This window comes from Methylobacterium longum (assembly GCF_022179385.1).
Classification (GTDB): Bacteria; Pseudomonadota; Alphaproteobacteria; order Rhizobiales; family Beijerinckiaceae; genus Methylobacterium; species Methylobacterium longum.
On record NZ_BPQS01000028.1, the window covers coordinates 1 to 56,848 of the forward strand.

Consider the following 56,848-nt stretch of genomic DNA (forward strand, 5'->3'; position numbering starts at 1 on the left):
GAGTTCGATCTCCTTGGCGACCGTCACACCGTCCTTGGTGATGCGCGGGGCGCCGAAGCTCTTCTCGATCACGACGTTGCGGCCCTTCGGACCGAGCGTCACCTTCACCGCGTCGGCGAGGATGTCGACGCCGCGCAGCATCTTATCGCGGGCGTCGGCGGAGAAACGAACGTCTTTCGCTGCCATTGTGTGCCTCTTAACTAGTGTTGAAACCCCAAGGCCGGGACGGCCTCAAAGGGCAGGACGAGCGTTCCGATCAGAGGGCGACGACGCCCATGATGTCGGATTCCTTCATGATCAGGAGGTCCTGACCGTCGATCTTGACCTCGGTGCCGGACCACTTGCCGAACAGGACGCGGTCGCCGGCCTTGACGTCGAGCGGGTTGACGCGACCCTGCTCGTCACGGGCGCCGGGACCGACGGCGACGATCTCGCCCTCTTGCGGCTTCTCCTTGGCGGTATCCGGAATGATGATGCCGCCCTTGGTCTTCTCCTCGCTCTCGATGCGACGGACGACCACGCGGTCGTGCAGCGGACGGAACTTCATGAGCAGCCCTCTTGCTTCAGGTCTGGAGTTGGCGTTGATGCGGCCGGCGGGACCGCTCGCGAACTCGACTGTTAGCACTCTGTCTCGGCGAGTGCCAAAGACGGCGGCGAGATAGGCTCGCTGCGGTTCCGAGTCAAGGCTGTCGCACCCCCGCACGACGGCGCGATGACGCGGCGGCGGCCAAAATTCTCCCTCACGGACATCGTGCTCCCATGCTGAGCCTGCACGGACCCGACGGCGCGGTGGCGCTGGAACCCGGCCGCCCGATCGCGCCCCAGGCGGTGTGGTTGGACCTGAACGACCCGACGCCCGAGGAGGCGGCCATCGTCGAGCAGGCGACCGGTCTGCGGGTCCCGTCGCGGGAGGCCCTGTCGGAGGTCGAGACGTCGAGCCGGCTCCGCCGGGTGAAGGGCGGGCTCTCGTTGTCGACGCCGATGATCACCTTCGAGCAGAGCGCGTCTCAGTTGAAGCCATTGGGTTTCCTGCTGACCAAGGACCATCTCGTCACGATCCGTTTCCACGATCTGCGGGCCTTCGACTCCTCCACGAAGCGGATCTCAGACGGCGACGGGAGCACGACCCCGAGCGAGATTTTCCTCGTGGTCTTGGAGGAGCTGGTCGACAGTCTTGCGGACGCCCTCGAGGACATGGCCTCCGACCTCGATTCGCTTTCGACACGGATCTTCGACTTCGACGTGCGCGGCGCCGACCGGCGCAGGCTGGAGAGTCCGCCGCCGCGGCGCCGCGACCTCGCCCTACGGCGAATCCTGCGCGGCATCAGCAATCGCGGCAAGGGGCTGGGCAAGATCCGCGCGAGCCTGCTGGGGCTGGAGCGGATCGTACCGTTCGTGTCGGCCGCCTGCGAAGGGCTCGGCCTGCCGGAGGACGGGCGGTTCGACACGATCCGCAGGGACATCGAGTCCCTCGACGAGTTCGAAACGCGGCTCGCCGAGAACGTGCAGTTCCTCCTCGACGCGGCGCTGGGCCTGATCAACATCGAGCAGAACAACGTCTTCCGGGTGCTGACGGTGGTCTCGGTGGTGGGCGTCCCGCCCACGCTGATCGCTTCCATGTACGGCATGAACTTCAAGCACATGCCGGAACTGGAGTGGACCTACGGCTACCCCTACGCGCTCGGCCTGATCCTCATCAGCGCCATCGCTCCGGTGATCTACTTCCGTATTCGTGGCTGGTTCTGATATTCATTTGGCAATTACAAATATCTGATCTCTGATTTTAGCATCACGACATCGCATTCCGAGACATCGACCGCCTTCGATCGATCCGCTCGGAAGAACTCGTTCGATTTCTAGTCTCCCTTGAATTCCGATTAGCACGCCATTAACGACGCGGAAGCTATAGGAGATCGAGAAGGAGCGATCGTGATCATGTTCAAGCGGGCAACGTACAGTGAAGCGCAGGCCAAGATCGAGGCGCTCGACCGATCCTTGGCGATCATCGAGTTCGATCTCGACGGCCGCGTCCTGCACGCGAACCAAAACTTTCTCAAGGTGATGAAATACACACTTGATGAGGTGACCGGGAACCATCACCGCATATTTGTCGAGGGCGCCTATGCCAAGACTGTGGAATATACGGCTTTTTGGGACAAGCTGAAGGCCGGTCAATACGTGACGGGCGAGTTCCTCCGCCTCGACAAAGCGGGGGCAGGCGTCTGGCTGGAGGCGACCTACAACCCGATCCTTGACGCGAAGGGCCGACCGGTGAAGGTCGTCAAGTTCGCCACCGACATTTCGGCGAAGAAGAAGGAAATCACCCGCCTCCTGACGATGATCGACAATGTGCCGGTGGCTGTGATGACGGCCGACATGACGGACAATTTCAAGATCGACTACCTCAACGCCACGTCGCGCAGGACTCTGGCCACGATCGAGCAGCACCTGCCGATCAAGGTCGACGACATGCTCGGCAGCTCGTTCGACGTCTTCCATAAAAATCCGCATCACCAGCGGACCATGCTGGCGGATGCCAGCCGGCTACCGCACACCACCAAGATCAAGGTCGGGCCGGAGACGCTGAACCTGCAGGTCACGGCGGTGAACGACGAGCAGGGCCGCTACCTGGGCCCGATGCTGACCTGGGCAGTGGTCACCGCGCAGGTGAACATGGAGATCGACGTGAAGCGCGTCGTGGACGCGGTCGGATCCGCGATCCACGAGATGCAGAGCTCGGCCGAGGGGCTGATGCAGTCGGCCGAGTCCGCCCGCAGCAAGGCGTCGTCGGTGGCGGCGAACTCGGAGCAGATGAACGGCGCGATCCAGGAGATTTCCGGCCAGGTCGGCCGGGTTTCGGAGCGGGCGCAACAGATCGCCGTCCAAGCCGAGACGACGGACGCGACGATGCGGCAGCTCGCCGAGAACGCCCGCAAGGTCGACACCGTCGTCGGCATGATCAAGTCGATCGCCGACCAGACCAACCTGCTGGCGCTCAACGCGACCATCGAGGCGGCGCGCGCCGGCACGGCGGGGCGGGGCTTCGCGGTGGTGGCGAGCGAAGTGAAGGCGCTGGCCGAGCAGACCGCCAAGGCCACGGGCGAGATCACCCAGCAGGTCTCGGCGATTCAGAACGCCACGGGCGAGGCCGTCGGCGCCATCGAGATGATCACGGCCGCGGTGGGCGAGCTGTCGAAGCTCACCCTGGCCATGGCCAGCGCCGTCGAGGAGCAGGCGGTCTCGACCCACGAGATGGCGGGCAACATCGGGGGCGTGTCCGAGGCCGCCAACGCGACGGGTCAGCTCGCCCAGTCGGTCCAGGGCATCGCCGAGAGCCTCGCGGGCCATTCGGCGAGCCTGTCGGACAGCGTGACCCGGTTCATGAAGACGGCCTGATCCGGCTTCGGCCGCCGCAGCGGGACGCGCCGCGTCCCGACGGGGTGCGGGCCGGCGGGAAGGCGTGAAGCCGGAGGCGCTCAGTCCCGGGCGAGCTGCGCCTTCCCGATAGCGAAGACCCGCCCGTCGCCCAGGAGGTGGGCGGTGAAGCCGTTCGGGAACAGGCTCTCGATGGCCTTGTCGCGAACATTGAGCCCACCCGCATAGGCGCCGAAGGCCGGCATCACCAGGCGGCTGCCGTCCGTGACGAAGCAGCGGCGGCGGACCGCCCGGCCGCGCATCGCGACCTTGCCGCAGGGATGGAGATGACCGGCGATCTCGCCGGGTACGGGTTGCGGGCTCGGCTCGTGGCGCAGGATCAAGCCGCCGACCGTCAGCGCCTCCGCGTACCGGCCGCCGACGCCCTCGCGCACGGCGGCGTCGTGGTTTCCGGCGATCCAGACCCAGTCCCGGCCATCCTGCAGCGCCGCCACCATCGCCCGATCGCCCGGCTCCATGCGCTCGGGCCCGCGGGCATCGTGGAAGGAATCGCCCAACGCAACGACGCGGGCGGGATCGTGCCGCACCACCGCCTCGTGCAGGCACGCCAGCGTCTCGCGGGTGTCGTAAGGCGGCAGGAACTGGCCGGAGCGGGCCGCGTAGGACGAGCCCTTCTCAAGGTGAAGATCGGAGACGATCAGCGTCCGATGCTCCGGCAGCCACAGGCCGCCGCAGAGGTCGAGCACCAGGGTCTCGCCCGCCAGCAGCAGGGTGGGGTGCTTGTGGGTCTTCTCGAGTCTCAGGCCGGCCGCCAAGATCGCATCCTCGGTGTCGTCGGGGCAGGGCGGATCGGCGGTCAGGACAGAGCCTCTTGGAGAAGCTCCGCCTCGGCCTCGGCCAGGATCTCGTCGGCGCCCTCGCCGTAGACCCGCTCGCGCCCGATCTCGAGCATCACGGACACGGAGAGCGGCGAGACCCGGTCGAGAGACCTGTGGATGATTCGCCCTTGGATGCGCTCTAGCATCATGCCGAGGCGCCTCACGTCGAGGAGTCCGGTTGCCGCATCCTGCCGCGCCGCCCGGAGCAGGAGGTGGTCCGGCTGGTGCTTGCGCAGGACGTCGTAGATCAGGTCCGTGGAGATCGTGACCTGTCGCCCGGACTTCTTGAGGCCCGGATGATGACGCTCGATCAGCCCGGCGATCACCGCGCATTGGCGGAAGGTGCGCTTCATCATGGCCGATTCGTCGAGCCACGCCTCCAAGTCGTCGCCCAGCATGTCGACCGCGAACAGGTCGCCGATAAAATCCGGATCGCGGGCGGCGCGCTCGGAGACGTCGCGGGTCGTCCAGATCGCGATGCCGTAATCGTTGGCGGCGAAACCGAGCGGCCGCAGGCCGTCGCGCTCCAGCCGGCGCGTGAGCAGCATGCCGAGCGTCTGGTGGGCGAGGCGGCCCTCGAACGGGAAGGCGGTCAGGTAGTGGCGCTTGCCGCGCGGGAACGTCTCGACCAGGAGGTCGCGCTCGCCCGGCAGGACCGAGCGGCGGCGCTGCTGGAGCAGATACTCGCCGATCTGCCGCGGAAGCCGGTCCCAGGCAAAGGGATCGGCTATGAGCGCGCGGACCCGCTCGGCCAGGAAGGTCGAGAGCGGGAATTTGGCGCCGGCATAGGAGGGGATCGCCGGGTCGGTGCCGGGCGGCGCGCGCGTGACGAGGCACTCGTCCTCGGCCAGCCCCTCGAACCGCAGGGTTTCGCCGGCGAACAGGAAGGTGTCGCCCACGGTGAGCGTCTCGGCGAACTCGTCCTCGATCTCGCCGAGCACCCGGCCGGTCTTCGGCAGGACGGTGCCGGGCTTTCCGCGGAGGGAACGGCCCAGGCGGACCCGGACCCGCGCCGCCTCGACGATGGTGCCGACATTCATCCGATAGGCCTGCGCGGTGCGGGCATCGCGCACGCGCCAGAGCCCGTCGGGACCGCGCAGGATCTTGGCGAAGCGTTCATAGGCGCGCAGCGCGTAGCCGCCGGTGGCGACGTAATCGACCACCTGCTCGAACGATTCCCAAGTGAGGCCGGCATAGGGTACCGCCGAGACGATCTCGTCGTAGAGATCGAGCGGGTCGAAGGCGTCGGCGCAGGCCATCCCGAGGACGTGCTGGGCGAGGACGTCGAGGGCACCGAGCCGCGCGTCCGGCGTGTCCTGCGCCGCCGCCTCGACGGCGTCGAGGGCCGCTTGGCATTCCAGCATCTCGAACCGGTTGCCGGGGACAAGGTAGGCTTTGGAGGGCTCGTCCATGCGGTGGTTGGCCCGGCCGATCCGCTGCATGATCCGGCTGGCGCCCTTCGGTGCCCCGACATTGACCACGAGGTCGACGTCGCCCCAGTCGATGCCGAGGTCGAGGGTGGCGGTGCAGACGATCGCCCGCAACTGGCCCGCCGCCATGGCGGCCTCGACCCGACGGCGCTGCTGCACGTCCAGCGACCCGTGGTGGATGGCGATCGGCAGGGCGTCCTCGTTGAGCCGCCACAACTCCTGGAAGGTGTACTCGGCCTGCAGGCGGGTGTTCACGAAGACCAGCGTCGTCCGGTGCGCCCGGATCAGGTCGTAGATGGCCGGCATCGAGTGCCAGGCGGTGTGCCCCGAGATCGGCAGGGCCCGGCCGAGGTCGAGCATGCGCAGATCCGCCTTCGCGCCGCCGGCCACGGTGACGAGGTCGGCCATGGGCGCCGCGATCCCGCCATCCGCTGCGGGGGAGGGTGGTCCGTCCGTCAGGCCGGAGCGGGCGCGAGGTGCGGCGCGACGGGGGGCTTCGCGACCGCGCTCGGACGGCTCATCGTCGCGGGCCCCCTCCGTCTCCCCGCCCTGCAGGGTGCCTTCCGCCGCGGAGGGGGGAGGGGGAAGCGGTCCTTGGGGCACCAGATACTTCCGCAGCTCATCCGGCTGGCGCACCGTCGCGGAGAGCCCGATCGCGGCGAGTCCTGGGCTGAGCCGGTGCAGACGCGCCAGGGCGAGCGCCAGCAGGTCGCCGCGCTTCGAGGTGACCAGCGCATGCAGTTCGTCCAGGACCACGCAGCGCAGACCCGCGAAGAACGCCGCGGCTTCGCGATGGGCGATCAGCAGCGCCAGCTGCTCGGGCGTGGTCAGCAGGATGTCGGGCGGCCGGCTGATCTGGCGGGTGCGCTTGTGCGCGGGCGTGTCGCCGGTGCGGGTCTCGACGCGGACCGGCAGCTCCATCTCGGCGATGGGCGCGTCGAGGTTGCGGGCGATGTCGACCGCCAGCGCCTTCAAGGGCGAGACGTAGAGGGTGTGCAGGCCCTTCGGCCTCAGACCCTGCGGACCGCGCTCGGAGAGCGCGACGAGGCTCGGCAGGAAACCCGCCAGCGTCTTCCCGGCCCCGGTCGGAGCCACCAGAAGGGCCGACCGGCCGGCACCGGCGATCCGCAGCAGGTCGAGCTGGTGCGACCGGGGTGCCCAGCCGCGTGCGGCGAACCAGGCCCGGAAACGCTCCGGCAGGATCTCGGCCGGATCGCTCAGGCGAGCGCCATGAGGAAGCGGTCGATCAACTCCAGCGCGCGCTCGCTCATGGGGCTCGGGTAGCGGGCGAAGACGTGGCAGCCGCCGGGATAGATCGCCGTGTGGCCACCGTTGCCCGCGGCGGCCCACCGTGCCGACATGTACAGCGTGTCGTCGAGGAGGGGATCGGCCGTTCCGATGGTGAACAGGGCCGGCGGCAGGCCCTTCAGGTCCGCGTAGATCGGCGACACGTCCGGCCGGCGCCGGTCGATGCCCTCGCGGACGTAGCCGTCGGCGAACTTGGTCAGGTCGCGGGTGTTCACGACGAGCCGTTCCTCGCCCCAGTTCCGGACGGACGGGGTCAGGCCCAGATCGAAGAAGCCCGCGTTGAGATTGGCCCCCCGGAACGCCCGCGGCAGGTTGTGCTTGTCGCGCAGCCGCAGCAGCACCATCACGGCGAGCTGCGCGCCCACGGACTCGCCGCCGATGGTCAGCGCGTGGATGCCGAGCTCGGCCTTGCCGGGGCCTGCGAGCCACAGGGCAGCCGCCTCGCAATCGTGGAGGGCCGCCGGGTAGGGATTCTCGGGGGCGAGCCGGTAATCGACCGAGAGGGCGACGAAGCCGCACGCATCGGAGATCCGCTCCAGCCAGGGATCCTGCTCGTCGGCCGAGCCCCAGACCCACCCGCCGCGGTGAATATGGAGGTAGGCGCCGCGTACCTTGGTGCCGGGCTTCGGCCGGATCACCCGGAGCCTGAGCGGACCGTCGGGACCGTCGATCGTCAGCCACTCGGCCCGGTTGCTGTGCGGCATCGCGGGCGCGGCCTTGGTGCCGGCGCGGCGGCGCGCGCGCACCTCGGCGATCGGCAGCGACCATGGATCGGGCAGAGCGGCATGCGCCGCGACGATCTCGGCGTTGAGACGCAGCGTCTCGGGATCGATCGTCGCCGGGTCGAACAGGGCGTGGTCGATCATCGTGGGTTTGGTCCCGTCGGCACTCTGAAGCCTCTCACGAAACTCCCGGCTAACCGAGAGGTCTCCCATCGGCGACGATTGCGCAAAGGAAGTTTCGCGCGACGCTTAACCCATCGCCGGTCCCGCGCATCTTGGCGAGACCGCCGCCGCTTGCCATCTCGGGTTCGCGGGAGAAACCCGCCAACGCTTGATCGGCGCTCGGGTTTCGTCGCGGTGTGGTGCGCCGGCCACGGTTCCGCCCGCTTCGTCGCCGATCCGGGGCCGTGAGATTTCCAGAGGACGCGATGCTCGTCGATCACGACAGGCGCCTGCACGGCGCACCGCCGGACGGCACCTACGGCGCAGGGGCTTACCGCCCGCGCGATTCGGCGCTGCGGCGCTTCCTCGGCGGCTCCCCGACGGGCGTGTTCCTGCGCCTGCTGTTCCTGTCGGTTCTGGTCGGCGCCTTCATGGCGATGCTCGGGATGACGCCCGGGCGCCTGTTCTGGCACGTCTACGATTCAGCGCGTGCCCTCATCGACGTCGGACTGGCCTCCCTGCATGATTTCGGCGGCTGGATCGTCGCCGGGGCGATCGTGGTCGTCCCGCTGTGGCTGATCGCGCGGCTCGTGGCCGTGTCCCGGTGACGGGTGGCGCCTCCGCGCTGGGCTAGCGTCCGCTGAGGATGCGGGCCGCGGGTCCGGCGAAACCCACGCATCGCCGCGTGCTGGCCCTGGCGCTGCCGATGACGCTCGCCAACGTCACGACGCCGATGCTCGGCTTCGTCGGCGCGGCGGTGATCGGCCGGCTCGGCGACGCGGCGTTGCTCGGCGCGATCGCGCTGGGTGCCGTGATCTTCGATGCGATCTTCTGGTCCTTCGGCGCCCTGCGCATGGCGACGGCAGGGTTGACCGCCCAAGCGGTCGGCGCCCGGAACGGCGTGGAGATCGACCGCATCCTGGTCCGGGCGCTGGTGGCGGGCATCGGCATCGGGCTCGGCCTGATCGTCCTGCAATGGCCGGTCGCGCGGGCCGCCTTCGCGATCAGCGGGGCGAGCGAAGCCGTGATCACGGGCCTGTCGACCTATTTCCACATCCGCATCCTGTCGGCGCCGTTCGTTCTGGCGGGTTACGGCGTCCTCGGCTCGGTGCTGGGCCGCGGACGAACCGATCTCGGCTTGCTGCTGCAGGTGGCGATCAACCTGACCAACGTCGTCCTGACGCTCGTCCTCGTCCTGGGCCTCGACCTGGGACTGGCCGGCGCGGCGCTCGCCACGCTCTGTGCCGAGGCAATCGGTCTCGTGTTTGGTCTGATCGTGCTGTCACGCCTCGGATGTCGCCCCTTCCGGGTTCCCCTGCGCGACGTGCGCGATGCGGCTGCGATCCGCAGAACCCTGAGCGTCAACGGCGACGTGATCCTGCGCACGCTGGCGCTGATCACCGGCATCGTGCTGTTCTCGGCCCTCGGCGCCCGGCAGGGCGACGTCGTGCTGGCCGCCAATTCCGTCCTCTGGAATCTCTTCCTGATCGGCGGCTTCTTTCTGGACGGCTTCGCCACGGCGGCTGAGACCTTGTGCGGTCAGGCGGTAGGCGCCCGGGACGCCGAGGCCTTTCGGGCGACCTCGGCCTTGAGCCTGCGCTGGTGCCTGGGCTTCGGCCTCGGCGTCGGCCTGCTCTCCCTCGCCGGAGGCCAGGGCTTCATCGACTTCGTCACGACGAATGGGCCCGTCCGGGAGACCGCGCGAACCTACCTGCCGCTCGCTGCCCTGGCGCCGCTCGCCGCCGCGGCCCCGTTCGCGTATGACGGAATCTACATCGGTGCGACTTGGACGCGGCCGATGCGCGACCTGATGCTCTGTGCGCTGGCCGCCTACGGAGCGCTGCTCGCGCTCGTCCATCTCTTGGATCTCGGCAACACCGGCCTGTGGATCGCCTTTGTGGGCTTTCTCGGCGCCCGGGGCCTCGGCCAGGCCATCGCCTTTCCCGCCCTCGTCCGCCGTACCTTCCCGTCGACCGTCGCGGCTTTGCGGACGGGCTAGCGGGGATCCTTCCAGCCCGTCGCGGTGGCCGTCGGCGCCGCCCGTACCACCGTGCCGGTGGAGCGCGGCATGTCAGCGTCCGCGCGCCGCGGGTAGGAGCGCCGGACAGCGACCGGCCTGTACCGGTGACCGCGGCGGACGTGGCGGCGACCTCGCTCGGAGGAATTGCCCACGAAGCCGCCGACCACGGCTCCCGCCACCGCGCCGATCGGTCCCCCCACGAGGGCGCCCGCAACGGCTCCGGATCCGACGCCCAGGGTGGTCCGACTCTGTGCTGCGGCAACTTGCGGCACCGCCAGTACACCAACCAAGAAGAGAGCGGCCAGGACTTTGCGCATGCCAACAATCCAAGATGAGCAAATTGATTTGACCGGCCTTCAAGCCGGAGATCGTGACGAAATCGCGACAAATCCAAGTGCAAGTACGGACCGTGTCAAATGCCCGCCGGACTCTCAGGAACCTTGGCGGGGAGACGTGGCTTGCGCGGCCGGCTGCGGTAGGGTGCACCGCAACGACGATCGGCCGCGCGCGGCCGCATGAGGGAGAAGTCCGTGGCCACGACGATGGACCTGCGCCTGCGCCGGAGCGTGCTCTACATGCCGGGATCCAACCAGCGCGCCCTCGACAAGGCCAAGACTCTGCCGGTCGACAGCATCATCCTCGATCTGGAGGACGCTGTCGGGCCGGAGGAGAAGGAGATCGCGCGCGACCAGGTCTGCGCGGCGGTCACCAGCGGAGCCTACGGCAGCCGCGAGTTGATCATCCGCGTCAACGCTCCGCAGACCCCCTGGGGCGAAGCCGACCTGCACGCGGCGATCCAGGCCAAGCCCGACGCGATCCTGATGCCGAAGGTGTCGTCCCCCGCCGTGCTGGAGAGCATCGCCGACCGGCTCGAATCCCTGGACGCCCCCGAAGGGATCGCGATCTGGGCGATGATCGAGACCCCGGCCTCGATCCTCAACATCCAGGAGATCGCCCGCGCCAAGCGCGACCCGCGCAACCGCCTGACCTGTCTGGTCCTGGGAACCAACGATCTCGCCAAGGATACCTGGGCGAAGATCGTACCCGGCCGCGTGCCGATGCTACCCTGGATCATGATGGCGCTCGCCGCCGCCCGGGCCGAGGGCCTGGCGATCCTCGACGGCGTCTATAACGACATCGCCGACACGGAGGGCTGCCGCGACGAATGCCGGCAGGCCCGCGACCTCGGCTTCGACGGCAAGACGCTGATCCACCCCACGCAGCTGGAGCCGGCCAATTCGTCCTTCGCACCCACCGAGGAAGAGGTCCGACGCGCGAAGCTGGTGCTGGAGGCTTTCGAGCGCCCGGAATACGCCAAGCGCGGCGCCATCAAGCTCGAGGGTCGCCTCTACGAGCGGCAGCACCTCGGCGTGAATCGGCGCGCGGTAACCTGGGCCGAGGCGATCAAGGCGAAGGGCTTCTGACCCGATCTGCACCGCCGGCTCCGCGCGCGGCGCGGCGGGATCCAGCAGCGCCGGGCGCTGCGGCATCGCGCGGCTCGGGATCACTCCGCGACGTTCGACGGCGCGGGCCTCCCTGAGCCGGCGGGCGCGAACCGCGTCCGCTGCGTCCGCGGATCCCGCGCCGTCACCGCCAGGTGCCCCGTCTCCTCAAGCCCCGCCAGCGCGCGCAGCACCAGCGCGTGCTCCACCCCGAAGGTGCTGGCGAAGGCGCGGCTGTCGCCCGGCAGGCCGAGGTCCAGTGCCGCCAGGAGGCCCGCCGCCAACGGATCGAGGCCGGGTCGGGCGGCCGTGACCCGGTCGAGGGCGGCGATGAACGACGCTTCGTCGGGCGTCGCGCTCACGCCGCCGCACGCGCCTGCAGGGTCACCAGCACCGACTTGGAGGTCGGCGTGTCGCTCTTCTCGCCGAAGGTCGAGAGTGGGACGAGCACGTTCAGCTCGGGATAGTATCCCGCCAGGGCGCCGCGCGGCATGTCGAAGGGCACGAGGCGGAAATCTTCCGCCCGCCGGACGATGCCGTCGTCGTGCGTGCCGACGATGTCGACCCGCTCGCCGAGCTTGCCCCGGATCTCCGCGAGGTCGTCCGGATGGGCGAAGAGCACGCGGCGCTCGCCGTACACGCCACGGTAGCGGTCATCCAGGCCGTAGATCGTGGTGTTGTACTGGTCGTGGCTGCGGAAGGTCTGCAGCACGAAGGTGTCCTTGGACCTCGTCGCGATCTGGTGCTCGGTCTGGTGCGGCAGGGCATCGGCGGAGAAGTTGGCCAGCCCCGTGGCGGTCTCGAACACCCGCTCGGCGGCGAGGTTGCGCAGCATGAAGCCGCGCGGCTTGCGCACCCGCGTATTGTAGCCGGTAAAGCCCGGGATCGTAGCGGCGATCGCCTCGCGGATCCGGTCGTAATCGGCCGCGAATCCGGCCCAGTCGATGGCCGAGCCGCCGACGGTCGCCCGCGCCATGCCGGCGATGATGGCGATCTCGGAGCGCAACTCCTTCGAGGCCGGCTTGTTGATGCCGCCCGACCCGTGGACCATGCTCATCGAATCCTCGACGGTGACGATCTGGACCTTGCCGTCGGCGTTGCGGTCGATCTCGGTACGGCCGAGGCAGGGCAGCAGGTAACCGACCGCGCCGGGCACGAGATGGGCGTGGTTGAGCTTGGTGGCGACATGCACGGTGAGCTGGCAGGAGGCCAGGGCTTGGGCGACCACCGCCGTGTCGGGCGTCGCGCGCAGGAAGTTGCCGCCGAGCCCGATGAACGCCTTGGATTGCCCGTCCCGCATGGCCCGGATCGCCGCCAGGACGTTGTGACCGTGCCGGCGCGGCATCGCGAGGCCGAAATGCTGCTCCAGCGCGTCCAGGAAGGACGCGGCGGGGCGCTCGTTGATGCCGACCGTCCGGTCGCCCTGCACGTTGGAATGGCCGCGCACCGGGCAGAGTCCCGCACCTGGTCGGCCGATATGGCCGCGCAGGAACAGGAGGTTGGCAATCTCCCGGATCGTCGCCACGGAGTGGCGGTGCTGGGTCACGCCCATGGCCCAGGTGGCGATGACCCGCTGCGCCCCGAGATAGACGTCCGCCATGGCGGCGATCTCGTCCATCGTCAGGCCGGACTGGTCGAGGATCGCATCCCAGGTCGTCGCCTCGACCGCCGCGCGATAGGCTTCGAGCCCGGCGGTGTGATGCTCTAGGAACGCGCGGTCGAGAACGGAGGGACGGCCAGCGGCGCGCGCCTCCGTGTCGCGGGCGAAGACGATCTTGGCGATGCCGCGGAAGGCCGCCATGTCGCCGCCCGAGCGCGGCTGCAGGTAGTGGCTGGCGATGGGCCGGCTCGAACCACGCAGCATCTCGACGGTGTTCTGCGGATCGGCGAACCGCTCCAGGCCACGCTCGCGCACCGGATTCAACACCACGACCTGAGCGCCGCGCTCGGCCGCCCGGCGTAGGTCTCCGAGCATGCGCGGATGGTTGGTCCCGGGATTTTGACCGACGCAGAAGATCGCGTCCGCCTTCTCGAAATCCTCCAGCAGGACCGTGCCCTTGCCGATGCCGATCGCATCGATCAGCGCGACGCCGCTGGCCTCGTGGCACATGTTCGAGCAGTCGGGGAAGTTGTTGGTCCCGTAGGCGCGGGCGAAGAGCTGGTAGAGGTAGGCCGCCTCGTTGGAGGCGCGTCCCGACGTGTAGAACTCCGCCTGGTCGGGATGGTCGAGCCCGCGCAGGGTCGCGCCGATCTCCGCGAAGGCCTCGTCCCAGCCCACGGGCAGGTAGCGGTCGCTCGCCGCGTCGTAGCGCATCGGATGCGTCAGGCGGCCCTGGCCCTCGAGGGTGTAGTCGCTCCAGGTCCGCAGCTCACTCAGCGTGTGCTTCGCGAAGAAGGCCGGCGGCGTGCGCTTGTCGGTCGCCTCCCAGGAGACCGCCTTCACGCCGTTCTCGCAGAACTCGAAGGATGAGCCGTGCTCCGGGTCGCCCCAGGCGCAACCGGGGCAATCGAACCCGTCGGGCTGGTTGGCCTTGAGCAGCGCGCGGGCGCCGGTGAGCGGCGCGCGGCTGCCGAACAGGTGCTTGCCGCAACTCTTCAGAGCACCCCAACCGCCGGCGGCGGACGAGCGCTTTGAAGCCCCGTCAGACTGGGCCATGAATTGTCCTGGACATGATGACGCGAAGGCTCTCGCAGCCGCGAGATAAGCGTCTCCGCAACCGCCTCACAATGGCGTGCGCGCGCAGGCCCCTCATGCACGACGCACAGGCTAAGCGCCCGCTCCGCAAAGCCTTTCTAAACTGACACCCGGAGGATCGCCGGAGGGGCACACAGCCCCGTCGACGTTGGGCGCGCGGCCGGGCCGATGCGATCGGCTCAGGCCCGATCAGCCGCCGCGGGCGAGGTCCGCCGCCTCTCGGCCGACGGCCTGCCGAAGCGTGGCGATCCCCTCCGCCCTCATGCGCTTCAGGAGCCCGGCCTTGATACGGCCGACGATCCCCGGACCCTCGTAGACCAGCGCCGAGTAGAGCTGCACGAGGCTCGCTCCGGCGAGGATCTTGGTCCAGGCGGCGTCGGCCGAATCGACGCCGCCGACGCCGATCAGGGGGAGGTCGTCACCGACGCGCAGCCGGGTCTGGGCCAGCATCCGGGTCGCCGGCCCGAAGAGTGGCCGCCCCGACAGGCCACCGGTTTCCCGGGCAAGCGTCCCCTCAACCAGACTCGCCGGCCGTGCCACGGTGGTGTTGGACACGACGAGCGCCTGGACTCCGCGGCGGCGTGCCGTGGCGCAGATCGCATCGAGGGCATCCAGCGCCATGTCGGGTGCGATCTTCAGGAGGATCGCCGCCGCCGCGCCCGACGCGTCGCGGGCCTCAACCGTCCTGGCGAGCAACTCGTCCAGGAACGCCTCGCCCTGCAGGTCCCGCAGCCCCGGCGTGTTGGGGGAGGAGACGTTGACGGTCACGAAATCCGCCAGCGGCGCCAGCGCCCGGGTGCAGGCAGCGTAGTCGGCGAGGCGATCGACGGCTTCCTTGTTGGCGCCGATGTTGACGCCGACGATCCCGGCCCGCCCGGCCCGGGCGCGTAGCCGCGCGGCGACGACGTCCAGACCCTCGCTGTTGAGGCCGTAGCGGTTGATCACCGCCCGGTCCGCGGTCAGCCGGAACACCCGCGGCCGCGGGTTGCCGGGCTGCGGGCGCGGCACCACGCCACCCACCTCGACGAAACCGAAGCCGAGGCCGAGCAGCGCGTCCGGCACGCGCGCGCCCTTGTCGAAACCGGCGGCGAGGCCGACCGGGTTGGGGAAGCGGCGGCCGAGCACGTCGACGGCGAGGTGCGGATCATCCACCTGAGGCGCGCGACGGGGCATCGCCGCGAGGGCCCGCAGGGTCAGGTCGTGCGCGCGCTCGGCGTCGAGCCGGTGCAGCAACGGTCGGACGAGGGGGAAGGCGCGGTCGATCATGGCGTACCCAAACCGGCCGGAAAGACGTGGCGGCCGTCCGCGCCCAACGGCAGCGCCATCACCGAACGGACCGCGTCGAGGGACAGCACACCGTAGAGGTGCGGGAACAGATCGCCGCCCCGGGAGGGCTCGTAGCGAAGACAGTCCCCGAGGGCGTTGGCCTCGACGGTGACGAGCAGCAGGTCGGCCTGCCCGGCGAAGTGGCGCGCCGCCGTCTCGGCCACCTGGGCGGCCGTGGAGAAGTGGATGAAGCCGTCCTCGCGGTCGACCGGCGCCCCGGCGAACCGGCCTGCAGCCTCCGCCTCCCGCCACAGCGCGCGCGGACAGATCTTGTAGATGAGCGGCATCGAAGCTCCCTGGACACGGCCGCGTCGATAGTGGCGCCTCGGGTTGGCGGCAACACCTGGATTCGGGACGCATTCGAGGAACGATTGCATTCTGCGCGCTGTAGTTCTACTTTCCTACGACGAGGCTGAGCGTCACAGTGCCAGGCCCGAATTGGGACGCCGGATCGGGGTTCTGCCGCATCTGGTGACTACACCTGTATCCCGCGGGTGCCGACCATGACCGGCGGGAAGATCGTCCCACTGCCTCCGTAACGGCCGGGTTCCGGCTGATGCGACGGGGGTTCCGGCCCGCTCAAGGTGAGCCTCCGAGCCCGACATGCTGTCGCACGAGCAGATCTGGAACGCCATCGACCGGCTCGCCGAGCGTCACGGCTACTCGGCCTCGGGACTGGCACGCCGCGCCGGCCTGGACGCGACGAGCTTCAACCGCTCGAAGCGCGTCGGCGCCGACGGGCGCAAACGCTGGCCCTCGACGGAATCGGTCTCGAAGGTGTTGGCTGCGACTGGATCCAGCTTGGACGAGTTCCTGCGCCTCATCGAGGCCCGCGAGATCCCCGCCCGGACCATGGTGCCGCTGATCGGTCTCACCCAGGCCGGTGCCGGTCGCCTGTTCAACGACGAGGGCATGCCCACCGGCGGTGCGGGCTGGGAGGAGATCGAGTTCCCGGACCTCGGCGAGGAGCGTGCCTTCGCGCTGGAGATCCAGGGCGATTCCATGCTGCCGCTGTTCCGGGACGGCGATGTTCTGATCGTGTCGCCCACCGCCGGCGTGCGCAAGGGCGACCGCGTTGTCGTCCGCCTTCACGGCGGCGAGGTCCTGGCCAAGGAACTGAGACGCCGGACCGCCCGCACCGTCGAGCTCGCCTCGCTCAACCCAGAGCACGAGGATCGCACCCTGAATCTCGGCGAGGTCGCCTGGATGGCTCGGGTCATGTGGGTGCGCCAGTAGACCATCCCCGGATCCGCGTTCCGGGCCCCGTCTTGGCCGGACGGCCGTTCGTCGCTATCGAGGGCGCGTCGCGGGCCTTCCGCATCCGCTGAGCGCGAACGCAGCATGGCGCAACCCGGCACGGGTCACGGTTCGGACGACGACGTGCCCCTTTCGGAGGAGGCTCGCGCGCTCCTCGATGCGTTGCCGACGCCGAGCCTGCTCTTCGACGAGGGAGGCCGGGTTCTGCACGCCAATCCCGCCCTCGAGCGCCTCTGCGGGCGTCCGGCGGCGTGGCTCAGGGAGCATGGCCTCGATCCGATGCTGGCCAGCCGCGCGCCCGCGCCGGATCCGGCCCAGGACGCCATCCAGGAGTTCCCGGCGCTGCGCGCGGACGGGACGAGCTTCTGGGCCAGTCTGACGGTGGCCCCGCTGCCGACCACCCCCTTCCGGATCGGCCAGATCCTCGACGTCACGGCACGACGGGAGGCGGAGGGCGCGCTCGCCCTGTCCCGCCAGCGCGAGGCGCTGGGCCTGCTGACCAACAGCGTGGCTCACGAATTCAACAACTTCCTCCAGATCCTCATCGGCTACATCGACGGCCTGAAGCGTCGGTTGGGCGACCGCCCGGAGCCGTTCATCCAGCGCGCGATATCGCGATCGGCCGATGCCACCGAGCGGGCTGCCATCCTGACGCGCCACCTCCTGGCCTATTCCCGGCGGATCGCGCCCGAGGTCCGCGCCGTCGATCTCGACGTGATCGTGGCCGACCTGGCCGGGCGCCTCGCCCCCGATTTGCCGGCCGCGATCCGACTGAACGTGGCTCGGACACCCGGCCTGCCGCCCGCGATCAGCAACCCGACTCAGATCGAGTTCGCCCTGCGTCACTTGGTCGCGAACGCCTGCGAGGCGATGCCGGCTGGTGGCACTCTGACGTTGTCGACCTTCCGGATCGAGCCCGGCGATCGGATGATGCAGCAGCCCGGCGACGGCATCGTGGGGATTGCGGTGAGCGATACGGGCCAGGGCATGTCGCCCGAGATGCTGACCCGGGCCCTCGCACCCTTCCAGACCAGCCACGAGGCCGGCCGCGGCGCGGGCCTCGCGATCGTTCACGGTCTGATGAAGCGCCAGAACGGCACCATCACCGTCGACAGCCGATCCGGGGAGGGCACCCAGGTGCGGTTGTCGTTTCCCGCCGCGCCCGAGCGGGCGCTGCACTGACGGGCGGAAAACTGCCATCGCGCCGTCGTGGGGCAGGACTAAAACGCGGGCCCAGCCGTTCCCATATTGTCACTGGCGCTCAGCGCCATCCAGTTCTCGTCCTCAGAGGCGTGTCTATGCTCACCCAGATTTCGCGTCGCCGGCGCGTGGCCAGCCTGCTGGCTCTGGTCGCGGCGTTGACTGTCGCGGCTCCCGTGGTCGAAGCCCGTCCGGGCGGCGGCGGGTCCTTCGGGTCGCGCGGCTCCCGCACCTACACGGCACCGTCCGCTACGCCGACCGCTCCGGGCGGCGGCATGACGATGCAGCGGTCTCAGACCGCTCCGTCTCCCGGCATGGGCAGCCCCGGTATGCAGGCTCCTGCGACGGGCCGCCGGTTCGGCGGCGGCTTCTTCGCGGGCCTGCTCGGCGCCGGCCTGATCGGCGCGCTCCTCGGCGGCGGTTTCTTCGGCGGCCTGGGCGGCCTCGCCTCGATGATCGGCCTGCTCTTCCAGGTGGGCCTCGTGGTCGTGGTGGTGATGCTGGCCCTGCGCTTCTTCCGCCGCCGCAACCAGCCGGCCGGCGCCGGCGCGCCCTACGCCCGCTCATCCCTCGACGGTGAGCAGGGTCCCGGCGGCCCGATCGGCGGTGCGCCCGGGGCTCCCGCCGCGGGCATGTTCAGAGGTGGTCAGCGGCCGCCCCAGGCGCGTCCGGTGCAGATCGGCCCCGCCGACTACCAAGCGTTCGAGCGGCTGCTCGGCGATATCCAAGATGCCTATTCCCGCGAGGATCGCGTGACCCTCGGCAACCTGTCCACGCCCGAGATGGTCAGCTACTTCGACGAGGAGTTGCGCAATAACGCGTCCCGCGGCGTCGTGAACAAGATCACGGACGTGAAGCTGCTCCAGGGTGACCTGGCGGAATCGTGGGGCGAGGACCGCACCGACTACGCGACCGTGGCGATGCGCTACGCGCTCAAGGACGTGATGATCGAGCGCTCCAGCGGCCGTGTCGTGCAGACCGACTCCTCAGAGGCCACGGAACTGTGGACCTTCCTGCGCCAGCCCGGTCGCGGCTGGGTGCTCTCGGCGATCCAGCAGACCCGCTGATCGCTCGGGCGTCCCGGTCGGAGGACCGGGACCGTCGCATTCACGCCGGTGCCGTCTCGACGGTGCCGGCGTTTTTATTTTGCTCCCACAGGTTGGCCAAGTCGACGAAGCCCGACACGGGCACTTCTTCGGCGCGCGCGGTCTCGGCGATGCCGGCCGCGGCCAGCATGGTGCCGGCGTCGGCCGTCAAGGACTTCAGGCTCTGGCGCAACATCTTGCGGCGCTGGCCGAAGGCCGCGCGGGTCACGGCTTCGAGAGCCCCGCACCGGCACGCGAGAGGCCGGGCCCGCGGCACGATCCGTACCACGCTCGACGTCACCTTCGGCGGCGGAACGAAGGCCGACGGACTGACGTCGAACAGGATCTCGGCCTGTGTCCGCCAGCCGCACAGCACGGCGAGCCGGCCATAATCCGCCCGCTGCTCGGGTCCGGCGACGATGCGCTCGGCGACTTCCCGCTGGAACATCAGGACGGCCTGATCCCACCAGGGTGGCCACGCCTCACCGCCGAGCCAGCCGGTGAGAAGCGCCGTACCGACGTTGTAGGGCAGATTGGCCACGATGCGCGCCGGACCGGGACCGATCAGCGGCCGCGGATCGAACACCAGCGCGTCCGCATCGACCACTTCGAGCCGGCCCGGATAGTGCGCCGCGATGTCGGCGAGCGCTGGCAAGGCGCGCGGATCGCGCTCGATGGCCACGACCCGCGCCGCCCCTTCGGCCAGCAGCGCCCGCGTCAGGCCGCCGGGACCTGGGCCGACCTCGACCACGGTCACACCATCGAGCGGTCCCGCAGCACGGGCGATCCGTCCGGTGAGGTTGAGGTCGTAGAGGAAGTTCTGACCGAGCGCCTTCTTGGGCTCCAGGCCATACCGGGCGACGACCTCGCGGAGCGGCGGAAGCCCGTCCCCGGCGCTCAAGATCCCGCCCTCACAGCTCGTCCTCCGGACCGAAATGCCGGGCGCCCGCGGGCATCGGCCGGCCTGCGTAGATGCGGAACGGGCCCGCGTCGCCGCCGGACGGGACCGCGCCTGCGGCGGATCCGGTGGCCGCCAGCCGGGCGGCGAGCCGCAACGCCGCCACGAGGCTGTCGGGCCGGGCGATCCCCTTGCCGGCGATGTCGAACGCGGTGCCGTGGTCCGGCGACGTGCGCACGAACGGCAATCCGAGGGTGACGTTCACGCCGTCGTCGAACGCGATGGTCTTGATCGGGATCAGGGCCTGATCGTGCGTCGGCGCGAGGGCCACGTCGTAGGTCTCCCGAGCCCGGGCGTGGAACAGCGTGTCGGCCGGCAGCGGGCCGCGGATGTCGATGCCGGCCGCGCGCAGCCGGGCCACGGCCGGGGCGAGCACGTCCCGATCCTCGTGACCGATGGTTCCCGCCTCGCCGGCGTGCGGGTTCAGGCCCGCGAGGACGAGGCGCGGTTCGTGCAGTCCGAACCGGTCCCGCAGATCGCGGGCGACGATGGTGGCGGTCTCCTCCACGAGGTCCTGGGTGAGGAGCTCCGGCACCGCCCTCAGCGGGACGTGGATCGTCACCGGAACGACCGCGAGCATCTCGCTCCAGATCATCATCACCGGCCGGGGCGGCGTCCGGCCGGGGGGCACCGAGAGCGCGGCGAGGAACTCGGTGTGGCCCGGATGGGCGAAACCGGTCCGCGTCAGCACGAACTTGGCGATCGGGTTGGTCACGATCGCGCTGGCGCGCCCGGCCTTGACGAAGCCCACGGCGGCGGTGATCGACTCGATGGTCGCGCCCGCGTTGACGGAATCCGGCATCCCGGGCTCCGCCGCCACGGTGGCGCCGCTCGGTAGGGGCACCACCGGCAATGCGTGCCGGAACACCTCGGCGGCGGTCTCGGGATCGACTTCGGCGACCGGGACAGGCCGGTTCATCCGGTGGGCGAGACGTTCGATGAAGGCCGGATCACCCACGAGGAAGAACGGCGGCAGCAGGCGCGGACCGCCGCGCCCGAGCCAGGCGCTGAGGGCCAGTTCCGGGCCGATCCCGGCGGGATCCCCGAGGGTGAGGGCGAGGGGTGGCATAGACGGTCTATAGCGCCCGCGGCGGCGCCGGTCACCGCACTGAGGCGATGCCGTCCGCCGTGGTGGCCGTTCCGACGTTCTGGCGCAGATCCGCCTCGCCCAGGGTCTTCAGCTCGACACGCAGCAGGACGGTCTGGTTGCGCTCGCGCACGCCGGTGGCGGTGGCGATCGGCGAGTTGATGTAGTTCAGCGAGACGGTGGTGCATTCGTCCTGATAGCCGCCGCCGAAGCTGGCACCCGACAGGTAGAACCGACCCGGATTCTGGTAGATCGGCACGGTCCCGATCGGGTTGGCGAGGTAGGAGGTCAGCGCGTCCTGGTAGGTGTTGCGCACGTCGAGGTAGTGCGTGAGGTCGACCAGCAGCGAGCCGGAGACGAACCAGTTCGGCGTGATGTTGTAGGTCGCCGAGGCGGTGATGCCTTCGCGGTAGTGGCTGTAGCCCAGCAGCGGCTGCGCCTCGTAGTACGAGTAGAACGCCGACAGGGTGAGCGGCGCGAACGGTGCGAACCGGGCCGTCGCCCCGGCCTCGAACCGCGACACGTGGAAGTCCGACTGATTGAAGCGGGCCCGGCTGATGAACGTGATGTTCTGGTTCGGCGAGACTTGGAACCGGCCGACGAAGTCGGACCGCTGGGTCTCCAGACCGGAATCGAGGCCGACATTGGCGATGTCGCCGCGGCGGAACGAGTTGACGCCGGCGAGCTGGATGGACTCGCCGAAGAGCACGTTGGCGTACCAGCCGGAGGGCGTGACCACGGAGTACTGGCCGCCGAGATTGGTGCGCACGCCGCCTTCGACCCGGTCGTAGCCCGAGAACTTGTCCCATTCGAAGAGGGAGGTATCGTCGAACACGAGGCTCTGCGCATCCTCGTTTGGCAGCCGGCCGATCCGTGTCTCGGACGGCCGCGCGATGACCTGCCCGATCGGCTCAAGGGTGTGGACGCCCAGCGCACCGAAATTCGCCACGAAGGGGTACCGGTAGTCGAGGCCGATCGCCGGCATGACGCGGCCGGCGAAGCCGTCATCGATCTTCGCCACCTGGGGGGCGAGGTCGTTCTGGTAGCCCGAGAAGCTGGGGTTGGTGAAGAACGCGTCGGTCCGCAGGTAGGCGAACGGCGTGAACTTCTGGCCGTAATCATCGATGAAGCTGCGGCGCCAGGACAGCTCGGCGGAGGCGCGCGTGTTCGTTCCCGCAAGCCCCTGGATGAGGCAGGTGCCGCGCTGGAAGATCGTGCAGGTCTGGTAGAGCGGGAAGCTGACGCCGTTCACGCTCGGCGAGAACAGGTAGCTCGAGGTGCGCGGCAGCCCCTGATACTGCGTGGTCTCGCGGGTCAGGCTGGTGATGTTGGCCTGGAAGCGCACCTCGCCGCCGATCTCGGACGGGCCATTGATGCGCTTGTCGTAATCGATGACCGGCGCCACGATCGGCTGCTGCTTCTGCCAGTCGAAGCTCGACAGGCCCTTGAAGTAGTAGCCCCGTGCCTCGAACCACGACCGGTCGCCCTGGCCGATCAGGTAGGCCGTCGAGGTCGCCTCGCGGAAGTAGTCCGTGGTGATGTTCTGATTGCGGATCCGGTAATTGTCGAGGAACCACTTGTCGGTGACGCCGACGAGGTCCCAGCCGGTCCGCCAACGCGGGTTGATGTAGAACCGGCCCTGCGATTCGACGGAGCCGCGGAAGTCACGCTCGCCGGCGCCGAGCGGGCTCGGCAGGAAGGCGGAGGGCGTCGTCTGCGAGATGCCGGACAGGCGCAGGTTGTAGAAGCCGTTGTCGATCCGCTGGCGGAACTCGCCCTGGGCCAGAAGGCCCTGGCGGCTGAGCAGGGTCGGCGTCAGCGTCAGGTCGTAGCTGGGCGCGAGGGCGATGAAGTACGGCAGCGACGCGCCGCTGCCGAGGGCCGTCGTCGTGATGAAGCGGGGCGCCAGGAACCCGGTCTTGCGCCTTACCGTCGGATCCGGAGCCTCGAAATACGGCAGGTAGGCCACCGGGATGCCGGCGATCTCCAGCGTGGAATCGTCGAAGTAGACGGTATGGGTCTCGTTATCGTGGACGATCTTGCTCGCCCGAAGCTGCCAGAGCGGCGGCGATTCCGGATTGTCCTTGCAGGGCTCGCAGGCAGTGTAGCTGCCGGAGTCGAAGCTCGTCTGCTCGCCGTTCAGCCGTTCCGCCCGGGGCGCCGAGAAACGCGTCCGCACGGTCTCGAACTTGCGCTGGACGGTCTGCTGGCCGCGGAAGGCGTCGATGAAGCCGGTCTTGAAATCGTCGGTGAGCTCCATGCGCTCGCCGGTCACCACGCCGCCATCGGCCTCGGTGAGGCGGACGTTGCCCTCGGCGAAGACGCGGCTGCTGCCGCGGTCGTAGCGCACGCGGTCGGCCTGGAGGGTCCGGGGGCCGTAATGCAGCTCGGCGTTGCCGCGGGCCGTCACGGTGCTGCGCTCGTTGTCGTAGACCAGCTCGTCGGCCTCGACGAGGAGCTTGTCGCCCGGCTTTGCAGCCGCCACGGCAGGGAGAGTCTGCGCGCGCGCCGACGCGGCCGCCGTCAGGGGCACGGCCAGCGCGAGCGCGGCCAGAAGGCCCGCTTTCCGCAGGATGTCGGTGACCTTACGCAACGCGCGTCCCAACCCCTGTGACGTGTGCCGCCACGACCCTCAAACACCCGTCTCCCTGCCGGCGACGCATCGCAGCGGTCAGCCGTCTTCCTGGTACAGAAGCGTGAGCGTACCGAGAAGACTGCCTACCACGGCCGGGAACCAGGCCGCCACCGGTGCCGCGACGAGTCCGGACGCTCCGAGCCCCTCCATGACCTGTCGGACCACGTAGAGGGCGAAGCCGGCCGCGACGCCACCGAGGACGAGTTTGCCGACACCACCAAAGCGGAAGAACCGTAAGGAAACGGTTGCGGCGACGAGCACCATGGCGACGAACAGGACCGGCCTCGCCCACAGGACATCGTACTGAAGCCGGTATCGGGTGGCGTCCAAACCGGCCCGCTCGGTGCGTGCGATGGTTGTGGGAAGTTGCCAGAAAGGCACAGATTCCGGAGGGGTGAAGCGCTGCCGGACCTGCCCGGGATCGAGATTGGAGGCGATCAGGTAGGTGTCGAACGACTCGGGGGGCATCTCGGGTGTGAGAACGCGCACGTCGGAGAGCTCCCAGTACCCGTCGTGGAGCGTCGCCCGGGCCGCGACCAGCTGCTGGGCGAATTTGCCGGCCTCGTCGAAGGTGAAGACGGAGACGCCCGCGAGCGTCGTCGTGCCTTCGATGGCGGTCTCCGCGCGCACGATCGCCTCGCCGTCCAGGCCCCGCTGCCGGATCCAGAGGTCCTTGCCCGAGCCGGCCTTGGTGGCCTTGGCGAAGATTTTCGCCTCGATCTCCGTGGAGCGCTGCTTCAGCATCGCCGAGACCGGGTTGTAGATCCCCACGGCCGCCGCGCCGAGGGCCAGCGCCACGAAGAAGCCGGGCTGCAGGAACTGCCACGCGGAGATCCCGGCGGCCCGGGCGACCACCAGTTCCAGCTTGCGCGAGAGCTGGAGCAGGGCCGCCATGGAGCCGAACAGGACCGCGAAGGGCAGCACGCCCTCGGCCACCGCGGGGGTACGGTAGAGCGAGAGCTGCGCCATCAGCCCGGTGGATGCGCCCTCGGCCTCGCCCGCGCGGCGCAGCAGCTCGACGAAGTCGAGGGTGTAGACCAGCGCGAAGACGGTGATGAAGACGCCGAGCACGGTTCGGGCGAAGCGGGCGGCGAAGTAGCGCCCGAGGGTGGGACCGATCAGCATCATCGGTCAGGCCGCCGGCGCGAGGCGTCGCCCGCGGTGCAGGCTCCGCACGCCGCGGACCAGCGCGACGTTGAACGCCCGCACCCGCGGTCCGAAGAAGATCAGGAGGCTGGACAGCGCCATCGCGGCAAGCGGGACGCCATAGATCGCCGCCACGGCCCCGGAGCTGCGCGCAGCGGCGCTGACGGCCGCGAAACCGCCGATGCGCAGCGCCACGACGGCGAGGATCGCCCCGGCGACCGCCAGGCCGCGGCCCTGACGGGTGGTGCGCGGGTCGCCGAGCGCCGCGAAGGCGATAAAGACCAGGGCCAACGGGTAGAGGCAGGCGGAGAGCCGATCGTGCAGCTCCGCCCGGAAGCGGCCCTTCTGCAGCTTGTAGTAGCCCTCGCTCTGGTCGGGGAACAGGAGCTGCGCCGTTGAGCGCTCCCGGGGCTTGTAGATTGTATCGGAATCCGGGGGCGCGAAGGCGGCGAGGTCGATCGTGTACCGCTCGAAGGTCAGGATCGAGGAATCGCGCGAGTCCTTCTGCTGCTGGTGGACGCTGCCGTTCTCCAAGATCAGGTAGCTCTGGCCCTCGACGTCGACGGCGTTGCCGCGCTCGGCGAGGTAGACCTTGGTCTTGCCGGCTTCCCGGCGGTCCTGGATGAACAGGCCCTTGAGGGTGCCGCCCGGCCCACGCTCGCGGAAATGGAAGGTGATGCCGTTGTCGAGCTGGGTGAACTGGCCCTCCTTGACGACGTTCGCGATGAAGTCGCCGCGCACCCGCGTGATCACGTCGCGCAGCTCCTGGAAGCTCGCCGGCATCACCACCACCACCAGGAACCCGACCAGAAAGCTGACGATCAGCGCGAGGGTCAGGAAGGGCCGGAGGAGCGAGCGCGGCGGCATGCCGGCCGCCGACATGACGATCAGCTCGGAATCGCCGTTGAGCTTGTTGAGGGCGTAGACGGTCCCAATGAACAGCGCGACGGGCGCGATCACCACGACGAGCGTCGGCAGCGACAGACCGGTGACGAACAGGAAGACCAGCAGCGTCTGGCCCTTGGCGGTCACGAGGTCGAGTTCGCGCAGGGCCTGCGTCAGCCAGATCGTGCCGGTGAGGCCGATCAGGCAGGCCAGGGTGGACCCCAGGGCGATCCGAAAGATGTAGCGCTCGATCTGCCTCATTGGCCCGGCAGTCCCGCTCGTCCTCTCGCGCCCTCGAGCTGGCAGGGACCCGACAAAAGGGGCGATTCCAGGGCTGTCGCGTCGCGTTGCGTTCTCCGCCTCAGCGGCTACACAGGGCGAATGGCTCAGGCGGCGACGCGTGGGCGCGATGTGCGGCTCCGGGATGACGGGCAGGGCGACGGGTATGGCGGACGGTATCGAGATCGGTTTCGGTCCCCTCGGACAGAGCGGGCAGGGCCCGGGCGGATCCGGCGATCTCGTCGTCTTCGTCGGTGACGACCTCACCCTGAGTGCTGCGGCCCGCGACGCGCTGGGCGCGGCCGGGTCGGATCTCGTCGCGCGCGCCGCGGCGTCCGAGAAGTTCAAGGGCCGCTCCCTCAGCGCCTTGAGCCTGCCGGCCCCGTCCGGCGTCAGCGCGGAGCGCCTCGTGGTGGTCGGCCTCGGTTCGGACAAGGACCGCGCCAAGACCGACTGGCCGGTGCTGGGCGGCTTCACCGCCAGCAAGGTCTCCGGGCGGACCGCTCGGATCGTCCTCGACTGGCCGGGTGCATCGGTGACGGCTGCGCAGGCCGGCGAGTTCGCCCTCGGCGCCCGGCTGCGCACGTACACGTTCGACCGCTACAAGACCAAGAAGAAGCCCGAGGCCGAGGAGAAGGCCGCGACGGCTCTAACCCTCTTGCTGGCCGACCACGGCGCGGCGGCCCGAGAGGGCGACACCGCGCAGAGCCTCGCGGACGGCGTGATCCTGGCGCGCAACCTCGTGAACGAGCCGCCGAACGTGCTCTTCCCCGAGGAGTTCGCCCGTCGCGCCGCCGAACTCGCCAAGCTCGGGGTCGAAATCGAGGTCATCGAGCCGGCGCGGATGCGCGAACTGGGCATGGGCGCGTTGCTCGCGGTGGCGCAGGGCTCGGCCCGCGAGCCGCGGATCGTGATCATGCGCTGGAACGGCGGAACCGCTGGCGAGGCACCCGTGGCCTTCATCGGCAAGGGCGTGATCTTTGATTCCGGCGGCGTCTCGATCAAGCCCGGCGGCGGCATGGAGGACATGAAGGGTGACATGGGCGGTGCTGCCGCCGTGGTCGGCGCCCTGCATGCCCTGGCGGCCCGCAAGGCGCGCTGCAACGTCGTGGGCGCCATCGGCATCGTGGAGAACATGCCGGACGGCGGCGCCTACCGCCCCTCCGACATCCTGACGTCGATGTCCGGCCAGACCATCGAGGTGATCAACACCGACGCGGAAGGCCGCCTCGTGCTGGCCGACGTGATCACCCACGTGGTCCGCAGCGCCAAGCCGAAGGCGATCGTCGACCTCGCCACGCTCACGGGCGCGATCATCGTGGCGCTGGGCCAGGACATCGCCGGCATGTTCTCGAACGATGACGCGCTCGCCGGGAACATCCATGCGGCGGGCGAGGCGACGGGCGAGAAAGTCTGGCGGATGCCGCTGATCCCCGACTACGACAAGGCGATCGACTCCAAGTTCGCCGACATGAAGAACACCGGCGGCCGTCACGGGGGCGCCGCCACCGCGGCCTCCTTCATCAAGCGCTACGTCGAGGAGGTGCCGTGGGCCCACCTCGACATCGCCGGCGTCGCGATGTCGTCGAACGCCAGCGAGATCAACCGCAGCTGGGGCGCCGGCTGGGGGGTGCGCCTCCTCGACCGGCTGGTGCGCGACCACTACGAGGCGCGGTAGGATCGCGCCGGGTCGTGCGGGTATGCGCACATCCCGCATCGGCTCCGATCATCTAACGGTCCCCGCAGCCCCGGGACCCGCTGGGATCCGGAGCGAACGATGAACCGCGCAGGGCTCAGCGCGGTGCCTGATCCTGTCGGGACGTCGGTTGCGGCCGCGCCGCGCCGGTGGACGAGCCTCGTCGGGCCGGCATTGCCGGTCCTCGCCATGCTGATCGCCCTGGCCCTGGCCGCCGCCACGGGCTTCAGCCAGCGCTCCGCACTGCCCGAGGCGGTCGAGCCCTGGATCTTCGGCTATTTCGCCACGCGCTACCCGCTCTTCGCCTTCGCGCTGATCTACGGCGTCGCGCATCTCGCCCGCGTGGCCGTCGGGCCGGGCCCGGCCTCTATACCGCGCCGGGCGCTGTTCGGGGTCGCAGGTGTCGCCGCACTGCTGACGGCGGGGCTCTACCCGACCTTCGGCGGCCTCATCCTGCGCGCCGGCTTCGCCACCGGCGGCATGGCGTTCCTGACGCATCAGCCCCTCTGGCTGGCCTACGGCCTCGGCGCCGGGGTCGCGGCCGGCCTGTTCGGTGCCATCCTCGGCCTGTCCGCCATCGCCACGAACCGGCCGTTTCGACCGCGCCTGCACCGAATCGGATTTGGCGCTCTCGCCTTCCTGGCTCTCTGGTTCGGCGCCGCCGTGATCGGACTGTCGGATACGGTCGGGTCGGGGCCGTGGCCGCGGCGGGCTTTCGCGCCGGGCGAGGCGGGCCTCGCCGCCCTCCTGCTCGTCGTCGCGGCTCTGCCACACGTCGCATCGGCGACAGCCCTCCTGCATCGTCGGGAGGCCTGACGGCATCGCCTTGCGGGTCAGCGCCCGTTCACGCAGAGTCGGCCCGTACTGCGTTGAGGGACCCGGCCGCCGAGAGCCGCGCCCGTGGGAGGCATCGCGATGCATGAGGCCAGCGTGATCGGGCACGGCGCTCAGGCGACCACGTCCGGACGGGCGACGGGTTCATCGACGGGTTCATCGACGGGCCGAGGACCGGAGCGGCCCTGGCTCGCCGCGTACCCGCCCGGTGTTCCGGCGGAGATCGACGTCGCGAAGCTCGGCACCCTCAACGGGCTGTTCGAGGCCAGCATGGCGGCCTTCGCCGACCGGCCGGCGATGCTGTGCTTCGGCTCGACCATGACCTACGCGACCCTGGGCCAGCACGCCCGCGATCTCGCCGCATGGCTGAAGAGCCAGGGTCTGGCCAAGGGCGACCGCGTGGCGATCATGCTGCCCAACGTGCCGGCCTACGCGGTGGCGATCTTTGGCGTGCTCCTGGCCGGCGGAACGGTGGTCAATACCAACCCGCTCTACACGCCCCGGGAGCTGACCCAGCAGATCACCGATTCCGGGGCGCGGATCCTCATCGTCCTGGAGAATTTCGGCGCGACCGTCGCCGCTTCGCTTCCGGGGCTCACCTTGGATCGGGTGCTTCTGGTCGGCCCCGGCGACGGGCTCGGGCTGAAGGGCCACGTCATCACCCTCGCCAGCCGGCACGTGCGCAAGGCGGTTCCACCATTCCGGCTGCCGGACGGCCTCGCGGTGCCGTTCGCCACCGTGCTGCGCCGCGGCCGCAACCTGCCGCGCGCCGCGGTCCCGGTCGGGCCCGAGGACCTCGCCTTCCTGCAATACACGGGCGGGACCACCGGCATCGCGAAGGCGGCGATGCTCAGCCACCGCAACATCATGGCGAATGTCGAGCAGTCGCAGCTCTGGTTCAACTCGAAGGACCCGAGCGTGCAGCGCTGCGCAGTGACGGCGCTGCCGCTCTACCACATCTTCGCGCTCACTGCGTGCTTCTTCCAGTTCATGCGCAGCGGCGGCTCCTGCCTGCTGATCCCCAATCCGCGCGACTGCGACGGCATGGTGAAGACGCTGAGCCGCACGCCGTTCACCCACCTGATGGGCGTGAACACATTGTTCAACGTGCTGATCAACCACCCGCAGATCGCGACGGTCGATTTCTCGAAGCTCGATTTCGTGGTTGGCGGCGGCACGGCGGTGCAGCGCGCGGTGGCGGAGCGGTGGAAGGCGCTCACCGGCAGCACCATCGTCGAGGGCTACGGCCTCTCGGAAACCTCGCCGGTGGTATCGGCTAATCCGCGAAACCTGCGGGACTTCACCGGCACGATCGGCTTTCCACTCCCCTCGACCGAGGTCTCGATCCGCGACGTCGCGGGACAGCCGGTTCCGATCGGTGAGCCGGGCGAGATCTGCGTGCGGGGTCCGCAGGTCATGCGCGGCTACTGGAACCGGGCGGACGAGACGGCTCGGGCCATGACGGAGGACGGGTTCTTCCGCACGGGCGACGTCGCCGTCATGCTTCCGGACGGCCAGTTCCGGATTGTCGACCGGATGAAGGACATGATCCTCGTCTCCGGCTTCAACGTGTACCCGAACGAGGTCGAGGACGTCCTGGCGACCCACCCGGCCATTCTCGAATGTGCCGTGGTCGGCGCGCCGAGCGAGGAGACCGGCGAGATGGTCGTGGCCCACGTCGTCCTGAAGGATCCGTCGGTTTCCCTCGACGACCTGCGGGCGCATGCGCGGGCGCAGCTCACCGGCTACAAGGTTCCCCGCCGGGTCGTCCTGCACGACACGCTGCCGAAGACCAACGTCGGCAAGGTGCTGCGGCGGATGCTGCGCGACGAGACGCCGCCGGACGCAGCGTAACCGACCGCGGGGGCCAGCCGAAAGATAAGGGTGCGGCGCTTGTTCCCGTGTCGGCCGGAGCTGATCTGTGGAATGGCGGCGGGGGGACTCAGGAGAGGCGGCGATGGTGATTAAGCGCAAGCGCGGATGGGAGATGCCGGAGCATCTCGCCACGTCCGAGGCCCTGTTCCTGAACCGACGTGTCCTGATCGGCGGCGCGGCCGGCCTCGCGGCGGGCTCCCTCCTCGGCGGTCGGGCCGCCCTGGCGGCTGCGGGCGACCAGACACTGTACCCGGCCGCACAGAACCCCGCCTATACCCTCGACCGTGCGATCACGCCGGAACGGTTCAGCGCCGACTACAACAATTTCTACGAGTTCGGCACGTCCAAGACCGTGCTGCCAGCCGCCAACGCGCTCAAGACCCATCCGTGGACGCTCAAGATCGACGGGCTCGTGGAAAAGCCGTTCGAGATCGGCGTCGACGACCTGATCCGGAAGGTGGGCCTTGAGGAGCGGCTCTACCGCCATCGCTGCGTCGAAGCATGGTCCATGGCGGTACCGTGGACCGGCTTCCCGCTTTCGAAGCTCGTGGCGCTGGCCAAGCCGGCATCGGGCGCGAAGTACATCCGCTTCGAGACCTTCATGGACAAGGCCATGGCCCCGGGGCAGCGGGCCTTCTTCTATCCCTGGCCCTACACCGAGGGCCTGACGCTCGCCGAGGCCGGCAACGACCTCGCTTTCGTGGTGACCGGCGTCTACGGCAAGCCGCTGCCGAACCAGTTCGGTGCGCCGATCCGCATCGCCGTGCCGTGGAAATACGGGTTCAAGTCCGCCAAATCGATCGTGAAGGTGTCATTCACCGCCGACCGACCGAAGACCTTCTGGGAAGGTTTGCAAGCATCCGAGTACGGCTTCTGGGCCAACGTGAACCCGGCCGTGCCCCATCCCCGCTGGAGCCAAGCGACCGAGCGAGTGCTCGGGACCGATCAGCGCGTGCCGACGCTGATCTATAACGGCTACGGCGAGCAGGTCGCCGGACTCTACAAGGGGCTTGAGGGCGAGCGGCTTTTCCTCTGAGGCGACGTTCCGTCGGCGGGACGGTGTCACCGTCAGCACAGGCTCAGCGAACGGCTAGGACGGCGGGAGGCGGCGCAGGTTCGCGCCGCACGAACTGCTGTGATCCGCGCGCGACGGCGGGCACGGATCCGGTCCTGCCCGTCCTGGGCGGGCCGTCCGACCCGCGCAATGCGCCCGCTGCCTTGATCTGAGGAGTGGCGTCCGGCCTTCGGAGAGAAGGTCGCGTCAGTAGGTCCAGCGCTGCGCCTTCGAGACCAGGAAGTCCCGGAATGCCTGGACCCGCGCCACCGAGCGCATCTCCTCGGCGTAGACGAGATAGCTCTCCAGGCTCGGCATCTCGGTCTCGCGCAGGACCTGCACGAGCTGCTGGTCGCCGTCGACCGCGTAGTCGGGCAGGATCCCGATCCCGGCTCCCGCCTCCATGGCACGCTGTAGGGCGCCGATGTTATTGACCGTCAGGTGGACGTGCCGCCGCTCGCGACCGTCGCGGCCCGCATCGGCCAGCCAGTGCGCGGCGAGCAGGTACGACGGTTCGTTGCCGCCGAACGACACGAGGCGGTGATCGTCGAGATCCTCGATGGTCTTGGGCTCGCCGAATCGCTTGACGTAATCCTGGCTGGCGAAGGCATGGTAATGCACGGTGAACAGCCGGCGCTGGATCAGGTCCGGCTGAGCGGGCCTGCGCATGCGGATCGCCACGTCCGCCTCGCGCATGGCGAGGTCGAGTTCCTCGTTGGTGAGGATCAGCTCGATGCGCACGTCGGGGTAAAGGTCAAGGAACTCGCCCACCCGCTGCGACAGCCACGAGGTGCCGAGCCCGACCGTAGTGGTGACCTTCAGGTCCCCGGTCGGCCTCTCCGAGGTCTCCACCAGCCGGGCACGGGTGTTCTCCAGGCGCAGCTTCATGTCCCGCGCCGCGCGGAACAGCAGGTCGCCCTGCTCGGTGAGCAATAGCCCCCTCGCGTGGCGATGGAACAGCGGCGCCTTGAGTTCGCGCTCGAGGGCGCTGATCTGGCGGCTGACGGCGGACTGACTGAGACCGATGTCGTCGCCGGCCTTCGTGAAGCTGCCGGCTTCAGCGACGTTCAGGAAGATCCGGATCTTATCCCAATCCAAGGCCAGAACCCCCACCAGCGCAGCCCCTCAGGCCGCGTCCCGGCTTCACCGGCACACAGCGTTTCAGGCGGATCGCCGGGCGAACTGCGCGATGTCGACGGCGTATCGCCGCTTCCGACACCGCGCGGGTATGCATGCGCTGCATCCCGGCGCAGTCAAAACCCCTATGCACACAGCGCATGGTCGGGCGCAAGCACACGGATCGGGAAGTTGTTGAAATACCGGTGCGATTGCACCGGTTGACCACCGCTATACCGACCGCCGCGCGATTGGCGGGGATTTCAGTCCCCCGCCGCGGCGCAAAGCGTCCGGCGGGGCACCGATCATTCGGCCGCCGCGGCCTGGACCGGATCCTCGCCGATTTCGAGGTTGGCCAGGAATTTCTCCGCCTCGAGAGCGGCCATGCAGCCCATGCCCGCCGCCGTGATCGCCTGCCGGTACACGTCGTCGGTGACGTCGCCCGCCGCGAAAACGCCGGGGATCTCGGTCTCGGTGGTGCCGGGCCTCACCGACAGGTAGCCGCCGTGACGCATGGGCAATTGACCTTCGAAGATTGCGGTGGCCGGCTGATGGCCGATCGCCACGAACACCCCGTCGGCCTTGACCTCGCTGATCTCGCCCGAGCGCGGATCCTTCAGACGCACGTGGGTGACGTTCGGCGCGGGCTTCTGCACGCCGCAGATCTCGGCGATCTCCCGGTGCCACAGCACCTCGACGTTCGGGTGCTTGAACAGGCGCTCCTGCAGGATCCGCTCGGCGCGGAAGCTGTCGCGACGGTGGACCACCGTGACCTTGCTGGCGATGTTGGCCAGGTACAGGGCCTCCTCGACGGCGGTGTTGCCGCCGCCGACCACGACCACCTCCCTGCCGCGGAAGAAGAAGCCGTCGCAGGTCGCGCAGGCCGAGACGCCGCCGCCCTGGAACGCGGCCTCGGACGGGATTCCGAGCCACTTCGCCTGCGCGCCGGTGGCGATGATCAGCGCGTCGCAGGAATAGGTCTCCCCCGAATCAGCCTCCAGCCGGAATGGCCGCTGCTTGAGGTCGACTTTGGTGATGTACTCCGAAACGATGCGCGTGCCGACATGTTCGGCCTGCAGCCGCATCTGCTCCATCAGCCAGGGCCCCTGGATCGCCTCGGCAAAGCCAGGATAGTTCTCGACATCGGTGGTGATCATCAACTGGCCGCCCGGCTGGAAGCCGGAGATCAGCAGCGGCTCGACCATGGCGCGGGCTGCGTAGATCGCCGCCGTATAACCGGCGGGTCCCGAACCGACGATCACGAGCTTGGCGTGGGTGTGGGCCATCTCTCTCGGACTCCTCAGGCCGGCTCGGCCGCGCGGCGCGCAGCATAGGCGTCCGCGAGCGCCTGCGCGATAACCGGCGTCGCGTCGATCGGCTTGTACGTCAAATCCACCAACTGACCGGTGAACGGTCGCAGGGCTCCGGCGATGGCCAGCCCGGCGAACATCCGCCGATGCCGGATATAGGTGCGCGGCAGGTCAAACAGCAGGACCGGTGCGCCGGTGGCGACCGCCTCGCTGACCATGTTGGCGGAATCGGAGGTGACGACGATCGCCTCGGCGAGAGCCAGCATCCCGACGTAGGGATTGTCGCCGGTCCCGTCCCAGAGAAAGCCGCCGGTCTCGGCGGCCAACGTCCTCACCGCGTCGCGGAGCGGGTTCGGTGTCCGGCGGGAGATCGTCACCATCAGCCGGCAGCCCCGATCCGCGAGGGCCCGAAGGTCTTCGACCAAGCGGATCATGTCGGTCTTGCGATAGCTCAGATGGCGGCTGTCGCCGCCGACCAAGACGGCCACCCGCGGTCCGCCGAGCCGCGCGAGCCGGGGGTCGGGGCGCGCCCTGGCCGCGGCGAGCCGCGCCGCCGTGACGAGGTGCGGCGCCGTCAGCGTCGTGAACACGTTGGGACCGCGCAGGTCGTCGTAATCCGGCACCCAGATGAAATCCGCGCTGTCCTCGCCGGTGCGCGGATCCTTCAGGAAGGCCGTGAAGGTTCGGCCTCCGGTAGCCCGACGGACGGCGCGAAGATACGGGACGGCCCGTCGACCCGAGGCGATCAGGATGTCCGGATAGGGTCCCGACAGGGCGCCATCGCGGCGGCGCGGGCCCTCGCGCGGATCGATCGGCCCCCACGGTGCCATCCAGCCGAAGGGGCCGGCAGCCGGCACCTGCCGGATCTCGAACGCGAGGCCGAGCGTCTCAGCGAGGCCGACGCACTGGTTCTCGTCGCCCGCCTTGCCATCGGTGACGATCCAGGCGCGGGCGCGGGACAATTTGGGGAGGCGCTCGATCCCCCGATCCGGGCGGCTGAGTGCAGCGGAACCCGTCTTCGACACGTCGATACTTGCCATGCGCCTCGCTCGAGAAACCGGCGACCGGGTCCGTTCGGCCGCCGCGGCATGTCACCAGTGCTTGATCGGTCGGGCCCGTCACGGAAATCGGACGGCCGTGTCTATCTTGAAATGCCCGCGACGCGCATCCGCATCTCAGGATGGGGACATGGATCCGACGGCCCTGACCAAACGTCGCCACAGCATTCCGGTCGGCCGCCCATCCCGGCACGACCTGCGACACCGGAACTCGGCGCAGTCCTTCTAGTCCCGCGGCAGGTCCCGCGCGAGCCACTGCGCGTAGATGTCCGCGATCGCGGCCAGCCGGCGGTTCTCGAACTGGGGATCGTACCACGCGCCGCCGTAGCTCGACGGCGTCGCGGTCATCTGCGCATGCCGTCCGAGGACCTGACCCTTGGGGCCGACGAGCAGTGCCTCGCCTTCGAGATAGTCGGTCTGGAAATTGCCCCCGTAGCCCGGTCGCGCCCCGCTGCCGGCGAAGGGCCGCAGCGACAGGCTGCTCACCACGACGACCAGACGGGGTCCGCGTCCGCCGATCCGGCCGGCGAAGCTCTTCCGCAAGGCCTCGGTCAGATCGGCCGCGAGGGCATCGGCCTGGACGCCAGCGCCCTTCTCCAGGAGCGGCCGCACGTCGACCCGGATATCGGAGAAGTAAGCCGTCGCCGGGAAGTCGCTCGCCGCCGCGGACCCCGCGACGGCGCCGAGAAGCAGGCCGGCAAAGCGGCCCCAGGCACGTGGCCGCATCGGCTCAGCCGCCATACTGGACGGCGACGACCTCATAGGACTTGCCGCCGCCGGGAGTCGTCACCTCGACGGTGTCGCCGACGCCCTTTCCGATCAGCGCGCGGGCGATCGGGGAGGTGATCGATACACGGCCGGAGCGCACGTCAGCCTCGGGCTCGCCCACGATCTGGTAGGTCTTCTCCTCCTCGGTGTCCTCGTCGACGAGCTTCACCGTCGCGCCGAACTTGATCTTGTCACCCGAAAGCTTCGTGACATCGATCACTTCGGCCCGCGCGATCATGCTCTCCAGCTCGATGACGCGACCTTCGTTGTGCGACTGCGCCTCCTTGGCGGCATGGTACTCGGCGTTCTCCGAAAGGTCGCCCAGGGCGCGGGCCTCCGCGATCGCCTGGATGATGCGCTGGCGCTCCACCTGCTGGCGGTGCTTCAGCTCCTCTTCGAGGGCTGCGAGCCCGCGCACCGTGATCGGAACCTTGTCTATCGCCATCGTCTCGCGCCACAATGAAGAGGCCCGGCCGAGAGTGTAGCACTCCCTCCGGGCCACGAAATGAAGTCAGCGGAACCCTGAGGTTCAGGCCGCGAAGTATTCCTGCAACGCGCGGACCTTGAGATCGCCTTCTAGATAGGCCTTGATCCCCTCGGCCGCGGCCATCGCGCCGGCTAGAGTGGTGTAATACGGCACCTTATGCAAGAGGGCCGCGCGCCGGAGGGAGCGCGAGTCCGACAGCGCGCCGGCTCCCTCGGTTGTGTTCAGAACGAGGTGGATCCCGCCGTTCTTGATCGCGTCGACCACGTGCGGACGGCCTTCGAGAACCTTGTTGATCCGTTCAGCTGGAACGCCGTTCTCGACGAGATAGCGCTGCGTGCCGCCCGTCGCCAGGACGCTGAAGCCGAGATCCGACAGGAGCTTCATGGTGGGGAGGATGCGGGCCTTGTCGGCGTCCCGCACCGAGACGAACACGGCGCCCGCCTTCGGCACCTGCGTGCCCGAGCCGAGCTGGCTCTTGGCGAAGGCCACGCCGAAGCTCGTGTCGAGTCCGATGACCTCGCCTGTGGAGCGCATCTCCGGCCCGAGCAGCACGTCGACCCCGGGGAAGCGCGCGAACGGGAAGACGGCCTCCTTCACGGCGATGTGCGGCAGGATCTTCGGCTTCAGGCCGAACGTGGCCAGCGGCTCGCCCGCCATGATCCGCGCCGCGATCTTGGCGATCGGCTCGCCGATCACCTTGGCGACGAACGGCACGGTGCGCGATGCCCGCGGGTTGACCTCCAGCACGTAGATCACGCCGTCCTTGATGGCGTACTGGACGTTCATCAGGCCGACGACGTTGAGCGCCAGCGCCATCGCCTTCGTCTGACGCTCCAGGTCGTCCACGGTCTCGGGAGACAGGGAGCGCGGCGGCAGCGAGCAGGCCGAGTCGCCGGAATGGATGCCGGCCTCCTCGATGTGCTCCATGATGCCGGCGATGAACACGTCCTTGCCGTCGCAGACCGCGTCCACGTCCACCTCGACGGCGTCCGACAGGTAGCGGTCGAACAGGAGCGGGTTTTTGCCCAGCACCGTGTTGATCTGGCCGGTCTTGTCGTTCGGGTAGCGGGCCTTCACCTCCGAGGGGATCAGGCTGGGCAGCGTGTCGAGGAGGTAGTCGGCGAACTGGGTCTCGTCGCGGATGATCGCCATGGCGCGGCCGCCCAGCACGTAGCTCGGGCGCACCACGAAGGGCAGGCCGAGATCGGCAGCGATCAGCCGGCTCTGCTCCACCGAGTAGGCGATGCCGTTCTTCGGCTGCTTCATCGCGAGCTTGTCGAGGAGCCGCTTGAACTGGTCGCGGTCCTCGGCGAGGTCGATGGCGTCGGGCGAGGTGCCGAGGATCGGCACGCCGGCGGCCTCCAGCGCCCGGGCGAGCTTCAGCGGCGTCTGGCCGCCGAACTGCACGATCACGCCGTGCAGGGTGCCGGCCTGCCGCTCGGTCTCGATGATCTCCAGCACGTCCTCGGCGGTCAGCGGCTCGAAGTAGAGCCGGTCCGAGGTGTCGTAGTCGGTCGAGACCGTCTCCGGGTTGCAGTTGACCATGATGGTCTCGTAGCCGGCATCCGACAGCGCGAAGCAGGCGTGGCAGCAGCAATAGTCGAACTCGATGCCCTGGCCGATCCGGTTCGGGCCACCGCCGAGGATGATGACCTTATTGCGATCCGAGGGCTGGGCCTCGTCCACCACGGCACCGGCGAAGGGCGCCACGTAGGTCGAGTACATGTAGGCGGTGGGCGACTTGAACTCGGCCGCGCAGGTGTCGATCCGCTTGAAGACCGGGCGCACGGCCAGGGCGCGACGAGCGGCACTGACGGCGGACTCGTCGGTCTTGGCCAGCACCGCGAGGCGGGCATCCGAGAAGCCGGCAGCCTTGAGCTGGCGGAAGGCGCCGGCCGTCTGCGGCAGGCCGTGGGCCTTCACACGATTCTCGAGGTCGATGATCGCCTGGAGCTGCTCCAAGAACCACGGGTCGATCTTGCAGGACGCGTAGACCTGCTCGTGGCTCACGCCCAGCCGAAGGGCCTGCGCGACCTTGAGCAGCCGATCCGGGGTCGGTGTGCCGATGGCGGCCTTGATGGCGTTGTGATCGTCCCCCTTGCCGAGGCCCTCGATCTCGATGTCGTCGAGGCCGGTCAGGCCCGTTTCCAGGGAGCGCAGCGCCTTCTGCAGCGATTCGGCGAAGCAGCGGCCGATCGCCATGGCCTCGCCCACCGACTTCATGGCGGTGGTGAGCGTCGGCTCGGCGCCGGGGAACTTCTCGAAGGCGAAACGCGGGATCTTGGTGACGACGTAATCGATCGTCGGCTCGAAGGAGGCCGGGGTCGCGCCGCCGGTGATATCGTTGGCGATCTCGTCCAGCGTGTAGCCGACCGCGAGCTTGGCCGCGACCTTGGCGATCGGGAAGCCCGTCGCCTTCGAGGCGAGCGCCGAGGAGCGCGAGACGCGCGGGTTCATCTCGATCACGATCATGCGCCCGTTCTCGGGGTTGATCGCGAATTGCACGTTCGAGCCGCCGGTCTCGACGCCGATCTCGCGGAGCACCGCCAGCGATGCGTCGCGCATCACCTGGTACTCCTTGTCGGTGAGCGTGAGCGCGGGGGCGACGGTGATCGAATCACCGGTGTGGACGCCCATCGGATCGATGTTCTCGATGGAGCAGACGATGATGCAGTTGTCGTTCCTGTCGCGGACGACCTCCATCTCGTACTCCTTCCAGCCGAGCACGCTCTCCTCGATGAGCACCTCGTTGGTCGGGGACGCGTCGATGCCGCGCTCGACGATCTCAAGAAATTCCTCGCGGTTGTAGGCGATGCCGCCGCCGGTGCCGCCCATGGTGAAGGACGGGCGGATGATCGCCGGCAGGCCGACCTCGGCGAGCGCCATCAGGGCCTGGCCGATCGCGTGCTCGCCGTAGCGCTTGCGCCGATCGGTCTCCCCGGCGGCCCAGCTCTTCTCGAAGGCCGCCAGCGCCGTCTGGCGCGCGGCCGGGTCGTCGTTGGCGGCCTCGATCCGGGCGATCTCGGCAAGGTAGGCCCGCCGATCGGCCTTCTTGGCCGCCGAGGCGTTGGCCAGCGCCGATTTCGGGGTGTCGAGCCCGATCTTGGTCATGGCGTCGCGGAACAGGTGCCGATCCTCGGCCTTGTCGATGGCCTCCGCCGTGGCCCCGATCATCTGCACGCCGTACTTCGCCAGCACGCCCATCTTCTGCAGCGACAGGGCGCAGTTCAGCGCCGTCTGACCGCCCATGGTCGGGAGGATCGCGTCGGGGCGCTCCTTCTCGATGATCTTGGCGACGATTTCCGGGGTGATCGGCTCGACATAGGTCGCGTCCGCCATGTCCGGATCGGTCATGATGGTGGCGGGGTTCGAGTTCACCAGGACGATCCGATAGCCCTCCTCGCGGAGCGCCTTGCAGGCCTGGGTGCCGGAATAGTCGAACTCGCAGGCCTGTCCGATGATGATCGGACCCGCACCAATGATCAGGATCGAGGAGATGTCGGTGCGCTTGGGCATCTGCGGCCTTCTCAGGCCAAGCGCGCCCGATCGGGCACGGCTGAAATCAGCCCTGCTCCCGGACGCGCGTGGCGGGATTGTCGTTGAGCCCTGCGTTTACACGGGCGACGGGCGCATTGGAAGGCCGACGATGCAGCGCGGCCGCGGCCCGCGTCCCGTGCATGAATACGACGCGCGACCGTGCCGATCCGACAGCGCCGTTCTCATGGCCCGAGAACTGGATGCGCGTCCGGGCCCCAACATATGCGGCGCGGACGTCGAGCCGCCGGTCTCGGATGTCGCGCGAGCACAAATTGTCCGTCTTGCCGGCGACCCGCAGGAGGGGCCGGAGCTGAGAGGAGGGCGGTTTTCGTCGGGTCGGTGGCGCGCTGCGCGGCGTCGCCGCGTTGTCCAGCGGGCGATCCGGTGGCCAGCGCGAGAGCCGAGGAACGGCAGGAAGGACGTGCGCCGCGAATCGGCTGCCGGGCGCTGCGGGTCCCTATCGGTCCGAAGCGGTCGGGCCCGGCGGCATGGCCCGCCGCACCGCGCGGTGTCAGAAGCCGGCGTAGAGGGCGGCAACGGCCCGATCGATCGAGAGGTAGAACACCCCGAAGGCCACCACGGCGGCCGCCGCGAACTCGACGGCGACGTTCGAGAGCGTCTGCGCCCGGCGCAAAACCTCGCGCCCGAAATACAGGGAGACCCAGGCCAGGGCCAGGACGGCTGGCAGAGCGAACAGATACGACACCGTGCTCTCGACGCGGTCGAGGCCGGCGGCCGGATCGATCAGGGCGCGGATATTGCGCACCCAGGGCGCGTAGACGGCGGCATAGAGGGCGGTCAGCCAGGACAGACCCACCGCGACGCCGAGATGAAGCGTGAAGGTGCGGTGCAGGCGGGAGAAGTCATCGCGCGCCTCGTCGATGGTCATACGGCAATCCCCTGCGACGGGCCGGCGCTGGCTGGCGCGGTTGCGCCGCCGTTCACAGGCTGTCGTAGGCGCCGTTAAGACACCGGATCTGGCGGATTTTATGACCCCGCGGCGGCCCGATTGGGGTCGCACGGCGGGTCCCGTTCCGCACTCGTCTTCCTGGCGGCGCCGAGCCCTCCCGCGTCCAGCAAGACGCGCCCCAGGCCGCGGCGACCACGGAAACGCGGCGCGGCCCGGAGCGCCGAACTCCGAACCGGGAAGACGAGGCCGGTCGACACGGAGGAGGAGAAGCCGCGTCAGGCGTCCTTCGGGGTCTCCGGCTCGCCTGAGCGCATCAACGTCACGAAGCGCTCGAAGAGGTAGTGGCTGTCGCGCGGGCCCGGCGAGGCCTCCGGGTGGTGCTGCACCGAGAAGGCCGGACGATCGGTCAGCGTCAGGCCGCAATTGGAGCCGTCGAACAGGGAGACATGGGTCTCGACGGCCGAGGCCGGAAGGCTGGTCGGGTCCACCGCGAAACCGTGGTTCATCGACACGATCTCGACCTTGCCGGTGGTCTTGTCCTTCACCGGGTGGTTTGCGCCGTGATGACCCTGGCCCATCTTCACGGTCCGGCCGCCCAGCGCGAGGCCCATGAGCTGGTGACCGAGACAGATACCGAAGGTCGGCACCTTCTCGTCCAGCAGCTTGCGGATCACCGGGACCGCATAGGTGCCGGTGGCCGCCGGGTCGCCCGGGCCGTTCGACAGGAACACGCCGTCCGGCTCCAGCGCCAGGATGTCCTCCGCCGTCGTGGTGGCGGGCACCACGGTCACGTCGCAACCGGCCTGGGCGAGGAGGCGCAGAATGTTGCGCTTCACCCCGTAATCGATGGCCACGACCTTGAGGCCCTCGCCCGGAGCGCGCTTGCCGTAGCCGTTGCCCAGCGCCCAAACGGTCTCCGACCATTCCGACGGTGCGCGGCTCGTCACCGGCGGCACGAGATCGAGACCCTCCATGGGCGCCAGCGCGGCGGCGCGGGCCTTCAGTGCCTCGCGGTCGAACTTGCCCGCCGGGTCGTTGGCGATCACCGCGTTCGGCATGCCGTGGTCGCGGATGCGGGCGGTGAGCGCCCGGGTGTCGACGCCGGTGATGCCGACGATGCCGCGGGCCTTGAGCCAGCCGTCGAGATGCGATGACGAGCGCCAGCTCGACGGCTTCGTCACCGCCGAGGCGATGACGGTGCCGCGCACGCCCGAGGCCGGTGCCGCCTCCAGGCTTTCCAGATCCTCGTCGTTGGTGCCGACGTTGCCGATATGCGGGAATGTGAAGGTGACGATCTGCCCGGCATAGGACGGGTCGGTCAGGATCTCCTGATAACCGGTCATCGCCGTGTTGAAGCAGACCTCGCCATCGGCGATCCCGGTCTGACCGATGCCGAATCCCTCCAGGATGGTACCGTCGGCCAGAACCAGCAGGGCCGTCGCGACCGGCTCGGCCCAGGGTTCCGGAGCCCGAGCCTCGGGGGCATGCGCGGCGTCTTGCAGCATCGGGTGAGTCTCGCTTATGTCCGGCCGAAGGCGGGCGTCGGGTTGCGACGCTCTCGGCTTGCGGCATGATCGTGTGTGGCGCTCTTAGCGAGCGGCCCGCGATGGGGTCAATGTGGCTCCTCAAACCGCAGGGCTCAACACCCGCAAATCGCAGGCCAGCCCCCTGTTTCGACCGTTGGAAGGCCCATAAAGATGCTCCGCGCGCGCTTAACAACCGAGATGAAGGAGGCCATGAAGGCCGGCGACAAGGACAAGCTCACCACCGTGCGGATGATCCAGGCCGCCCTCAAGGACAAGGACATCGAGGCAAGGGGCCTCGGCAAGGAGCCGACATCCGACGAGGAAATCCTGTCGCTGCTCCAGAAGATGATCAAGCAGCGCAACGAATCGGCCACCGTCTACGAGCAGGGCGGACGCCCGGAGCTTGCCGCAACCGAGCGCGCCGAGATCGCCATCATCGAGGGCTTCCTGCCCAAGCAGATGGACGAGAGCGAGACGAAGGCAGCCGTCGAGGCGGCGATCCTTGAGACCGGCGCCGCCGGGCCGAAGGACATGGGCAAGGTGATCAGTGCCCTGAAGGGTGCCTTCGCGGGCCGGATGGACTTCGGCAAGGCGAGCGGGCTGGTGAAGGCGGCGCTCGCCGCCAAGGCCTGATCCGCTTCTGACAGGCCTCTCCCCGTAATCCTCTGCCGGCTTCCCGGCCGGCGGGGGACTCCGCCGGCTTCGACGCGCTATAGAAGCGGGTTCAGGCAACCCACCCAGGCCCCGTGCGCTACCCGCCCCACATCCTGGAAGAGATCCGCGCCCGCCTGCCGGCCTCATCGGTGGTCGGACGGCGCGTGCAGCTGAAGAAGGCCGGACGCGAGTGGCGGGGCCTGTCCCCGTTCAACGCCGAGAAGACGCCATCCTTCTACGTGAACGACCAGAAGCAGTTCTATCACTGCTTCTCCTCCTCCAAGCACGGCGACATCTTCACCTTCCTGATGGAGACGGAAGGGCTGAGCTTCCCCGAGGCGGTCGAGCGACTGGCGGGGGAGGCCGGCGTCAGCCTGCCCGCTCAGACCGAGGACCATCGGGAATCCGAGACCAAGCGCGCCGGGGCCATCGAGGTGATGGAGATGGCGGCCCGATGGTTCGAGGAGCGGCTGCAATCCGGGCAGGGCAGCGAGGCGCGCGCCTACCTCGAACGCCGCGCCCTCGGCCGGGACGTTCAGCAGCGGTTCCGCCTCGGCTACGCGCCGAACGAGCGCTACGCCCTGCGCGATTATCTGGCCGGCAAGGGCGTCGAGAAGGCGCTGATGGTCGAGTTGGGCCTTCTCGCCGCCGGGGAGGGCGTGTCGGTCCCGTACGATTATTTCCGTGATCGGGTGATGTTCCCGATCACCGATACCCGGGGCCGGGTGGTGGCCTTCGGTGGCCGGGCGCTCGCCAAGGAAGTTCGGGCCAAGTACCTGAACTCGCCCGAGACCCCGCTCTTCCACAAGGGCCGCACGCTCTACAACCTTCACGGCGCCCGCAAGGCGGCGCACGAGCGAAGCTCGATCATCGCGGTCGAGGGTTACGTCGACGTCATCGCCATGACGCTCGCCGGGCATCCCGAGACGGTGGCGCCACTCGGCACGGCGCTGACCGAGGACCAACTCGCCCTTCTCTGGCGCCACGCCGACGAGCCGATCCTGTGCTTCGATGGCGACAAGGCCGGCCAGAGAGCTGCCTTTCGCGCCCTCGACATCGCGCTGCCGCTCCTCGAACCGGGCCGGTCTCTCCGGATCGCGCTCCTGCCCGGCGGCCAGGATCCCGACGACCTGCTGCGCTCCGGGGGCCCCGGGGCGATCGACCAGGTCCTGGCGGCGGCTCTGCCCCTCTCCGAGCTGCTCTGGCGGCGTGCCGTCGAGGCCGGGCCGGTCGATACGCCGGAGCGGCGCGCCGGCCTGACTCAGACACTGCGCACCACCGTCGCCACGATCCGCGACGAGACCGTGCGGCGCTACTACCGCGACGAGATCGAGGAGCGCCTTCGCGGCCTTTCGCCCCGGGGCACGCGCACCGCCGCGCCGGGACCGCGCGGCCGGCCGCGCTTCGTCCGGCCGGGGGAGGTGGTCTCGCCGCGCATCACCGGCAGCCCGAGCCCGTCGGTGACCGCGTCGGCAGGCTTCACGGGCGCCGCGCCGGTACGAGAAGCCGTGATCGTCGGCACCTTGCTGGCGCATCCCGAGATGTTCGCGGAATTCGGCGAGGAGATCGCCGACCTCGACTTCGAGGATCCCGATGCGCGGGCGCTCGTGTCGGTGTTGTTGTCCTGCGCCGCGGAGGACGAGCACGCTTCACTGGAGGTGTTGCAGAACCGCATCAGCCGCACCGGTCTCGCTGCCGCAGCCGACAGAATCCTCGCGCTTGCCCGGTCGCGGGACCGTACGACGCTGGCGCCGCACGCTGATCCCGCTCTGCGTGCAGACGCGCTCAGACAAGCGATGATCTTGCACCAGCAGGCAGGAGCGCTACATAGCGAACTTCGCGAAGCACGGCAGGCATTTGAGAACGATCCGACCGATTCCGGTTGGGCCTGGCTCTGCGAAGTGAAGGCGAGGCTGGAAACCGTCATCGCCGCCGAGGCTGAGGCCGACGTGCCGGTGTCGAGCGACTCGACGGCCGCGTGATGGCTGTGCCATGGCGGTGGCGGAGGGGAAAGCCCTGCCATAGTTAACAATCGGTCAAGCCTCAGGCTTGCATACGGAAACCGACGACTCACGGTGCCCGGAGCGATCCGACACCGATCTCATACAGCGGCGCCGACGGCGTGGACCGGCCTCTTCACGGCCTCCGCAGCGCGCCGCGTGCGAAACAATAGGCTGATCATGGCGACGAAGGCAACGGAACGGGACGAGACGGACGCTGCCCCCGAGCAGCAGACCGACGGGCCGCTCCTCGACCTGACGGATGCTTCGGTCAAGCGGATGGTGAAGCTCGCCAAGAAGCGCGGCTACGTGACCTACGAGGAGGTCAACGAGGTTCTGCCCGAGGGCCAGTCCGATCCGGACCAGCTCGAGGACGTGCTATCGCAGCTTTCCGAAATGGGCATCAACGTCGTCGAGGCCGAGGAGACCGACGAGGCTGCCGGCGAGAAGGCCGCCGAGGGGGAGGAAGAGGAGGCTGAGGGCGGCGAGGTCGCCGAGGTCGCGCCCGCGCGCGCCGTGACGGTCGCCGCCACCACCAAGGAGCCGACCGACCGCACCGACGATCCGGTGCGCATGTACCTGCGCGAGATGGGCTCGGTGGAGCTCCTGTCCCGCGAGGGCGAGATCGCCATCGCCAAGCGCATCGAGGCCGGCCGCGAGGCGATGATCGCCGGGCTCTGCGAGAGCCCTCTGACCTTCCAGGCGATCATCATCTGGCGGGACGAGCTCGTCGAGGGCAAGGTCCTCCTGCGCGACATCATCGATCTTGAGGCGACCTACGCGGGCCCCGACGGCAAGAACGCGCCGCAGATCGCCGACGGCGAGGGCGAGGACGGGTCCGAGGACGGCGAGTCGCCGGCTCCGCCGGAGGGGGGCGACGACGAGGACGATCTCGAGAACAACGTCTCGCTCGCCGCGATGGAAGCCGAGATCAAGCCGCGGGTCCTCGAGACCTTCGACGCGATCGCCGCGAACTATCGCAAGCTGCGCAAGTCCCAGACCGAGGGCACCGAGCGCAAGGCCGCGGGCGAGAAGAACACGGCGGCGCAGGACCAGAAGCAGATCGAGCTGAAGGACACCGTCGTCGCCGACGTGAAGTCGCTGTCGCTGAACAACAACCGCATCGAGGCGCTGGTCGGTCAGCTCTACTCGATCAACAAGCAGCTGATCGGCCACGAGGGCCGGCTGATGCGCTACGCCGAGAGCCACGGCGTGGCCCGCGACGAGTTCCTGCGCCACTACCAGGGCTACGAGCTCGATCCGAACTGGATGGAGCGCGTCGGCACGCTGGGCGGCAAGGGCTGGAAGAACCTCGTCGAGAAGGGCTCGCGGCAGGTCACCGAGTTGCGCGCGCAGATCCTCGATCTCGCGTCCGAGACGGGCCTGGAGATCGGCGAGTACCGCCGCATCGTCAACATGGTCCAGAAGGGCGAGCGCGAGGCCCGCCAGGCCAAGAAGGAGATGATCGAGGCCAACCTGCGCCTCGTGATCTCCATCGCCAAGAAGTACACGAACCGCGGCCTTCAGTTCCTGGACCTGATCCAGGAAGGCAACATCGGCTTGATGAAGGCAGTCGACAAGTTCGAGTATCGGCGTGGCTACAAGTTCTCGACCTACGCGACATGGTGGATCCGCCAGGCGATCACCCGCTCGATCGCCGATCAGGCCCGCACCATCCGCATCCCGGTCCACATGATCGAGACGATCAACAAGATCGTCCGCACCTCGCGCCAGATGCTGCACGAGATCGGCCGGGAGCCGACCCCGGAGGAGCTGGCCGAGAAACTGGCCATGCCGCTGGAGAAGGTCCGAAAGGTCCTGAAGATCGCCAAGGAGCCGATCTCCCTCGAGACGCCCATCGGCGACGAGGAGGACAGCCACCTCGGCGACTTCATCGAGGACAAGAACGTCGTCCTGCCGATCGACGCGGCGATCCAGTCGAACCTACGTGAGACGACGACGCGGGTACTCGCCTCGCTAACACCCCGCGAGGAGCGCGTGCTCCGCATGCGCTTCGGCATCGGCATGAACACCGACCACACCCTCGAGGAGGTCGGTCAGCAGTTCTCGGTGACCCGCGAGCGTATCCGTCAGATCGAGGCGAAGGCCCTGCGCAAGCTGAAACACCCGTCGCGCAGCCGGAAGCTCCGGAGCTTCCTGGACAATTGAGCCCCCGTCGCGGCCTCGGCCGCGACGCTTCTCCGTCAACCGCGTTGCCACGGCGCCGCGCGGCATCCACTCTGGCGCCATGCTCGAACGCCGCCCGCCATCGACTGGAGCGCCGACGGCCTTCGCGGACGGCTCGGAGGCCGATGATGTGCCTTTCGGCTCGCTGCAGCCCTCCGTGGGCATCCGTGACTGGCTCCTCGGCGAGGGCGCCCGGATGCCCAACGCCGAGGAGATGCTCGCCGGCCTCGCCGAGCGGCTGATCGCCGTCGGCGTGCCGATCGACCGGGCCTCCACGGCCATCGACACGCTGCACTCGGAATATGCCGGGGTCGGCCGGATCTGGACCCGGGACGGCGGCACCTCCGTGCGGCTGTTCCCGCACGGCGCCCGCTCGACGGATGCCTATCTCAACAGCCCGTTCCACACGGTCCACGAGACCGGGGAGTGGCTGATCCTCGACCTCGCAGAGACGCCGGACGATGCCTACGCGATCGTTCCGGACCTGAAGGCCGGCGGCTACACCCACTACGTCGTGGCGCCGCTGTTCTTCACCAACGGCACCAAGAACGGCATCACGTTCGCCACCCGCGCGCCGGAGGGTTTCGGCGACGACGACATCGCCATTCTGCGCTTCGTCATGCCGGCCCTCGCCGCGGTGGCGGAGATGCGCGTCCTGAACAAGCAGCTCGACCACGTCCTGCGGCTCTACGTCGGCGACGAGCCGCATCGGGCGATCCTGGCGGGGGACATTCGCCGGGGACAGGTCACGCGGATCCGCTCGGCGATCCTGTTCGCCGACATGCGCGACTACACCCGCACCTCCGCCGACATGACACCGGAGGAGGTGGTGGGCCTGCTCAACGTGTTCTTCGATTGCCTGGTGCCGCCGATCGAGCGGGAGGGCGGCGAGGTGCTCAAGTATCTCGGCGACGGCCTGCTGGCGATCTTCCGCGAGTCCGGCGACGATCTGGGTGGCGCCGCCAAGGGGGCGCTGACGGCGGCCCAGCACGCCCTGGCGGCCCTCGACGAGGCCAACGCCCTGCACCAATTCCCGGTGCCGGTGGCCGCCGGCATCGCCCTGCATCACGGCGAGGCGGCCTACGGCAATGTCGGGTCGGGCTCTCGGCTCGACTTCACGGTGATCGGCCGCGACGTGAACCTCGCGAGCCGCCTCGCGCAGCTCAACCGAATCCTCGGCGAGCCGCTGCTGATGTCGAAGCCGTTCGTAGACTTCCTCTGGGGCGATCCGGTCGCTCTGGGTGAGCACCGGCTCGACGGCTTCGACGAGCCCATGGCGGTGTTCAGGCCGAAATTCCTGCGGCCGCGCAAGCCGAGCTGAGCGCCGTCAGCCCCGCAGCGTCATCGTCGCGCCGCTGACGCTGAAATCGCGCAGGCGTCTCAGGAACGACATGCCGAGCAGGCTCGTGCCGAGACGGCCCCGGGGGATCACCACCGCCTCCACGTCGCGGACGGTGATGGACCCGATCTGCATCAGGCCGATCCGGATCGGCGCCACGCGGACCGTGCCGTTGGCGGTGTTCCAGACGCGGCTGAAATCGCCGGGCGCGACCCGAATGCCGATGCGATCGGCATCCTCTTCCGAGAACGCACAGGAGCTCGCGCCGGTATCCACCATCATCGGCAGCGCGCGGCCATCCATCAGGGCGTTCACGAAGAAATGGCCGTTGCGGCCGGCCTGGAGCGCCACGCCCGCCACCATCCCGTCCGCCGGAGGCGCGGCGGCGACCGCCACCGTCGGGTCCGGACGTAGCCGCTCGCGCAGCTTCTGAAAGGCGGTGACGGACAGGAAACCGATCGTGCAGACGACCACGAATGTGCGCACGCTTCCCGCCTCGATCCGAACAATCGGATTCATCGTGGAGGAGGATCCCTGAAGGGTTGGTGGCGGGTGCGCCCGACGCGGCGACGGCCGGCCGGATTCCGGTCGGCTTGGTATCCGAGCGGTGACTGCGATCGGTGAATGTCCATCCCGGGCGAAGGGCCGGCGGGCGGCGGGGTTGACCCGGACACCGCGGACGACCAAATCTGTCTCCGTTCCAGGGAGATCCCCGGCAAGGGGCTGAGAAACCGCTGGCACGTCCGTCAGGACCTGCGGCGCGGAAATCCTTCGAACCTGATCCGGCTCATACCGGCGTAGGGATTGGACCGTGGCCGCCCGGGAGGGCAGGCCGCAGCTTCTCACAGAAGCGCACGGCCCGCTCTCCGCGACGGCAATACGCGGAGATGCCCGTGCCCCTCGACCGCCCCGCTTCACCGATCGGCCGCCGGCGCAGTCCGGACGGCACCGCCGTGCCGGCGCGCCTTCCGGCGCGGACCGACGTCGCCGTCGTGGGCGGTGGCCTGATCGGCCTGTCGATCGCGTGGCGCCTCGCCCGGGCGGGCCGCGCCGTGACCGTGCTGGAGCGTGAGACGATCGGGGCGGGCGCGAGCCTCGCAGCCACCGGCATGCTCGCCCCGGCCGCCGAGCACGAGCCCGGCTCCGATCCGCTGCTGCCGCTCGCCCTGGAGTCGCTCCGCCGGTGGCCTGCCTTCCGCGACGCCCTCGAGGCCGAAACCGGCCGGGCCATCGACTATAGACCCGACGGGACATTGGTGCTGGCGGTCGGCCGCGATGAAGTCGAGCGTCTGCGCTTCCGCTACGACCTGCAGCGTCGATCGGGCCTCGACGCCACCTGGCTGCCCGGCGGCGAAATCCGGCGGCTGGAACCGGGACTGCGCCCCGCGGTCACCGCCGGAATCCATTGCCCGCTGGACCATCAGGTCGATCCCCGACTGGTCATGGACGCCCTCACCGAGGCCTGCCGTCGGGCCGGGGTCGTCCTGGCGGAACGGACTCCGGTCACCAGCCTGGACTGGTCGGGGGGCCGCGTCACCGGGGTGAGGGTCGGAGACGGCAGCGTCGCGGCCGACACCGTCATCCTGGCTTCCGGCGCCTGGAGCGGGGAGGGCGGCCTGCTGCCCGAGAACCTCGCCCTGCCGGTCCGGCCCCTGAAGGGCCAGTCGCTCGCTTTGAAGACGACCGCACACACCGGCACCCTCGGGCGGATGATCTGGACCGAGCAGGTCCACATGGCTCCGAAGAGCGACGGCCAGCTCATCGTCGGCGCCACCGTGGAGGATTGCGGCTTCCGGCCGGGCGTCACCGCGGGAGGCCTCTACGCATTGCTGGAGGGCGCGCGCCGGGTGCTTCCGGGCATCGAGGAGATGGAGGTGGCAGCCGTTTGGAGCGGCTACCGTCCCACCTCGGACGACGACGCGCCGATCCTGGACGTGCTCGCCCCCGGTCTGGTCGCCGCCACGGGCCATCATCGAAACGGCTTCCTTCTTGCCCCCGTCACCGCCGACGCGGTCGCCGACCTCGTGACGGGCGGCGCGCTGCCGAAGGTCGCCCAGCCCTTCACCCTGGCGCGGTTCGACCGACCGGAGCCCCGGAGGGCCTCGGCATGAAGCTCTTCGTCAACGGTGAACCGCGCGAGTGCGCCGCCGAGACCGTGGACGCGCTGTTCCGCGCGGAGGCGGAGGAGAGCGGCATCGAGAGTCCGCAGGGCGTCGCCATCGCGCTGAACGGCCGGGTGCTGCGCCGCCGGGATTGGGGCGAGACCCCGGTCGCGGACGGGGACCGCGTCGAGATCGTCCGCGCCATGCAGGGAGGTTGAACATGGACCACACCGTCACGCCGCTGCATCCCGAGAGCGGGGAGGACAGTCTGATCATCGCCGGGGTGAGCCTGTCGTCCCGGCTGTTCATCGGCACCGCCGGCTACCCGACGCAGGCGATCATGCGCGACGCCGTCCAGGCGAGCGGCGCCGACGTGGTGACCGCCTCGATCCGCCGAGTCTCGCTGCATGGCCACGGCTCCGACACGGTGAAGATCCTGAAGGGCAAGCGCTTCCTGCCGAACACTGCCGGCTGCGAGACCGCCCGCGACGCGATCATGACCGCGGAACTGGCGCGGGAGGCCCTCGATACCAATTGGATCAAGGTTGAGGTGATCGGCGACCGGGAGACGCTCTACCCGGACGTCACCGAGCTGATGGAGGCCTGCCGCCACCTCGTGGATGAGGGCTTCGTGGTGCTGCCCTACTGCAACGACGATCCGATCATCTGCCAGCGCCTGGAGGATCTCGGCTGTGCCGCCGTGATGCCCATGGGCTCGCTGATCGGCTCGGGGATGGGCGTGGCGAACCCGGCCAATCTCGAATTGATCTGCCGCCGCGCGACGGTGCCGGTGATCGTCGATGCCGGGATCGGCACAGCCTCGGACGCCGTGATCGCCATGGAGCTCGGCGCCTCCGCCTGCCTGATCAACACCGCGGTCGCCAAGGCCGACGATCCAATCCGCATGGCGCGCGCCATGCGCCGGGCGGTCGAGGCCGGCCGCGACGCGCACTTGGCCGGGCGGATTCCCCGCCGCGGCCGGGCCGAACCGTCCAGCCCGCAGCTCGGCCTCGTCGGCTCGTGAGGACGCTGCCGTCGCCGCTGCTGGCGGTAACGGACCGACATGGACATGAGCGGCCGCTCGCCGAGACCGTCCAGGCGATCCTGGAAGGCGGCGGTCGCTGGATCTGGTTCCGGGACCGCGACCTCGATCCGCTGGCCCGCCGAGGCCTCGGCGAAGCCGTGGCCGCGCGCGTCCGGGCCTTCGGTGGCGTCCTGACCGTGGGTGGCGACGCCGCGCTGGCACAGACCCTCGGTGGCGGCGTCCATCTCGGAGGCGGCTCCGGTTCCGAAGCGATCCTGACGGCGCGGGCGACATTGGGGGAGGGCGCGCTGATCGGCGTGTCGGCCCACACGCCGCATGAGGTCTCGGCCGCCGCGGAAGCCGGCGCCGACTATGTGACCCTCAGCCCGATCTACGCGACCGCCAGCAAGCCGGGCTACGGACCGGCTCTGGGACCCGAAGGTCTCGCGACCGCACCGGGGCTCCCCGTGGTCGCGCTCGGCGGAATCGACCTGACTCGGATCACGGAATGCCGGGCCGCCGGCGCAGCCGGCGTGGCGATCATGGGCGGCCTCATGCGGGCCGGCGATCCGGCCGACGCCGCATACCGGATGCTCACAGCCTGGGAGGCGGCCGGGCCCTCGCCCGAGCCGCGGGCGTAACGCAGGCGGCTCCGGGGGGCACCGGGTGTCCCGGGGTCGGGATCCGTCGCGGTCGCGCGGTCAGGCTCCGTGACGAGCCGACGGCCTCCCGCGATCCGGAGGTCGGGGCGCGGCAACGCGCCGTGTCGGCTCGTCCGCCGCAATCCGCTAGCTGCTCGTCGGCCCGTAGGGCGGCCTCGGGATCGCGCGGTGGGCCGCTCGGAGCGCCGCCGACCAGCGCTCACGCAGGTCGTGGAAATAGCCCTCTCCGGCTTCGATCCGGTGGTTCACCTCGAGAGACAACGCGCTCCGGCGGGCGAGCGCGATGTCGATCGGCAGGCCGACGCCCAGATTCGAGCGCATGGTCGAGTCCATCGAGACCAAGCTGACCTTCAGGGCGTCGTACAGATCCGTCGTGTATTTGACCGCGCGGTCGAGGATCGGCTTGCCGTACTTGTGCTCGCCGATCTGGAGAAACGGCGCGTCGGTGCTGCACTCGATGAAATTACCCGCCGAGTAGATCAGGTAGAGCCGCATCTCGCCGTTGCCGATCTGGCCGCCGAACAGCAGCGAGATGGAGAACCGGATGTTGGCCGCCTCGAACCCGTCCTTCTCGATCGCCCGGACACGCCGGATGGCGCGGCCGATGAGCTGCGCCGCCTGGAACATGGTCGGTGCCTCGACGAGCTTCTGGGGCGGCTCATCGTCCTCGCCCGGCACGCCCTCCTGGAGCAGGCTCAGGACCGACTGGGTGATCGACAGGTTGCCGGCGGAAGCCAGCATCATCACCCGCTCGCCCGGCACGTTGAAGTGATGGAGCTTCCGGTACGTCGAGATATCGTCGAGGCCCGCATTCGTGCGGGTGTCGGCGACCATCACGAGTCCTTCCTCGACCAGGACACCGACGCAGTAGGTCATCGTCTTCGGTCTCTCGTGTGGCCGGCGGGAAGCTGTCGGCGGGATCAGGATTGGGTGGCCGCCCTGCCTTGCTCGACGCGAAGCTTCACGTCCAGTGTCTCGGTGCCGCCGCCGGTGCGGCTGCCGCGGATCGGCGCGGCGCCGAGATAGTCCAGACCGGTCGCGACGCGGATGTAGTTGTCCGACGGGCTCACGTCGAAGCTCGGGTCGAACGCCACCCAGCCGAGATTGGGCACCAGCGCCTCGACCCAGCCGTGCGGTGCCTCGACGTCGGCCTGTCCGTCGTCGCGGGCGCGGTAGCCCGCCACGTAGCGGGCCGGGATGCCGATATGGCGGGCGGCGGCGATGAAGACGTGGGCCAGGTCCTGACAGACCCCGCGCCCGGCCGCGAAGGCCTTGTCGGCCGGGACGGCGTTGGCGGCGGGGCCGGGCTCGTGGACCACCGCACCCTGCACGGCGCCCATCAACCGGTGAAGGAGAGCCAGGGCAGCGGCATCCCCCGCCGCCGCGACGCGTTCGGCGAAGGCGTGCAGTTCGGGGCTCGCCGCGCAAAGGTCCGTGTCACGGAGGTAGAATTCGTCGGGCAGGCGCTCCACGGTCCCGCGCACGACGCCGTGGGTATCGTCGGTGTCGACCTCGCCGGTGACCCGGATGGTCAGGGCGTCGGACGGTTCGTCCGGCGTGAACCAGTGGACCACGTTGCCGAAACCGTCCTCGCGGGCGGTGAGCCGCCCGTCGACCGTGGTGTCGATCCGCCAGTTCCTGACGTACTGCCCGTCATGGTCCCGCGGCGTGAGCCGCAGGACCTGCACGAGCCCGCGGGCCGGTTGCTCGTAGGTGTAGATGGTCTCGTGAACCACGCGGATGCGCATGCGCCGCCCTATCCGTTCCGTTCAGCCGACCAGATACTGCTTGGCGATCGCCTCGCCCACCCTGTTGTTCTCGGCGATGAACGCCTCCACGAACTCGTGCAACCCCGAGGCGAAGACTCGATCGATGTCCTCGCTCTCCAGCTTCGCCAGCATGTTGCCGGCCAGCCGCTGGCTCGGGCCGCGGCGGCCGTAAGCATCGGCGATCAGGTCGAGGTACTCGACGATCACGCCATAGCAGTTCGAGAAGGAGCGCGGCATCTGCTTGTTGAGTATCAGCAGGTCGGCCACCAGCAGCGGCTTGATGCTCTCGCGATACACCCAGTGATAGGCGTTGAACGCCGAGACTTCGCGCAGGATCGTGGTCCACTGGAAGTAGTCGAGGCTGCCGCCGACCGTCTCGTCATGGGGGAGCAGGATCTGGTACTTCACGTCGAGGATGCGGGCGGTGTTGTCGGCCCGCTCGATCGCCGTGCCGAGGCGGGTGAACCAGAAGGCGTCGTTGCGCAGCATCGTCCGGAACGCCGAACCGTCGAAGGTCAGCGAGACGGTCTTCACCCAGTCGAGGAAGCGGCCGAACTCGTCGCGGTTGAGATCCTTGCCGGCGTAGTTGCGCAGTTCGAGCCATGCTCCGTTGATCGCGTCCCACATCTCGGTGGTGAGCGCCGTGCGTACCGATCGGGCGTTCTCACGGGCCGATTCGATGCAGGACCGGATCGAGGACGGGTTGTGCGGACTGAACGCGAGGAAGTCGCAGACCGTGTCGGCATTCACCGCGCTGTAGTGGGTCTTGAACGCGTCCGGGTCCCCAGCCGAGGCGAGCGCCGAGTCCCACTCGTTGCTCTCGCCGCCGCCGTAATTGGACGGCAGCGACGCGAAGCGGTGCGCCGCGTCGAGGATGCGGGCGACGAAGTCTGCGCGCTCGACGTAGCGGGAGAGCCAGAAGAGATTGTCGGCAGTCCTGGAGAGCATCTGTCTTCAGCCAAGTCGTGCGGACATTAGGGTCCGCGCCGCGGAGCAACCGGGGATCGCGTGGATCTCAGGCGTCGAGCACCCAGGTGTCCTTCGTACCACCGCCCTGGCTCGAATTGACTACCAGAGAGCCCTCCTTCAGCGCCACCCTAGTCAAACCGCCGGGCACGATGCGGATCTGGTCGGCACCGTTGAGCACGAACGGCCGCAGGTCGACGTGGCGAGGTGCGACGCCGGACGCCACGAAGGTCGGGCAGGTGGAGAGCGACAGGGTCGGCTGGGCGATGAAGCCGTCCGGCGCGTGTTTCAGTTTCCGGGCGAAGTCATCCAGTTCACGCTTGCTGGCGTGGGGCCCGACCAGCATCCCGTAGCCGCCCGAGCCGTTGACCTCCTTGACCACCAAGTCCGACAGATTGTCCATCACGTACGCGAAGGCGTCCTTCTCGCGGCAGCGGTAGGTTGGCACGTTGTGCAGGATCGGCTCCTCGCCGGTGAAGAACTTCACGATCTCCGGCATGTAGCTGTAGACGGCCTTGTCGTCCGAGATGCCGGTTCCGACCGCGTTGGCCAGCGTCACCGATCCGCGCTCGTAGGCATTCATCAGGCCCGGTACACCGAGGACCGAATCCGGACGGAAGACCAGCGGATCCAGGAAATCGTCGTCAAGACGGCGATAGATCACGTCGACCCTGCGCGGTCCCTCGGTGGTGCGCATGTAGACCACGTCGTCCTTGGTGAAGAGGTCGGAGGCCTCCACCAGCTCGACGCCGAGCTTGTCGGCCAGGAAGGAGTGCTCGTAGAACGCGGAATTGTAGCGCCCGGGGGTGAGCAGCACGACCGTCGGGTCGCGCGTAGCCGAGCCCGGTGCGAGGCTGCGGAGGGTGGCGAGGAGCGCATCCGGGTAATTCTCCACCGGCGCAACCCGGTGCTTGGAGAACAGGTCCGGGAACAGCCGCAGCATCACCTCTCGGTTCTCCAGCATGTAGGAGACGCCGGACGGAATGCGGGCATTGTCCTCCAGCACGAAGAAATCGTTCTCGCCGGTCCGGACGATGTCGATACCGGCGATGTGGACGTAGAGGTCGTGCGGCACGCGGAAGCTGCGCATCTCCATGCGGTAATGCGCATTCCGGTAGACGAGGTCGGCCGGGATGATGCCGGCCTTGATGCATTCCTGCGCGCCGTAGATGTCTTTCAGGAACAGGTTGATGGCGGTGACCCGCTGCTTCAGCCCACGCTCCAGGAATCCCCATTCGGGCTTGGTGATCACCCGGGGAATGATGTCGAACGGGATCAGCCGCTCGGTCGACTCGTTGTCGCCGTAGACCGCGAAGGTGATTCCGATCCGGCGGAACAGCAGTTCGGCTTGACTGCGGCGGGTGTTGAAGTGCTCGGGCGGCGTGGTCTCCAGCCAGGCTTTGAGCTGGCCGTAGGCGTCGCGGACGGCGGCCGGATCGGCGTCACCGATCCCGTTCATCTCGTCGAAGGCCGTCACCGCCATTTCGCTCCTCCCGTACGCTCCCGCTCTTGAGGCAAGAGGCGCGCCACGTGTTCATGGCTATCGCCACGCGCGATAACGCTCAAGGCGGCCGGAGGATCAGATCAGCTTCAAACCTTTCAGGCTGGCATGACCGTTTCGGCCGAGGACCACGTGGTCGTGTACGACGATCTTCAGCGGCGCCAGCACCGTCACGATCTCGCGGGTCATCGCCACGTCGGCCGCGGAGGGGCTCGGATCGCCCGACGGGTGATTGTGGGCCAGGATGATCGCGGTCGCCGAGAGCTCCAGCGCCCGCCGGGCGACCTCGCGGGGATAGACCGGCGTGTGATCGACGGTGCCGCGCCCCTGCACCTCGTCGGCGATGAGGTGGTTGCGCTTGTCGAGGAACAGGATGCGGAACTCTTCGCGGGGCGCGAACGCCATGGTGGCGCGCAGGTACTCGTGCAGTGCGGTCCACGAATCCAGGAGTGCGCGCTCACGGATCGCGCCCCTGGCGGCGCGCCGGGCGGCCGCCTCGATCACCTTGAGATCCGAAACGACACCGGCGCTCACGCCATCGACCTCCACCAGGCGCGCCGGCTCGGCACCCACGACCTCGGCG

At 69.1% G+C, this 56,848-nt stretch carries 49 protein-coding genes and 1 riboswitch (1 of these 50 cut by a window edge); of the genes, 20 read left to right on the forward strand and 29 right to left on the reverse strand.

The genetic code is table 11. The features are described 5' to 3' along the window. Positions 1-186 (reverse strand): TCP-1/cpn60 chaperonin family protein (locus MFF58_RS20580; RefSeq protein ID WP_283206456.1); only part of this gene is annotated, 186 nt, incomplete at its 3' end. Between the two features lie 70 nt (positions 187-256). Continuing rightward, positions 257-547 carry a co-chaperone GroES gene (gene groES, locus MFF58_RS20585; RefSeq protein WP_238290766.1) on the reverse strand — a complete coding sequence of 97 codons (291 nt, stop codon included), beginning with the start codon at positions 545-547 and terminating at the stop codon, positions 257-259. Between the two features lie 212 nt (positions 548-759). On the opposite strand from groES, the gene MFF58_RS20590 reads away from it, so the two are divergent. Then, complete coding sequence (locus MFF58_RS20590) at positions 760-1,746, forward strand: CorA family divalent cation transporter (RefSeq protein WP_238290767.1); 987 nt, start codon at positions 760-762, stop codon at positions 1,744-1,746. 189 nt (positions 1,747-1,935) lie between these two features. Continuing rightward, positions 1,936-3,396: a methyl-accepting chemotaxis protein gene (locus tag MFF58_RS20595; RefSeq protein WP_238290851.1), complete on the forward strand. Its 1,461-nt coding sequence runs from the start codon at positions 1,936-1,938 to the stop codon at positions 3,394-3,396. Between the two features lie 80 nt (positions 3,397-3,476). Here the strand turns inward: MFF58_RS20595 and pdeM are convergent, their stop codons facing one another. The 3 genes from pdeM to MFF58_RS20610 are packed head-to-tail and all read right to left on the reverse strand — an operon-like array spanning position 3,477 to position 7,857. Continuing rightward, positions 3,477-4,190 carry a ligase-associated DNA damage response endonuclease PdeM gene (gene pdeM, locus MFF58_RS20600; protein ID WP_238290768.1) on the reverse strand — a complete coding sequence of 238 codons (714 nt, stop codon included), beginning with the start codon at positions 4,188-4,190 and terminating at the stop codon, positions 3,477-3,479. Between the two features lie 41 nt (positions 4,191-4,231). Further along, a complete protein-coding gene (locus tag MFF58_RS20605; protein WP_238290853.1) occupies positions 4,232-6,904 on the reverse strand; it encodes a ligase-associated DNA damage response DEXH box helicase in 2,673 nt (890 codons plus the stop codon). Continuing rightward, entirely contained in the window at positions 6,901-7,857 is a 957-nt protein-coding gene (locus tag MFF58_RS20610; RefSeq protein ID WP_238290769.1) for an alpha/beta hydrolase, read from the reverse strand. The genes MFF58_RS20605 and MFF58_RS20610 overlap by 4 nt, the downstream gene beginning before the upstream one ends. 284 nt (positions 7,858-8,141) lie before the next feature. On the opposite strand from MFF58_RS20610, the gene MFF58_RS20615 reads away from it, so the two are divergent. After that, the gene (locus MFF58_RS20615; protein WP_238290771.1) at positions 8,142-8,483 is read left to right on the forward strand and encodes a DUF6460 domain-containing protein; all 342 of its coding nucleotides are present in this window, start codon (positions 8,142-8,144) and stop codon (positions 8,481-8,483) included. A gap of 38 nt (positions 8,484-8,521) precedes the next feature. Continuing rightward, positions 8,522-9,874: an MATE family efflux transporter gene (locus tag MFF58_RS20620; RefSeq protein WP_238290773.1), complete on the forward strand. Its 1,353-nt coding sequence runs from the start codon at positions 8,522-8,524 to the stop codon at positions 9,872-9,874. Here the strand turns inward: MFF58_RS20620 and MFF58_RS20625 are convergent. Then, positions 9,871-10,212, reverse strand: coding sequence for a hypothetical protein (locus tag MFF58_RS20625; RefSeq protein WP_238290775.1), 342 nt, complete (start codon positions 10,210-10,212; stop codon positions 9,871-9,873). The two genes, MFF58_RS20620 and MFF58_RS20625, sit on opposite strands and share 4 nt — an antisense overlap. A gap of 198 nt (positions 10,213-10,410) precedes the next feature. Between MFF58_RS20625 and MFF58_RS20630 the strand changes: the two genes are divergently transcribed. Then, complete coding sequence (locus MFF58_RS20630) at positions 10,411-11,319, forward strand: HpcH/HpaI aldolase/citrate lyase family protein (protein ID WP_238290777.1); 909 nt, start codon at positions 10,411-10,413, stop codon at positions 11,317-11,319. 80 nt (positions 11,320-11,399) lie between these two features. Here MFF58_RS20630 and MFF58_RS20635 read toward each other — a convergent pair whose 3' ends face one another. From MFF58_RS20635 to MFF58_RS20650, 4 genes are all read right to left on the reverse strand, one after another. Beyond that, complete coding sequence (locus tag MFF58_RS20635) at positions 11,400-11,699, reverse strand: hypothetical protein (RefSeq protein ID WP_238290780.1); 300 nt, start codon at positions 11,697-11,699, stop codon at positions 11,400-11,402. Then, positions 11,696-13,993, reverse strand: coding sequence for an FdhF/YdeP family oxidoreductase (locus MFF58_RS20640; protein WP_238290782.1), 2,298 nt, complete (start codon positions 13,991-13,993; stop codon positions 11,696-11,698). The genes MFF58_RS20635 and MFF58_RS20640 overlap by 4 nt, the downstream gene beginning before the upstream one ends. Before the next feature lie 228 nt (positions 13,994-14,221). Beyond that, positions 14,222-15,298, reverse strand: a complete 1,077-nt coding sequence (locus MFF58_RS20645) for a quinone-dependent dihydroorotate dehydrogenase (RefSeq protein WP_238290783.1) — start codon at positions 15,296-15,298, stop codon at positions 14,222-14,224. Continuing rightward, entirely contained in the window at positions 15,295-15,645 is a 351-nt protein-coding gene (locus MFF58_RS20650; protein ID WP_238290784.1) for a DUF952 domain-containing protein, read from the reverse strand. Before MFF58_RS20650 ends, MFF58_RS20645 begins: the two co-directional genes overlap by 4 nt. Before the next feature lie 316 nt (positions 15,646-15,961). Here MFF58_RS20650 and MFF58_RS20655 point away from each other — a divergent pair, with 316 nt between their 5' ends. The 3 genes from MFF58_RS20655 (at position 15,962) to MFF58_RS20665 (ending at position 18,882) form a co-directional block, all read left to right on the forward strand. Then, complete coding sequence (locus MFF58_RS20655) at positions 15,962-16,594, forward strand: S24 family peptidase (protein ID WP_238290785.1); 633 nt, start codon at positions 15,962-15,964, stop codon at positions 16,592-16,594. A 105-nt stretch (positions 16,595-16,699) separates the two neighbouring features. Further along, entirely contained in the window at positions 16,700-17,797 is a 1,098-nt protein-coding gene (locus tag MFF58_RS20660; protein WP_238290786.1) for a two-component system sensor histidine kinase NtrB, read from the forward strand. Between the two features lie 116 nt (positions 17,798-17,913). Then, positions 17,914-18,882 (forward strand): TIM44-like domain-containing protein, encoded by a 969-nt coding sequence (locus tag MFF58_RS20665; RefSeq protein WP_238290787.1) that lies wholly within the window; start codon positions 17,914-17,916, stop codon positions 18,880-18,882. A gap of 40 nt (positions 18,883-18,922) precedes the next feature. Here the strand turns inward: MFF58_RS20665 and rsmA are convergent, their stop codons facing one another. From rsmA to lptF, 5 genes are all read right to left on the reverse strand, one after another. Continuing rightward, entirely contained in the window at positions 18,923-19,801 is an 879-nt protein-coding gene (gene rsmA, locus MFF58_RS20670; protein WP_238290788.1) for a 16S rRNA (adenine(1518)-N(6)/adenine(1519)-N(6))-dimethyltransferase RsmA, read from the reverse strand. A 10-nt stretch (positions 19,802-19,811) separates the two neighbouring features. After that, entirely contained in the window at positions 19,812-20,927 is a 1,116-nt protein-coding gene (gene pdxA / locus MFF58_RS20675; protein ID WP_238290789.1) for a 4-hydroxythreonine-4-phosphate dehydrogenase PdxA, read from the reverse strand. 31 nt (positions 20,928-20,958) lie between these two features. Continuing rightward, positions 20,959-23,538, reverse strand: a complete 2,580-nt coding sequence (locus MFF58_RS20680; RefSeq protein ID WP_238290790.1) for an LPS-assembly protein LptD — start codon at positions 23,536-23,538, stop codon at positions 20,959-20,961. A gap of 78 nt (positions 23,539-23,616) precedes the next feature. Further along, positions 23,617-24,705 (reverse strand): LPS export ABC transporter permease LptG, encoded by a 1,089-nt coding sequence (lptG, locus tag MFF58_RS20685; protein ID WP_238290854.1) that lies wholly within the window; start codon positions 24,703-24,705, stop codon positions 23,617-23,619. A 6-nt stretch (positions 24,706-24,711) separates the two neighbouring features. Beyond that, positions 24,712-25,872 (reverse strand): LPS export ABC transporter permease LptF, encoded by a 1,161-nt coding sequence (gene lptF / locus MFF58_RS20690; RefSeq protein WP_238290793.1) that lies wholly within the window; start codon positions 25,870-25,872, stop codon positions 24,712-24,714. A gap of 184 nt (positions 25,873-26,056) precedes the next feature. On the opposite strand from lptF, the gene MFF58_RS20695 reads away from it, so the two are divergent. The 4 genes from MFF58_RS20695 (at position 26,057) to msrP (ending at position 31,331) form a co-directional block, all read left to right on the forward strand. Continuing rightward, entirely contained in the window at positions 26,057-27,568 is a 1,512-nt protein-coding gene (locus tag MFF58_RS20695; protein ID WP_238290795.1) for a leucyl aminopeptidase, read from the forward strand. 99 nt (positions 27,569-27,667) lie between these two features. Next, positions 27,668-28,402 carry a hypothetical protein gene (locus MFF58_RS20700; RefSeq protein WP_238290797.1) on the forward strand — a complete coding sequence of 245 codons (735 nt, stop codon included), beginning with the start codon at positions 27,668-27,670 and terminating at the stop codon, positions 28,400-28,402. Between the two features lie 99 nt (positions 28,403-28,501). Beyond that, complete coding sequence (locus tag MFF58_RS20705; protein ID WP_238290798.1) at positions 28,502-30,274, forward strand: AMP-binding protein; 1,773 nt, start codon at positions 28,502-28,504, stop codon at positions 30,272-30,274. Positions 30,275-30,377: 103 nt separating this feature from the next. Beyond that, complete coding sequence (msrP, locus tag MFF58_RS20710) at positions 30,378-31,331, forward strand: protein-methionine-sulfoxide reductase catalytic subunit MsrP (RefSeq protein ID WP_238290800.1); 954 nt, start codon at positions 30,378-30,380, stop codon at positions 31,329-31,331. Positions 31,332-31,556: 225 nt separating this feature from the next. Here the strand turns inward: msrP and MFF58_RS20715 are convergent, their stop codons facing one another. From MFF58_RS20715 to carA, 8 genes are all read right to left on the reverse strand, one after another. Further along, positions 31,557-32,447, reverse strand: a complete 891-nt coding sequence (locus MFF58_RS20715; protein WP_010681976.1) for a LysR family transcriptional regulator — start codon at positions 32,445-32,447, stop codon at positions 31,557-31,559. Positions 32,448-32,770: 323 nt separating this feature from the next. Beyond that, positions 32,771-33,751: a thioredoxin-disulfide reductase gene (gene trxB / locus MFF58_RS20720; RefSeq protein WP_238290802.1), complete on the reverse strand. Its 981-nt coding sequence runs from the start codon at positions 33,749-33,751 to the stop codon at positions 32,771-32,773. A 14-nt stretch (positions 33,752-33,765) separates the two neighbouring features. Continuing rightward, positions 33,766-34,815 carry a mitochondrial fission ELM1 family protein gene (locus MFF58_RS20725; protein ID WP_238290805.1) on the reverse strand — a complete coding sequence of 350 codons (1,050 nt, stop codon included), beginning with the start codon at positions 34,813-34,815 and terminating at the stop codon, positions 33,766-33,768. A 243-nt stretch (positions 34,816-35,058) separates the two neighbouring features. Next, positions 35,059-35,559, reverse strand: coding sequence for a hypothetical protein (locus MFF58_RS20730; RefSeq protein ID WP_238290806.1), 501 nt, complete (start codon positions 35,557-35,559; stop codon positions 35,059-35,061). Between the two features lie 4 nt (positions 35,560-35,563). Then, positions 35,564-36,040, reverse strand: coding sequence for a transcription elongation factor GreA (greA, locus tag MFF58_RS20735; protein ID WP_238290855.1), 477 nt, complete (start codon positions 36,038-36,040; stop codon positions 35,564-35,566). A 90-nt stretch (positions 36,041-36,130) separates the two neighbouring features. Further along, entirely contained in the window at positions 36,131-39,604 is a 3,474-nt protein-coding gene (gene carB, locus MFF58_RS20740; RefSeq protein ID WP_238290808.1) for a carbamoyl-phosphate synthase large subunit, read from the reverse strand. Between the two features lie 532 nt (positions 39,605-40,136). Further along, positions 40,137-40,514 (reverse strand): hypothetical protein, encoded by a 378-nt coding sequence (locus MFF58_RS20745; protein ID WP_238290810.1) that lies wholly within the window; start codon positions 40,512-40,514, stop codon positions 40,137-40,139. Positions 40,515-40,810: 296 nt separating this feature from the next. Beyond that, positions 40,811-42,040, reverse strand: coding sequence for a glutamine-hydrolyzing carbamoyl-phosphate synthase small subunit (gene carA / locus MFF58_RS20750; protein ID WP_238290811.1), 1,230 nt, complete (start codon positions 42,038-42,040; stop codon positions 40,811-40,813). Positions 42,041-42,232: 192 nt separating this feature from the next. Between carA and MFF58_RS20755 the strand changes: the two genes are divergently transcribed. The 4 genes from MFF58_RS20755 to MFF58_RS20770 all read left to right on the forward strand — a co-directional run bounded on the left by MFF58_RS20755 (position 42,233) and on the right by MFF58_RS20770 (position 48,223). Then, the gene (locus tag MFF58_RS20755) at positions 42,233-42,694 is read left to right on the forward strand and encodes a GatB/YqeY domain-containing protein (protein WP_238290813.1); all 462 of its coding nucleotides are present in this window, start codon (positions 42,233-42,235) and stop codon (positions 42,692-42,694) included. Between the two features lie 113 nt (positions 42,695-42,807). Further along, positions 42,808-44,697, forward strand: coding sequence for a DNA primase (gene dnaG / locus MFF58_RS20760; RefSeq protein WP_238290815.1), 1,890 nt, complete (start codon positions 42,808-42,810; stop codon positions 44,695-44,697). A gap of 198 nt (positions 44,698-44,895) precedes the next feature. Then, entirely contained in the window at positions 44,896-46,884 is a 1,989-nt protein-coding gene (rpoD, locus tag MFF58_RS20765; RefSeq protein ID WP_238290817.1) for an RNA polymerase sigma factor RpoD, read from the forward strand. Positions 46,885-46,963: 79 nt separating this feature from the next. Continuing rightward, positions 46,964-48,223, forward strand: coding sequence for an adenylate/guanylate cyclase domain-containing protein (locus MFF58_RS20770; RefSeq protein ID WP_238290819.1), 1,260 nt, complete (start codon positions 46,964-46,966; stop codon positions 48,221-48,223). Between the two features lie 6 nt (positions 48,224-48,229). Here the strand turns inward: MFF58_RS20770 and MFF58_RS20775 are convergent, their stop codons facing one another. Continuing rightward, on the reverse strand, positions 48,230-48,760 hold the full coding sequence (locus MFF58_RS20775) for a TIGR02281 family clan AA aspartic protease (protein WP_238290821.1): 531 nt from the start codon (positions 48,758-48,760) through the stop codon (positions 48,230-48,232). 174 nt (positions 48,761-48,934) lie between these two features. After that, a riboswitch (TPP riboswitch) is annotated at positions 48,935-49,063 on the forward strand. A 65-nt stretch (positions 49,064-49,128) separates the two neighbouring features. Between MFF58_RS20775 and thiO the strand changes: the two genes are divergently transcribed. From thiO to MFF58_RS20795, 4 genes are read left to right on the forward strand one after another with little or no spacing between them, the layout of a single operon-like run. Beyond that, positions 49,129-50,352, forward strand: coding sequence for a glycine oxidase ThiO (gene thiO, locus MFF58_RS20780; protein WP_238290823.1), 1,224 nt, complete (start codon positions 49,129-49,131; stop codon positions 50,350-50,352). Then, positions 50,349-50,561: a sulfur carrier protein ThiS gene (gene thiS / locus MFF58_RS20785; RefSeq protein ID WP_238290825.1), complete on the forward strand. Its 213-nt coding sequence runs from the start codon at positions 50,349-50,351 to the stop codon at positions 50,559-50,561. The genes thiO and thiS overlap by 4 nt, the downstream gene beginning before the upstream one ends. 2 nt (positions 50,562-50,563) lie before the next feature. Beyond that, the gene (locus MFF58_RS20790) at positions 50,564-51,367 is read left to right on the forward strand and encodes a thiazole synthase (RefSeq protein WP_238290826.1); all 804 of its coding nucleotides are present in this window, start codon (positions 50,564-50,566) and stop codon (positions 51,365-51,367) included. Beyond that, the gene (locus MFF58_RS20795) at positions 51,364-52,008 is read left to right on the forward strand and encodes a thiamine phosphate synthase (protein ID WP_238290827.1); all 645 of its coding nucleotides are present in this window, start codon (positions 51,364-51,366) and stop codon (positions 52,006-52,008) included. Before MFF58_RS20790 ends, MFF58_RS20795 begins: the two co-directional genes overlap by 4 nt. Positions 52,009-52,155: 147 nt before the next feature. Here MFF58_RS20795 and MFF58_RS20800 read toward each other — a convergent pair whose 3' ends face one another. The 5 genes from MFF58_RS20800 to radC form a co-directional block, all read right to left on the reverse strand. After that, entirely contained in the window at positions 52,156-52,905 is a 750-nt protein-coding gene (locus MFF58_RS20800) for a proteasome-type protease (protein ID WP_238290828.1), read from the reverse strand. Positions 52,906-52,949: 44 nt separating this feature from the next. Then, on the reverse strand, positions 52,950-53,777 hold the full coding sequence (locus MFF58_RS20805; RefSeq protein WP_238290829.1) for a transglutaminase family protein: 828 nt from the start codon (positions 53,775-53,777) through the stop codon (positions 52,950-52,952). A 21-nt stretch (positions 53,778-53,798) separates the two neighbouring features. Then, entirely contained in the window at positions 53,799-54,746 is a 948-nt protein-coding gene (locus tag MFF58_RS20810) for an alpha-E domain-containing protein (RefSeq protein WP_238290830.1), read from the reverse strand. Positions 54,747-54,813: 67 nt separating this feature from the next. Next, a complete protein-coding gene (locus tag MFF58_RS20815; protein WP_238290831.1) occupies positions 54,814-56,247 on the reverse strand; it encodes a circularly permuted type 2 ATP-grasp protein in 1,434 nt (477 codons plus the stop codon). 96 nt (positions 56,248-56,343) lie between these two features. Continuing rightward, on the reverse strand, positions 56,344-56,848 hold the 3' portion of the coding sequence (gene radC, locus MFF58_RS20820; protein ID WP_373323368.1) for a RadC family protein. The gene runs 209 nt beyond the window's last position; 505 of the gene's 714 nt are visible here — the last part of the coding sequence; its start codon lies beyond the right edge, outside the window — the gene reads right to left on this strand; its stop codon occupies positions 56,344-56,346.

Bases quoted from the DNA above. Each gene is read 5' to 3' on its own strand.
- groES (WP_238290766.1), bottom strand. From the start codon at position 547: ATGAAGTTCCGTCCGCTGCACGACCGCGTGGTCGTCCGTCGCATCGAG.
- MFF58_RS20590 (WP_238290767.1), top strand. From the start codon at position 760: ATGCTGAGCCTGCACGGACCCGACGGCGCGGTGGCGCTGGAACCCGGC.
- MFF58_RS20595 (WP_238290851.1), top strand. From the start codon at position 1,936: ATGTTCAAGCGGGCAACGTACAGTGAAGCGCAGGCCAAGATCGAGGCG.
- MFF58_RS20610 (WP_238290769.1), bottom strand. From the start codon at position 7,857: ATGATCGACCACGCCCTGTTCGACCCGGCGACGATCGATCCCGAGACG.
- MFF58_RS20615 (WP_238290771.1), top strand. From the start codon at position 8,142: ATGCTCGTCGATCACGACAGGCGCCTGCACGGCGCACCGCCGGACGGC.
- MFF58_RS20620 (WP_238290773.1), top strand. From the start codon at position 8,522: ATGCGGGCCGCGGGTCCGGCGAAACCCACGCATCGCCGCGTGCTGGCC.
- MFF58_RS20625 (WP_238290775.1), bottom strand. From the start codon at position 10,212: ATGCGCAAAGTCCTGGCCGCTCTCTTCTTGGTTGGTGTACTGGCGGTG.
- MFF58_RS20630 (WP_238290777.1), top strand. From the start codon at position 10,411: ATGAGGGAGAAGTCCGTGGCCACGACGATGGACCTGCGCCTGCGCCGG.
- MFF58_RS20640 (WP_238290782.1), bottom strand. From the start codon at position 13,993: ATGGCCCAGTCTGACGGGGCTTCAAAGCGCTCGTCCGCCGCCGGCGGT.
- MFF58_RS20645 (WP_238290783.1), bottom strand. From the start codon at position 15,298: ATGATCGACCGCGCCTTCCCCCTCGTCCGACCGTTGCTGCACCGGCTC.
- MFF58_RS20650 (WP_238290784.1), bottom strand. From the start codon at position 15,645: ATGCCGCTCATCTACAAGATCTGTCCGCGCGCGCTGTGGCGGGAGGCG.
- MFF58_RS20655 (WP_238290785.1), top strand. From the start codon at position 15,962: ATGCTGTCGCACGAGCAGATCTGGAACGCCATCGACCGGCTCGCCGAG.
- MFF58_RS20660 (WP_238290786.1), top strand. From the start codon at position 16,700: ATGGCGCAACCCGGCACGGGTCACGGTTCGGACGACGACGTGCCCCTT.
- MFF58_RS20665 (WP_238290787.1), top strand. From the start codon at position 17,914: ATGCTCACCCAGATTTCGCGTCGCCGGCGCGTGGCCAGCCTGCTGGCT.
- pdxA (WP_238290789.1), bottom strand. From the start codon at position 20,927: ATGCCACCCCTCGCCCTCACCCTCGGGGATCCCGCCGGGATCGGCCCG.
- lptG (WP_238290854.1), bottom strand. From the start codon at position 24,705: ATGCTGATCGGTCCCACCCTCGGGCGCTACTTCGCCGCCCGCTTCGCC.
- lptF (WP_238290793.1), bottom strand. From the start codon at position 25,872: ATGAGGCAGATCGAGCGCTACATCTTTCGGATCGCCCTGGGGTCCACC.
- MFF58_RS20695 (WP_238290795.1), top strand. From the start codon at position 26,057: ATGGCGGACGGTATCGAGATCGGTTTCGGTCCCCTCGGACAGAGCGGG.
- MFF58_RS20700 (WP_238290797.1), top strand. From the start codon at position 27,668: ATGAACCGCGCAGGGCTCAGCGCGGTGCCTGATCCTGTCGGGACGTCG.
- MFF58_RS20705 (WP_238290798.1), top strand. From the start codon at position 28,502: ATGCATGAGGCCAGCGTGATCGGGCACGGCGCTCAGGCGACCACGTCC.
- msrP (WP_238290800.1), top strand. From the start codon at position 30,378: ATGGTGATTAAGCGCAAGCGCGGATGGGAGATGCCGGAGCATCTCGCC.
- trxB (WP_238290802.1), bottom strand. From the start codon at position 33,751: ATGGCCCACACCCACGCCAAGCTCGTGATCGTCGGTTCGGGACCCGCC.
- MFF58_RS20725 (WP_238290805.1), bottom strand. From the start codon at position 34,815: ATGGCAAGTATCGACGTGTCGAAGACGGGTTCCGCTGCACTCAGCCGC.
- MFF58_RS20730 (WP_238290806.1), bottom strand. From the start codon at position 35,559: ATGCGGCCACGTGCCTGGGGCCGCTTTGCCGGCCTGCTTCTCGGCGCC.
- carB (WP_238290808.1), bottom strand. From the start codon at position 39,604: ATGCCCAAGCGCACCGACATCTCCTCGATCCTGATCATTGGTGCGGGT.
- MFF58_RS20745 (WP_238290810.1), bottom strand. From the start codon at position 40,514: ATGACCATCGACGAGGCGCGCGATGACTTCTCCCGCCTGCACCGCACC.
- carA (WP_238290811.1), bottom strand. From the start codon at position 42,040: ATGCTGCAAGACGCCGCGCATGCCCCCGAGGCTCGGGCTCCGGAACCC.
- MFF58_RS20755 (WP_238290813.1), top strand. From the start codon at position 42,233: ATGCTCCGCGCGCGCTTAACAACCGAGATGAAGGAGGCCATGAAGGCC.
- rpoD (WP_238290817.1), top strand. From the start codon at position 44,896: ATGGCGACGAAGGCAACGGAACGGGACGAGACGGACGCTGCCCCCGAG.
- MFF58_RS20770 (WP_238290819.1), top strand. From the start codon at position 46,964: ATGCTCGAACGCCGCCCGCCATCGACTGGAGCGCCGACGGCCTTCGCG.
- MFF58_RS20775 (WP_238290821.1), bottom strand. From the start codon at position 48,760: ATGAATCCGATTGTTCGGATCGAGGCGGGAAGCGTGCGCACATTCGTG.
- thiO (WP_238290823.1), top strand. From the start codon at position 49,129: ATGCCCGTGCCCCTCGACCGCCCCGCTTCACCGATCGGCCGCCGGCGC.
- thiS (WP_238290825.1), top strand. From the start codon at position 50,349: ATGAAGCTCTTCGTCAACGGTGAACCGCGCGAGTGCGCCGCCGAGACC.
- MFF58_RS20790 (WP_238290826.1), top strand. From the start codon at position 50,564: ATGGACCACACCGTCACGCCGCTGCATCCCGAGAGCGGGGAGGACAGT.
- MFF58_RS20800 (WP_238290828.1), bottom strand. From the start codon at position 52,905: ATGACCTACTGCGTCGGTGTCCTGGTCGAGGAAGGACTCGTGATGGTC.
- MFF58_RS20805 (WP_238290829.1), bottom strand. From the start codon at position 53,777: ATGCGCATCCGCGTGGTTCACGAGACCATCTACACCTACGAGCAACCG.
- MFF58_RS20810 (WP_238290830.1), bottom strand. From the start codon at position 54,746: ATGCTCTCCAGGACTGCCGACAATCTCTTCTGGCTCTCCCGCTACGTC.
- MFF58_RS20815 (WP_238290831.1), bottom strand. From the start codon at position 56,247: ATGGCGGTGACGGCCTTCGACGAGATGAACGGGATCGGTGACGCCGAT.